Raw genomic sequence first — 55,834 nt, 5'->3', positions numbered from 1 at the left:
CCGCTTTGGAACAGCATCCCGAAATCCTGCATGAACCGCGCCCGCAGCCGCGCATCGGCAGGGGCGCCGTGCAGCAGCACCTCGCCCCGGTCGGCGGCCTCGAGCCCCAGCACCAGCCGCAGCAGCACGGATTTTCCGCTACCCGAGCCCCCGATCACCACCAGGCTTTCGCCGCGCGCCAGCGACAGGTCCACCCCGTCCAGCACCTTGTTGGCGCCGAAGGACTTGGCGAGGCGGCGGATCTCGATCACCGGCGGCGTGTCGGGCGCATGGCGGGGCGCGTGTCGGGTCTGGGGCGCGGCGCTCATGTGAAGAACAGGCTCGTCAGGATGAAGTTCGAGGCGAGGATGCCGACCGAGGCCGCGACGACGGAGTTGGTGGTGGCTCGCCCGACCCCCACCGCGCCGCGGCTGGCGCGCATCCCGAACCAGCAGCCCGCCAGCGCGATGATGGCGCCGAACACCGCGCCCTTGATCAGCCCCGACACCACATCCCAGGTTTCCAGATAGGACCAGGAGTTCGACAGATACGCCTGCGAGGTGAAGCCCAGCGTGGTGGTGCCGACCAGCCAGCCGCCCATGATCCCGATCACGTCGCCGACGCCGACCAGCAGCGGCAGCGCCAGCACCGCCGCCCACAGCCGCGGCGTCACCAGCCAGCCTACCGGGTCGGTGGACAGCGTGACCAGCGCGTCGATCTGTTCGGTGACCCGCATCGAGCCGATCTCCGCCGCGATCGAGGACGCCACCCGCGCCGCCACCATCAGCCCGCCCAGCACCGGCCCCAGCTCGCGCAGCATCCCGATGGCGACGATGGCGGGAACCACATCCTCGGCCTGGAAGCGCTGGCCGCCGGCGTCGATCTGCAGGGCCAGCGCCGCGCCGGTGAACAGTGCGGTCAGCCCGACCACCGGCAGCGACAGCCAGCCGATGCGCAGCAGCTGCTCGAGCAGCGGCCGCGGCGCATAGCCGGGCGCGACTACCGCCCGCGCGGCGAAGATCGCCACCGCCCCGACCAGCCGAATCGTCGCCAGCGTGGCGCGGCCGACGGCGCGCACCCCGTCAGCGGGGCGCAGGATGATCCGGCGGGTGCTCATGCCGCCGCCCGGCCCATCGGCCCCTGCCCTGTCCGTGGAGGATTACCGCGCAAGTCATCCAGACGCCCCCGATCCGCTGCGATTCGTCCCGACGCTAGCACGCACATGCTGACGAACCGTTAAGATCGAAGGTAGTGCCGCGGATAGCGCGGCCCCAGCGAGGTCAGGATCTCGTACCCGATGGTGCCGGCCAGCGCGGCCAGGTCGTCCACGCCCTGCCGCGCGTTCAGGATCTCCAGCGACTGCGGCAGCTCGGGCAGGTCGGTCACGTCGACGGTGATCAGGTCCATCGACACCCGCCCGACCATCGGCACCGAGCGCTCGCCCGCCCACAGCGGCACGTCCTTGCCCGACAGCGCCCGCAACAGCCCGTCGGCATAGCCGGCCGCTACCGTGGCGATGCGGCTGGGGCGCGGCGCGGTCCAGGTGCAGCCGTAGCCCACCGCCTCGCCCGCCGCCACGCTGCGGGTCTGGATCACCTCGAGCGCCAGCGTCACCACCGGCCGCGCCCCCGCAAAGGGCTCACCGCCGTAAAGCCCGATCCCCGGCCGGGTCAGGCCGAAGTGATACTCGGGCCCCAGCAGGATCCCCCCGGTCGCCGCCAGCGAACGCGGCGCCGCGATCCCGTCCGTCATCTGCCGGAACGCGCGCAGCTGCGTCTGGTTGGCCGGGTGGTCGGGCTCATCCGCGCACATCAGATGCGACATCACCAGCGCCGGGCCGGTGCCCTGCGGGCTGGGCACCGACAGCGCCTCGGACCGGATCGCGGCCCACTCGGCCGGCTCGAAGCCCAGCCGGTTCATGCCGCTGTCCAGCTGGATCGCGAAATCGCCGCGCGGGCGCAGGGTGCGGTCGCGGAAGAACTGCTCGGGGCTGTTCAGCACGGGAATCAACCCGTCGAGCCCCTGCCCCTCCATATGGCCGGACAGCACGAAGATCCGGGCATCCGCCGCCAGATGCGGGCGCAGCGCCCGGCCCTCGGAGGCCAGCGCCACGAAGAAATCCCGCGCGCCCGCCTCGTAAAGCGCCGGCGCCACCTGCGCCGCGCCCAGGCCATAGGCGTCAGCCTTGACCACCGCCCCCGGGCGCGCGCCCGGTGCCTGCCGCGCCAGCGCCGTCCAGTTCGCCGCGATCGCGGCCAGATCTATCGTCAGTCCCATGTCGGAGGCATGGCGGCAGGGCGCCGCCCCGTCAAGCGGCCAGGCCGCCGCAGCGCGATCCTTTGCAGTTTCGCAACTGCACACGGCTGCTAACGCGGTATTTTGCAAACTTTCCCCTTTCCGCTTTGCTCGGCCCGCCGCTGGCCCTATTGTCCCCGCCAGTCACGAACGGAGGGCGGCATGAAGGATATTCCGGGACAGCTCGATGAGCTGCGGCAACAGGCGCGCATGGGTGGCGGGCAAAAGCGCATCGACGCCCAGCACGCCCGCGGCAAGCTGACCGCGCGCGAGCGGCTGGACATCCTTCTGGACGAGGGCTCGTTCGAGGAATTCGACATGTTCGTCCGCCACCGCTCGACCGAGTTCGGGATGCAGGACGACCGCCCCTATGGCGACGGTGTGGTGACCGGCTGGGGCACGATCAACGGCCGCATGGTCTATGTGTTCAGCCAGGACTTCACCGTGTTCGGCGGCTCGCTGTCGGAAACCCACGCGCAGAAGATCTGCAAGATCATGGACATGGCGATGCAGAACGGCGCGCCGGTGATCGGGCTGAACGATTCGGGCGGCGCGCGGATTCAAGAGGGCGTGGCCTCGCTGGCCGGCTATGCCGACGTGTTCCAGCGCAACATTATGGCCAGCGGCGTGATCCCGCAGATCAGCGTCATCATGGGGCCCTGCGCGGGCGGCGCGGTCTATTCGCCGGCGATGACCGACTTCATCTTCATGGTGAAGGACAGCTCCTACATGTTCGTGACCGGGCCCGACGTGGTGAAGACGGTGACCAACGAGGTGGTGACGGCGGAGCAGCTGGGCGGCGCCTCGACCCATACCAGGAAATCCTCGGTCGCCGACGGCGCCTTTGAAAACGACGTGGAAACGCTGTCGGAAATCCGCCGACTGTTCGACTTCCTGCCGCTGTCGAACCGGGAAAAGGCGCCGGCGCGCCCGTTCTTCGACGACCCGGCGCGGATCGAGGATTCGCTCGACACGCTGATCCCCGACAACCCCAACCAGCCCTACGACATGAAGGAGCTGGTGCTGAAGATCGCCGACGAGGGCGATTTCTACGAGATCCAGCGCGATTTCGCCGGCAACATCATCACCGGCTTCATCCGCATCGAGGGGCAGACCGTCGGCGTCGTCGCCAACCAGCCGATGGTGCTGGCCGGCGTGCTGGACATCGATTCCAGCCGCAAGGCCGCGCGGTTCGTGCGCTTCTGCGACGCCTTCAACATCCCGATCCTGACCCTGGTCGACGTGCCCGGCTTCCTGCCCGGGACCAGCCAGGAATACGGCGGCGTCATCAAGCATGGCGCGAAACTGCTGTTCGCCTATGGCGAGGCGACGGTGCCGAAGGTCACCGTCATCACCCGCAAGGCCTATGGCGGCGCCTATGACGTGATGGCCTCGAAACACCTGCGCGGCGATTTCAACTATGCCTGGCCGACGGCGGAAATCGCGGTGATGGGCGCCAAGGGCGCGGTCGAAATCCTCTATCGCAGCGAGCTGGGCGATGCCGAAAAGATCGCGGCGCGAACCCGGGACTACGAGGACCGTTTCGCCAACCCCTTCGTCGCCGCCGAAAAGGGCTTCATCGACGAGGTGATCCAGCCGCGTTCGACCCGCAAGCGGGTGGCGCGGGCCTTCGCCTCGCTGCGCAACAAGCAGCTGTCGAATCCCTGGAAGAAACACGACAACATCCCGTTGTGAGCCCGCCCATGTAACCCCGGACCCCGGCCGTGTCCGTGCTGTCAGCTGTCCTTCTGTTCGCCTCGACCCTGGCGGGACTCGCCTCCGAGGCGGGCCAGCCGCTGATCCCGGTGCCCTCGGGCGCCGAGGTCTGGCTGCAGGAGGAACGGTCCGACCGCATTCCCGGCCTGGGTCTGGTCCAGCGCTATCGTTTCGTCATGCCCTCGCTTGCCGCCCGTGTTCCCCCTGTCGACGAGACCACGTTCGATGACGTCGTCCCGCCCGACATGCTGGACGAACATCTGGAAGCGCCGCTGACCCCCGAAGAACAGGCCGAGCTGGACGAGCTGCTGGGCGGGTTCTCGATCGAGGCGGTGCCCGAGGTGGACGAGGGCGAGACGCAGCTGTCAGAGCCCGAGACCGCGCCGCTGCCGTCCGAGCTGTCGCCCCCCGATCCGGGGCCCGAGCCGGCGCCCGGCGATGCGGGGGCGGACATGGCCGCCGAGCCCGACTGGATCGAGGACGAATCCGCCCTGCCCGCCGCGCCCGACATCCTGATGCAGGACCCAATCCACCGCGACATCGTCTGGCTGTGCGAGAACTTCGTGCTGCCGCGCATCGCCCATCTCGAGCAGCTGCCCGCGCAGGTGGTGATCTCGCTGGCCTCGGCCCCCGGGCCGTTCGGCAGCTTCGACCCCGACATCGTGCAGATCTTCGAGGGATTCTCGATTCCCGCCAGCCGCAGCCATTGCGTATGGGAGCCGCTGTGATGCCCGTTCCTTATGACTTCCCGACCCTGCCATGCGCAGATTCCCGCCGCCGTGATGCAAAGCTGCCACATCCGGCCCTTCACGCGCTGCCCCCGTGCTGTCGCGGTGCGGGCGGGGCAGGTAGGATGGCGCTGCGGCAGCATGGTGCGGCCGCATCTTCGAGCAGCCGGGGCCCCAAGACCCCGCCTTACAGGAGCCTGTCATGTCCAAGAAACTCGTCCTCGCCATGGGTCTCGTCGGCCTGGTCGCCGCCTGCCAGCAGCCGCAGCCCCAGCCGCTGCCCGAGCCCATGGTCGTCGCGCCCGAGCCGGTGTTCCAGGGCAAATACGGCGCCAACTGAGCGCCGGCTGCGCGGGCTTTCGGGTCCGCGCACCCAAGCCGCCGGCCGCCGCGGCACGCCCGCGGCAGAGCCCATCGCATTCCCCGCCGCGCCCCTTGATGCGTTTTCCAGGAAAGGCGGGACAGGATGCTGAAACATCGCGGTTTTCCCGGCCGGCTGCCGTCGACCGACCACCAATTCGTCATCCGCCGCGCCAATGCCAAGGGCGCCACGCCGCTGGTGGCGCGAGAGCGTTACCGCGACCGTTCGCCCAGCGACCGCCGCGCCGACGTGGGGTTCCTGGCCGCGCTGATCGAGCATTTCGGCGACGAGCCCTTCGAACGCGGCAATCTCGACGCCGGGCGGCTGTCCTGGCTGCTGGGGCGCGAGGTGGTCGCCGTCGGCAAGCTGGACCCGCGCAGCTATGACCAGCTGCTGCGCGTCGACCTGGCCCGCGCCCGCGCCAGCTTCCCCGAGATCTTCGCCGGCGAGGACGCTCCCGACTTCGGCTGGGAGCAGGACGACGACGAGCAGGACGACGACTTCGGCGACGATTCCGGCGAGGAGCGCCGGTGATGCGCATATTGACGCCTATTGCATGGTTTTCACTGCCTTGTCAGTTTGACCCGCGGGGCGGCCATGCGATAGTCGTCCCGCACGCACTATCAATTGCCCTGAACCGGGCCTCGAATACAGGCAGAACAACATGCAGAAATCGCTCGTCCTTCGCGTTTGCGGCGTCGCTCTCATCGCCGCCGGCCTCTCGGCCTGCGCGCCGGGCTACAACACCGGCCTGTCGGCTGACACGCAGCGTGCCGCCGGTGGCGCCGTCGCCGGTGCCGTCATCGCCAAGGCCGTGGGCGAACGCGCCGCAACCGGCGCGCTCATCGGCGGCGCGGCGGGCGCGCTGTGCGACGACGTGGGCGTCTGCGCCCCCTGATCGCGGCTGCCGCCGTCGCGGATTCGCCGCCTGCGTCCCCTGCGGACGCGGCGGCACCCGTTTCAACCAACTGTCGGCCGCCGGCGGGGTGATTCCGTTCGGGACCGGCACTGACAGGAAAGACTCGACATGTTCAAACCCCTTCTCCTCGCGGGGATCGGCGCGGCGCTGGTCGCCGGCTGCACCCAGAACATCCGGCCCACCGATGCCGACCGCGCCATCATCGGCGCCGGCACCGGCTATGTCGTCCAGCAGGTCCGCGGCAAGGGCGGTTCCGACCGGCTCAAGGGCGCCGCGGTCGGCGCCGTCGGCGGCGCGCTGTGCGACGACGTGGGCCTCTGCCAATAATCTGACCGCGACCGCGCCCGTCGCGCGGCTTGCACTTCCTCCAGGCCGTCCCGGTTTCGCTGACCGGGGCGGCTTTTCCACATCCAGCGCCATCCAGGGACCGCCATGTTCAAGAAGATCCTGATCGCCAACCGCGGCGAAATCGCCTGCCGCGTCATCAAGACCGCGAAGAAGATGGGGATCGCCACCGTCGCCGTCTATTCCGACGCCGACCGCAACGCCCTGCACGTGCGCATGGCGGACGAGGCCGTCCATATCGGACCGCCGCCCGCGAACCAGTCCTATATCGTGATCGACAAGATCATGGAGGCGATCCGCCAGACCGGCGCCGAGGCGGTGCACCCGGGATACGGTTTCCTAAGCGAGAACATGAACTTCGCCGCCGCTCTTGAGAAAGAGGGCGTAGCATTCATCGGCCCGCCCTCGCCCGCGATCGAGGCGATGGGCGACAAGATCACCTCGAAGAAATTGGCGCAGGAGGCAGGGGTCAGCACCGTCCCCGGCTACATGGGGCTGATCGCCGACGCCGACGAGGCGGTGAAGATCTCGACCGAGATCGGCTATCCGGTGATGATCAAGGCCAGCGCCGGCGGCGGCGGCAAGGGGATGCGCATCGCCTGGAACGACCAGGAGGCGCGCGAGGGCTTCGAATCGTCCAAGAACGAGGCCGCCAACAGCTTCGGCGACGACCGCATCTTCATCGAGAAATTCGTGACGCAGCCGCGCCACATCGAGATCCAGGTACTGGCTGACCAGCACGGCAATTGCGTCTATCTGCACGAACGCGAATGCTCGATCCAGCGCCGCAACCAGAAGGTGATCGAAGAAGCGCCCTCGCCCTTCCTCGATGAGGCCACGCGCCGCGCAATGGGTGAGCAGGCGGTGGCCCTGGCCAAGGCGGTGGGCTATACTTCGGCGGGCACGGTCGAGTTCATCGTCGACGCGAACAAGAACTTCTACTTCCTTGAAATGAATACGCGTTTGCAGGTCGAGCACCCGGTGACCGAACTGATTACCGGCGTCGATCTGGTCGAGCAGATGATCCGTGTCGCCGCGGGTGAAAAGCTGCCCTTCGCGCAGGAGGACCTCCGGATCAACGGCTGGGCCATCGAAAGCCGGCTGTATGCCGAGGACCCGTATCGCAACTTCCTGCCCTCGATCGGGCGGCTGACCCGCTATCGCCCGCCGGTGGAAACCGCCGCCGGGCCGCTGCAGGACGCGGGCAAATGGGTGCCGGCGCATCCGGGCGACGCGCCCGCGGTGGCGCAGACCGGGGTGCGCAACGATACCGGCGTCTACGAGGGCGGCGAGATCAGCATGTTCTACGACCCGATGATCGCCAAGCTCTGCACCTGGGCGCCCGACCGCGCCGCCGCGATCGAGGCGATGCGCGGCGCGCTGGACGGGTTCGAGGTCGAGGGAATCGGCCACAACCTGCCGTTCCTGTCGGCGGTGATGGACCACCCGCGCTTCGTCTCGGGCGACATCTCGACCGCCTTCATCGCCGAGGAATACCCCGAGGGCTTCCAGGGCGCGACCCTGCCCGACGCCGAGCTGGAACGCATCGCCGCGGCGGTCGCCGCCATGCACCGCGTCGCCGAAATCCGCCGCACCCAGATCAGCGGCCGGCTGGACAACCACGAACGCCGCGTGGGCCAGAACTGGGTGGTGTTCCTCGACAAGCGCGAGTTCCCGGTGCGGATCAACGCCGACAAGCAGGGCTCGACCGTCGAGGTGAACGGCGGCCGCAGCCTGCGCGTCGAATCGGACTGGAAGCCGGGGATGTCGCTGGCGCGGCTGGTGGTGGACGGGGCGCCGCTGACGCTCAAGGTCGATGCGATCCCGGCCGGGCTGCGCATCCGCACCCGCGGCGCCGAGATCCGCACCCATGTCCGCCGCCCGCGTTCGGCGGAACTGGCGCGGCTGATGCCCGAGAAGCTGCCGCCGGACACCTCGCGCTTCCTGCTCTGCCCGATGCCGGGGCTGGTGGTGCGCATCAGCGTGGCCGAGGGCGACGAGGTGCAGGAGGGCCAGGCGCTGGCCACGGTCGAGGCGATGAAGATGGAGAACATCCTGCGCGCCGAGCGCAAGGGCGTGGTCAAGTCGATCAACGCCGAGGCCGGGCAGAGCCTGCAGGTCGACGAAGTCATCATGGAGTTCGAGTAACCTTGTCAGACCCGGCGGCCAGCAGCTTCAGCCCCCCGGTCGTGGCCGCGCTGGTCGCGGCCGCGGTGGCGGTGCTGGCCTGGCCGGTGAACGACTGGCTGAACCGCCGGCGCGCGCGCGCGCTGCGCGCCGAGCGGGTGGCCGACGTGCAGCGCGCGCTGCTGGCCGAAATCCGCGCCCATGTGGCGACGCTGGAAAAGCAGCGGCCGCGCGACGAGGCCGCGCGCGAGGCGGCGGCGACCAAGCTGACCATGGGCGACCACACGCTGACCCCGCCCCATGACGCCAATGAACGCATCTTTTGCGCCATCATGGCCGAGGTCCATATCCTGCCGGGATGGGCCATCGACCCGGTGGTGCGCTATTACGGGCTGCTGGCGGCGCAGCGCGCCTTGGCACAGGACATCCGCGCCCATCTTGCGGACCGGCCGGACAGCGCCATCAGCATGTTCCAGCATTACCTGACGCGGAATGACGAGATTCTAAGGACCGGCCGCGAGGCGATGCTGATCCTGACCGCCAGCCTCGAAGGCGGGATGGACGCCGTCGCGGCGCTGAAGGCCGCGCTGGAGAAGCAAGAGAACGCGCGCATCCTGGGCACCCTGCCGGGCGAGCTGGACCAGCTGCGCGCGGGGCTCAGTAAACGATCTTCGAATCCGAGGGGCCGGTGATGGGGGACAGGCCGGCAATCGCCGCGATCTCGTTCGAGCTTTTCGCGTTCAGCAGCCGCTCGACCAGATCCTCGGTCGAGGCGACCCGGCGGGGCGCGGCCTTGGCCGGCCGGACCGGCGCGGACGCCTTGGCGACCAGACGGCGCAATATCGACTTTCGAGCCATGGCGACCCCCTGCATCAGCGGCGCGCGACATGCGGCCTTACCGCAGAATATAGGGCGCCGCCCCCGTGCAGACAACAGCCCTTACCTGCCCCCATGCGCGCGGCTCTCGCTACGCCGCACCGGGGTCTTGTCGATGGCGCGGCCGATCTCGCGGCTGTCCCAGGGCGAGGGCTTGCGGTCGATCACCGTCCCGTCGAGGTCCAGCACCATCAGCGAAAACCCCCGCGGCCGCAGCTTCTGCCGCCAGGGCGACTGCGCGGCCGGGTCGGTGTCGGTGATGACGGTCACGCCGCGCCGCGCCAGCGCCGCGGGGTCGCGCTGCAGCAGCTCCATCTGCGTGGCGAATGCGGCGTCGGCGGGGGTGTCGGCAAACACCACCACCGGCCGGCGCTCGAACAGCAGCGCCTCGGGGGTGATGTCGGTGGCGGCGCGGATGTCCAGCTGTTCCGCGGCGGGCGGCTGGGGCGCGGCCGGGGCCGCGGCGCCGTCGTCGCGCGGCGTGGCGCCGGGGCGGGCGGGGGCGGCGCGTTCGACCGCGATGCTGTCGGGCGGCGGCGTCGAGCCGCCCATGGCCAGCACCGGGCCGCAGGACATCAGGACCAACGCAAGACCCGTGAGCTTGCCAAGCAGAAAACGTATCATGTTTGGGAATATAGCGACTGCGGTCGCATCGGAAAGGACCATGAAATGACCAGCACCCCTGAACTTGACCAGTGGCGCGCCTTGGCCTCGAAAGAGCTGAAGGGCGCCGACCCCGATAGCCTGAACTGGGACACGCTGGAAGGGATTACCGTCAAGCCGCTGTATACCGAGGCCGACACCGCCGGGCTGGAGCATATGGGCAGCCTGCCGGGGCTGGCGCCGTTCACCCGCGGGCCGCGCGCCACGATGTATGCCGGCCGCCCGTGGACGATCCGGCAATATGCGGGGTTCTCGACCGCCGAGGAATCGAACGCCTTCTACCGCCGCAACCTCGCCGCCGGGCAGCAGGGCGTCTCGGTCGCCTTCGACCTGGCCACCCACCGCGGCTATGACAGCGACCACCCGCGGGTCGAGGGCGACGTGGGCAAGGCCGGCGTCGCCATCGATTCGGTCGAGGACATGAAGATCCTGTTCGACGGCATCCCGCTGGACAAGGTGTCGGTGTCGATGACCATGAACGGGGCGGTGATCCCGATCCTGGCCAATTTCATCGTCGCGGGCGAGGAACAGGGCCACCCGCGCGCGGCGCTGTCGGGGACCATCCAGAACGACATCCTGAAAGAGTTCATGGTCCGCAACACCTATATCTATCCGCCCGAGCCCTCGATGCGGATCATCGCCGACATCATCGGCTATACCTCGGCCGAGATGCCGCGGTTCAACTCGATCTCGATTTCCGGCTATCACATGCAGGAAGCCGGGGCGAATCTGGTGCAGGAGCTGGCCTATACCCTGGCCGACGGCCGCGAATACGTGCGCGCCGCCATGGCCGCAGGGATGGACGTGGACGAATTCGCCGGGCGGCTGTCGTTCTTCTTCGCCATCGGCATGAACTTCTTCATGGAGATCGCCAAGCTGCGGGCCGCGCGGCTGCTGTGGCACCGGATCATGACCGATTTCGGCGCGAAGAAGCAGTCGAGCCTGATGCTGCGCACCCACTGCCAGACCTCGGGCGTCAGCCTGACCGAGCTCGACCCCTACAACAACGTCATCCGCACCGCGTACGAGGCGATGAGCGCGGCGCTTGGCGGCACCCAGTCGCTGCACACCAACGCGCTGGACGAGGCGATCGCCCTGCCCACCGATTTCAGCGCCCGCATCGCCCGCAACACCCAGCTGATCCTGCAGGAAGAAACCGGCATCACCCATGTCGTCGACCCGCTGGCCGGGTCCTATTACGTCGAATCGCTGACCGCCGAGCTGGCCGACAAGGCCTGGGCGATCATCGAGGAGGTCGAGGCGATGGGCGGCATGACCAAGGCCGTCGCCACCGGCCAGCCCAAGCTGCGCATCGAGGAAACCGCGGCGCGCCGGCAGGCGATGATCGACCGCGGCGAAGAGGTGATTGTCGGGGTCAACAAGTACCGCAAGGACAAGGAAGACCCGATCGACATCCTCGACATCGACAACATGGCGGTACGTGCCGCGCAGATCGCGCGGCTGGAACGGATCCGCGCCACCCGCGACCAGGCCGCCTGCGACGCGGCGCTGGCCGAGGTGACCCGCCGCGCCGCCGAGGGCGGCAACCTGCTGGAAGCCGCGGTCGAGGCGGCAAGGGCGCGTGCAACCGTTGGGGAAATCAGCATGGCGATGGAAAAGGAGTTCGGCCGCCACCGGGCCGAGGTGCGCACGCTCGCCGGGGTCTATGGCGCCGCCTATGAGGGCGACGAGGGCTTTGCCCGCATCCAGAAGGACGTCGAGGCGTTCGCCGAAACCGAGGGCCGGCGCCCGCGGATGCTGGTGGTCAAGATGGGCCAGGACGGCCACGACCGCGGCGCCAAGGTGATCGCCACCGCCTTCGCCGACATCGGTTTCGACGTCGACGTGGGGCCGCTGTTCCAGACCCCCGAGGAAGCCGCGCAGGACGCCGTCGACAACGACGTGCATATCGTCGGGATCTCGTCGCAGGCCGCCGGCCACAAGACGCTGGCGCCCAAGCTGATCGAGGCGCTGCGCGCGCAGGGCGCAGGCGACATCATCGTGATCTGCGGCGGCGTGATCCCGCAGCAGGATTACGAGTTCCTGCGCAACGCCGGCGTCGCCGCGATCTTCGGTCCCGGCACCAACATCCCGGCCGCCGCCCGCGAGATCCTGGATATCGTCAAGGCGAAACGCGCCGCTGCGTGACGTCGCCGCTGCAGCGGGGGGCTTGCCGCCCCCCGCACCCCCCGGGGGTATTTGGGCCAGAAAGAAGCCCCGGACTGGCGCTCTTGCCCGAGGCCGGGGGACGTGCCACCAGTCGGCACATGGATCGGATCAGGCGTCCCGGCGGGTTTCGGCGGGCCGCGGCGCGCAGGGGGCTGATGGCATGGTGCGGATAGATGGCGCCCCCTCGGTCTGGCACGAGCTGCCAGAGCCGCTCGCGCTCGAGATCGGGCGGGCGGTCGCCAGTTTCGGCCATCTCGAGGACATGCTGAAGCGCGCGATCTTCGCACTGGACCAGCGCCGCCTGCCGGCCTCGATCCACGACCGGGATTTTCGCAGCTGGCTGCGCCGCATGGATCACGTCGCCGCCGATTCGCTGGGCACGCTGATCGAGCGGCTTGAACGCACGCTGGCGCGCGAGGGGCGCGCCGACCCCGAGCTGATCGCGCAGCTGGACGAGGTGAAATCCTGGCGCAACCTGCTGTGCCACGCCAACTGGCAGCCGCGCGGCGGCGCCTGGCAGCCGATTTTCGCCAACACCAGGGGCGAGATCTTCGACGGCACGCTGGATCCGCCGGACATCCGCGCCATCCGCGACATGTCGCTGGACAGCGCCCGGCGAGTGGCGCGGATCATCGAGGCGCTGGACGACGGCGGCAACGGCTGGATGGAGTGACCCTGGAGAGGAGCTTGGGCGCGATGGGCAGGGTTCTGGATTATCCGCCGGCATGGCTGGCGATGTTTGCGGCGGCGGCGTGGCTGGCGGGGCGGCTGTGGCCGATGCCGGTGGCGCCGGGCGCGGGCTGGGCGCTGGTGCTGTCGGGGCTGGCGCTGATGGCGGCGGCGGCCTGGGTGATGCTGCGCGGCGGCGCCACCGTGGACCCGACCCGGCCGCCGACCGCGCTGGTCACCCGCGGCCCCTATCGCCTGTCGCGCAACCCGATCTATCTGGCGGATGCGCTGATCCTGGCCGGGCTGTGCCTGCTGTGGCAGCCCTTGGCCGCGCTGCTGCTGGTGCCGGGGTTCATGGCAGTGATCCAGCACCGCTTCATCCGGCGCGAGGAAGCCTGGCTGCGCGCCCGCGACGCGCGCGGCTTCGACGCCTGGGCGGCGCGCACCCGGCGCTGGCTGTAGTCCCCTGCCCGTTTGCCCGCGTTGCCAAGCCGCGGCCCGCGGGATAACACGCGGCGACCGCGGCGCGGGTTCTGCCTGCCTCGCACCCCATCGCATACGAGGCCCCCATGTCCGCCACCCCTTCGCCCGCGTCGCCAGTGCCTGGCCCCGCGCCGCTGCGCCTTGGCATCGTCGGACTGGGCACCGTGGGCATCGGGGTGGTGAAGATCGTCCAGAACCACGCCGGCCTGCTGGCGGCGCGCGCGGGGCGGCCGCTGCAGATCACCGCCGTCTGCGCCCGCGACCGCACCCGCAACCGCGACGCCGACATCTCAGAATACGCCTGGGTGGACAGCCCGGCCGAGCTTGCCCTGCGCGACGACGTCGACGTGCTGGTCGAGCTGGTCGGCGGCACCGAGGGCGCCGCGCGCGAGGCGATCGAGCTGGCGCTGGACCACGGCAAGGACGTGGTGACCGCGAACAAGGCGCTGCTGGCCGTCCACGGCCAGGCGCTGGCCGAGCGGGCCGAGCGTCAGGGCCGCACCATCCGCTTTGAGGCCGCGGTGGCCGGCGGCATCCCGGTCATCAAGGCGATCACCGAAAGCCTGGCCGGCAACCGCATCTCGCGCGTGATGGGGGTGATGAACGGCACCTGCAACTATATCCTGACCCGGATGCAGTCGGCCGGTCTGCCCTACGAGGCCGTGTTCGAGGAAGCCCGCCAGCTGGGATACCTCGAGGCCGACCCGACGCTGGACGTGGGCGGCATCGACGCCAGCCACAAGCTGGCGATCCTGGCCGCGCTGGCCTTCGGCACCCGCGTCGCCTTCGATTCGGTGGAGATCGAGGGGATCGAACGGATCTCGATCGACGACATCAACCGCGCCGCCGACATGGGCTATCGCATCAAGCTGCTGGGGGTGGCGCAGATGACCGGCCGCGGGCTGGAACAGCGGATGTCGCCCTGCCTGGTGCCCGCCGACAGCCCGCTGGGCCAGCTGGAAGGCGGCACCAACATGGTGGTGGTCGAGGGCGATTCGGTCGGCCAGATCGTGCTGCGCGGCGCCGGCGCCGGTGAGGGCCCGACCGCCAGCGCGGTGATGTCCGACCTGGTGGAACTGGCCCGCGGCGTGCGGATGCCGGTGTTCGGCCAGCCCGCCGAGCGGCTGGCAGTGCCCCAGCCCGCCCGCACCGCGGTGCCCGCCGCCTATTACCTGCGGCTGACGCTGGCCGACAAGCCGGGCGCGCTGGCCAAGGTGGCGACGGTGCTGGGCGACGCCGGGATCTCCATCGACCGGATGCGCCAATACGGCCACACCGTCGGCGGCAGCGCCCCGGTGCTGATCGTCACCCACAAGACCACCCCCGAGGCGATCCAGCACGCGATGGAACAACTGCCCCGCACCGGCGTGGTCGAGGGCGAGCCGGTCGAGCTGCGTATCGAGGAAGTCTGAGGCCCGGGCAGCCCTGCGGCAGGTCGCCGCGGGGCTCAGCGCCCCTCGCCCGGCACCGGCAGCAGATGGCGCAGCCCCTGCGTCACGTCGGTGCGGATCGCCAGCCGCAGCGCCGGTTCGTCCCCTGCGCGCAGCGCCGCCAGGATCATGCGGTGATGGCGCGGGGCCTCGTTGCGGCGCATCTTCTGGTAGACCGCGCGCATGGTCGGTCCCAACTGCAGCCAGATGGTTTCCAGCATCGCCAGCATTGCTGGGGCCTGCGCGCGCAGGTAGAGCGTGCGGTGGAACTCGAGATTGCTGCGGATATAGCCGACCGCATCGTGGTTCTGCGCCGCATCCCCGATCGCGGCATTGATCGCCGCCAGCCGGTCGATCAGCGCCAGATGCGCGCGGGGCAGCGCGCGGGAGGCCAGCTCGGGCTCGATCAGCGCGCGCAGGGCGGCAAGCTCTTCCAGCCGCTCGACCGACAGCGCCGGTGTCGCCACCCGCCCCGAGGCCGACAGCGTCAGCGCCCCCTCGGCCACCAGCCGCCGCACCGCCTCGCGCGCGGGGGTCATGCTGACCCGCGCCTCGGCCGCGATGCCGCGTAGGGTCAGCGCCTTGCCCGGCGGCAGCTCGCCCAGCATGATCCGGCCGCGCAGGCTGCGATACAGCCGCTCATGCGCCGAGGGCTGCGGCGGCGCGGCAGCCGGGGCGCTGGCCGGGGCGGATGAGGTCGGGGACGGGGCGCTTCTGGGGCTGATCATGCCGATTTGTGATCACGTTTCCGACACGCTGTCAATTTCACGCCCCTCCTCCGCGTTATCCTCCTCGGCCGCGGCGCCGCGGAACTGCCAGGCGTGCAGCGTGCCGCCATGGGCGCGCAGCCAGGCCCGCCGCGCCGCGTAATCGGGACACAGCCGCGCCACCGCCGCCCAGAAATCCGGCGAATGATCCATATGCGCCAGATGCGCGACCTCGTGCGCCGCGACGTAATCCAGCACCTCGGGCGGGGCCATCGCCAGCCGCCAGGAATACATCAGCCGCCCGCGATCGGTGCAGCTGCCCCAGCGCGACCGTGTGTCGCGCAGCGCGATGGCGGTGAAGCGCCGCCCCAGCGCCGCGGCGTGGCGGTCGCTGGCCGCCGCCAGCCGCGCCTGCGCCAGCCCGCGCAGAAAGGCCGCCGCGGTCAGGCCCGGCGGCCGCAGCCCCGGCAGGATCAGCGCCTCGCCCTGGACCTGCGGGGCGCGGACATCGGCCGGGGTCAGCAGCAGCGCCCGCCCTTCGACCGGCAGCAGCGCGCCGAAGGCCACCACCCGCGCCGGCGGCAGCGCCGCCAGGGCGCGGGACAGCCAGTCTCCCTGCGCGCGCAGAAAGGCCAGCGCCCGCGATTCCGGCATCCGCCGCGGCAGGGTCAGCGTCACCGAGCCGTCGCGCCGCGACACCCGCAGCGTCATCCGCCGCGCCCCCGCATGGCGGCGCAGCGTCACCTCGGTCCCGTTCTCAAGGATCATCCTGCCGCCCAAAATCCCTGTCCCCTTGCCCGCCCCGCCGCCGGTGGGGCGAAAGCCTTTGACACCCCCGGAACCCTGTGGCAGGGGAGGCCGGATTTACCTGACCTTTGGCGAAAAGAGAACACCATGCCCAAAGAGGAATGGGGCACCAAGCGCCTTTGCCCCAGCTGCGGAAGCCGCTTCTATGACCTGCGCAACGACCCGATGACCTGCCCGGTCTGCAACGCCCAGTTTTCGGCCGAAAGCCTGGCGACGGCGCGCGGCCGCGCCCTGATCAGCGAGAAGACCGCCCGCGACGCCGACCAGGACGACGTGGTCGATGACGATCTGGACGATGCCGCCGACGGGGGCGAGCTGGACGACGATCTGCTGGACGACGACGATGACGCGGATGTCTCGCTGGACGAGATCGCCGATGTCGCCGAGCCCGACGAGGACTGAGCGTCCCGCGCCCCCTGCCACGAAAGCCCCCCTCTGCGGGGGCTTTTCCTTTTCCGCCAGCCGGTTCCGCCACAATCTTCGCAGTTGCAGCGAAACCGCGATTTTCCCTCTTGCACCCCGCCGCGACACCCCATATACGACCCCCCACGCGGGCGGCGCCAGACGCAGCCCGGACCTCCGGTGGGGCCATAGCTCAGTTGGTAGAGCGCTTGAATGGCATTCAAGAGGTCAGGGGTTCGACTCCCCTTGGCTCCACCAATTCTTCCTGCATCGCGTAGAATTCCCTGTCACCGGGTCAGTTCACCCGGGGGAGCCAGAGCATTCCGGCGGCGTTTCCGGGTCCCTCAGGGGCGGTGCCTGCCGCCGCGGGGGCGCAGGCTGCGGCGGTCCAGGCGGGGGATGTCGTCCAAGGGCGCGCGGGGGGTGTTGCGGCGGCGGCCGGCGGCCCAGTCGATGCCAAGGCTCAGCAGCACCGGCAGCACGACCAGCAGCCCCAGCGCGAAGATCCAGGGATCCAGCCGGGACAGGGCTGTCGGCAGCCACTCGGGCGGGGCAAGCAGTTCCGCGCGGTAGAGTGCCGCCCCTGTCCCCGGATCAGGGAAGGGAATCCCGGCCAGTTCCGGTCCGACGAAAATAGCCTCGAGCAATACCCACAGCGCGGCAACTCCGGCCAGAATCACCAAAGCCAGGACAATGCATATTCTGGGAAAGAATAAATCTTTCACAGCCTTGCCCGCCAAATATCGCCCGAGAGTCTCAGTTGTAATTAATCCTGTTATGAAGATTCAGGCAACCTGCGGCCACACCAACAATTGCGGAACGCCGCCGCACCGCCGCGGGTTGCCGCTGCTCGAAAGCTTCTTTGCGACGAAACGCCACGTCACGAATCGCAAGGGGCCGCACCCAAGGCGCGGCCCCCTTTTCGCATCCGACACCCGGGTCCGGCCCGGTACCCGCCTCAGCCCAAGGCGCGGTCGAGGTCGGCGATGATGTCCTCGGGGTTCTCGATCCCGATCGACAGCCGCACCAGATCCGGGCCGGCGCCCGCAGCGATCTGTTGCGCTTCGGTCAGCTGGCTGTGGGTGGTCGACGCCGGATGGATCGCCAGCGTGCGCGCGTCGCCCAGATTCGCCACGTGGCTGATCATCTGCAGCCGCCCGATCGCCGCCACGCAGGCGTCATAGCCACCCTTCAGGCGGATGGTGAACAGCGCCCCTGCCCCCTTGGGATACAGCCGCTGCACCCGGTCATGCCAGGGCGAACCTTGCAGCCCGGCATAGGTGACCTCGGCCACGCGCGGGTCGGCCTCCAGCCACTCGGCCACGCGGCGGGCGTTGGCGACGTGGCGCTCCATCCGCAGGCCCAGGGTCTCGATCCCCATCAGCACGTAATGGGCGGCCTGCGGGTTCATGGTCATCCCCAGGTCGCGCAGCCCGATGGCGATAGAATGGAAGGTGAAGGCGGCCGGACCGAAGGTCTCGTGGAAGCGCAGCCCGTGATAGGCGGGCTCGGGGTCCGACAGCGACGGGAACTTGCCCGAGGCCGACCAGTCGAACTTGCCGGAATCGACCACCGCGCCGCCCATGACGGTGCCGTTGCCGGTCAGGTATTTGGTCAGGCTGTGGACCACCAGCGTCGCCCCCTGCTCGATCGGGCGGCACAGGAACGGCGTGGCCAGCGTGTTGTCCACGATCAGCGGAATCCCGGCCTCATCCGCGATGGCGGCGATGGCGGGAATGTCGGTGACATAGCCGCCGGGGTTGGAAATCGATTCGCAGAAGATCGCGCGGGTGTCGTCGTCGATGGCGGCGCGCACGGCGTCCAGATCCTCGAGGTCGACGAAGCGGCAGGACCAGCCAAAGCGGCGGATGGTCTGGGAAAACTGGGTGACGGTGCCGCCATACAGCCGCGACGAGGCAATGATGTTCAGCCCCGGCCCCATCAGCGGGAACAGCGCCATGATCTGCGCCGCGTGACCCGAGGAACAGCAGACCGCGCCCGCACCCCCCTCCAGCGCCGCGACCCGGGCCTGCAGCGCGGAAATCGTCGGGTTGGTCAGGCGCGAATAGATGTAGCCGACCTCTTGCAGGCTGAACAGGCGGGCGGCGTGGTCGGCATCGCGGAACTGATAGGCGGTGGTCTGGTAGATCGGCACCTGCCGCGCCCCGGTCGCGGGGTCCGGCTCGGCACCCGCATGAATGGCAAGCGTGTCAAATCCCTGCGGGCTCGGGTTGTCGGTCATGGCGCATTCCTCTGGACTGGGCATTTCGTCGCGCGCAAGGCTATGCCCCGCGCCGCCCCCTGGCAATCGCGGGCAAAATGGACAAAACCGCGCAAACCTGGCGAGGCTGCGGATTTTCCCGGCAAATCCCCGCCGCGGCCGCCAACCGTCCCGAACCCCGCCGCCGTGGGCTGCCACCCTTCGCCCCGCGGCCCGAAAATCGGGAAACCCTTTCACCTTGCCGCAAATATCCTCCGGGGCGCGGGGTTGGAACCCCCCCGCTCCGGCCGCGACGCAAGGGCAAGCCTCCGCCGGCCGGCGCCGCGCCGGGTTGAACCCAAGCCCCCGAAAGGACAGATGTTGCCCCGACGGAACACGTCCCGACGGAACACGAGGAGATGCCGATGACCCGCCTGCCCCACTGCAACGGTCCCTGTCGCGACGCCGAGGGTGTGGGGGGCGCGGCCGCGGCTCCGCTGGGCGAGCTGCCGGAATGGGACCTGAGCGACCTCTACCCCGCCCCCGACGCGCCGGAGCTCGCGCGTGACCTCGAACGGCTGGACGCCGCCTGCGCCAGCTTCGCCGCCGACTACGAAGGCCGGCTGGCCGCGCTGACCCCGGCCGAGATGCTGGAGTGCGTGGAACGCTATCAGCAGATCGACCTGATCGCCGGGCGGATCATGTCCTATGCCGGCTTGCGCTATTACCAGAACACCACCGATGCCGGCCGCGCCAAGATGCTGGGCGACCTGCAGGCCCGCATCACCGACATGACCACGCCGCTGGTGTTCTTCAGCCTCGAGTTCAACCGCATCCCCGACGAGATCTACGAACAGGTGTTCAGCACCCCCTGCGGCCCCTCGCGCTACAAGCCGGTGTTCGACCGGATGCGCGCCATGCGCCCCTATCAGCTGTCGGACGAGCTGGAAAAGTTCCTGCACGACAATTCCGTGGTGGGGGCGGCCGCCTGGAACCGGCTGTTCGACGAAACCACCGCCGCCCTGACCTTTGACGTCGAGGGCGAGGTGCTGGGGCTGGAAGCCACGCTGAACCTGCTGACCGACCACGACCGCGCCCGGCGCGAAGCCGGTGCGCGGGCGCTGGCGCAGGTGTTCGGCGACAACATCAAGCTGTTTTCGCGCATCCACAACACGCTCGCCAAGGAAAAGGCGATCGAGGACAAGTGGCGCAAGATGCCCACTCCGCAGACCGCCCGGCATCTGTCGAACCATGTCGAGCCCGAGGTGGTGGCTGCGCTGCGCGATGCGGTGGTGGCCGCCTATCCGCGGATGTCGCATCGCTACTACCGGCTCAAGGCGCGCTGGCTGGGGCTGGACAAGCTGCAAGTCTGGGACCGCAATGCGCCGCTGCCGCAGGAACCCGACCGGCTGGTGCCTTGGGCCGAGGCCCGCGCCACGGTGCTCGATGCCTATGCCGGCTTCGACCCGGAACTGGCGCGTCTGGCCGAGCCGTTCTTCGACCGCGGCTGGATCGACGCGGGCGTGAAGCCCGGCAAGTCGCCGGGCGCCTTCGCGCACCCCACGGTCACCGACGCGCATCCCTATGTGCTGCTGAACTATCTGGGCAAGCCGCGCGACGTGATGACGCTCGCGCACGAACTCGGCCATGGCGTCCACCAGCGGCTGGCAGCCGGACAGGGCGAGCTGCTGGCCGCGACGCCGCTGACGCTGGCCGAAACCGCATCGGTGTTTGGCGAGATGCTGACCTTCCGCGCCCTGCTCTCCCGCACCACCGACCAGGCCGAGCGCAAGGCGCTGCTGGCCGGCAAGGTCGAGGACATGATCAACACGGTCGTGCGCCAGATCGCCTTCTACGATTTCGAATGTCGCCTGCACGCGGCCCGCGCCGAGGGCGAGCTGACCCCCGACGACATCAACGCGATCTGGATGCAGGTGCAGCATGAATCGCTGGGCGACGCCTTCGAGTTCATGCCGGGATACGAGAGCTTCTGGTCCTATGTGCCGCATTTCGTGCACTCGCCCTTCTACGTCTATGCCTATGCCTTCGGCGACGGGCTGGTGAACGCGCTCTACGCCGCCTACGAGGCGCAGCCCGAGGGCTTCCCGGCCAAGTATTTCGACCTGCTCAAGTCCGGCGGCTCTCGCCACCATGCGGAACTGCTGGCCCCCTTCGGGCTGGACGCCTCGGACCCGGCGTTCTGGGACAAGGGGCTGTCGATGATCGAGGGCTTCATCGACCAGCTCGAAGCGATGGAGGGTTAAGCGGGTGGCTCGCGACCCGTTCCGCCGCCAGCGGCCCCGGCGCCTGCGCCGCATCCTGCTGGGGCTGGCGGGGGTCACCCTGCTGGCGCTGGCAGCGGTGGCGGTGTTCGGCCCGCGGCTGGTCGCCGACCGGCTGAACCCCGTGACCGCCCGCGCCGACTGGCCGGTGTCGGACGCGGCGCTGGCGCTGCACCGGCGGCTGGTGATCGGCGATCTGCACGCCGACCCGCTGCTGTGGGACCGCGACCTGTCGGTCGAGCGCCCCGAGGGCCACGTGGACCTGCCCCGGCTCGACCGCGGCAATGTCGCGGTGCAGGTGTTCAGCGCGGTGACGAAAAGCCCGCGCGGCCAGAACTACGGCGAAAACGCCACTGATGCGCCCGACAACATCACGCCGCTGGTCATCGGCCAGCTGCGCCCGGTGCAAAGCTGGTTCAGCCTCAAGGAACGCGCGCTGGACCAGTCGCGCCGCCTGGCCCGGCTGGCCGATACGCACCCCGACCGGCTGCGGCTGATCCGCAGCGCCGACGACCTGACCGCGCTGCTGGCCGAGCGTGCGGCGGGCAGCCGCGTCATCGGTGCGATCCTGGCGATGGAGGGCGCGCATCCGCTGGAAGGCAACCTCGCCAACCTGCCGGTGATGGAGGGCGCGGGCTATCGCATCTTCGGGATCACGCATTTCTTCGACAACGAGCTCGGCGGTTCGTTGCACGGGCAGTCGCAGGCCGGGCTGAGTGATTTCGGCCGCGAGGTGGTCGCGGAACTGGTCGCCCGGCAGCTGGTGATCGACCTCGCCCATGCCTCGCCGCAGGTGGTGCGCGAGGTGCTGGCGGTGCCGGGCGCGAAACCGATGCTCAGCCACACCGGGGTGCACGGGCTCTGCAACACCCCGCGCAACCTCGACGACGCGCTGCTGCGGCAGATCGCCGACAAGGGCGGCATCGTCGGCATCGGCTTCTGGGCGGATGTCACCTGCAACGACAGCCCCGCCGGCATCGCCGCCACCATCGCCGCCGCCATCGAGCTGCTGGGCGAGGATCACGTCGCGCTGGGGTCGGACTGGGACGGCTCGGTCGGGGTGCCCTTCGACGCCGCCGGCCTGCCGGCGCTGACCCATTCGCTGCTGGACGCCGGGCTGAGCGAGGAGCAGATCGCCAAGGTCATGGGCGGCAACATGATGCGCTATCTGCGCGAGACCTTGCCGCGGGGTTAAGGGCGGCACCGCGAGCGGTCCCTCGTGCCCCACAAGCAAACCGGGCGGAACCGCCTCTGTGTCCATCTGCTGGCCGAGGCGGCGGGCGCCTCCTACGCGGACATGAAGCTGCGCCTCAACCACATCGCGATGGGGATGCTGCCATCGCTAAGCCCGATCACGGACCTGATCGGGCGCCGACGGAACGCCTGCGGGGGCTTGGTGCGGGCGGCGGGACTCGAACCCGCACGGCACGAGGCCACGAGATTTTAAGTCTCGAATGTCTACCATTCCATCACGCCCGCGCCTGTTTCCGGGGATATGTGATCCGCCGCCCCTGCGCAATCCGGGACGCCGGTTATCTGTGACCCGGACTGTGACGTGGAGCCAGCGCCCCAAGGGACCCCGAGAAGCCCGCAAATGCCGGCGTTGGGGCCTTTCGCAAAACTTGAACTCCCTGTGGCAGCAGTCGGTGCGGGTTCGAGTCCCGTCCGCACCAGATGGCACAAGGCCCGGGCTGACGCCCGGTCCTGCCTCCGGCGGGGATATTTTTCCCAAGGAAGAGATATGCCGGGGCGGAGCGGCGGGCGCCGAGAGGCACAGGCCAGAGCAGCGTTTCCGGAACGAAAAGACCCCGCCAGGCCGGGCCAGGCGGGGCAAGTCGCGTCCCGTGACCGCCAGGGCGGCGGCGCGGGACACCGGCGAAACTGGGGTCAGCGGGCCTCTGCCAGCTCGGCCCGGATCTGCTGACGCAGGATGTCGATCGGGATCATCTGCCCGTCGCGGCGGAAATGCCAATAGGTCCAGCCGTTGCACGAGGGCGCCCCTTCCAGCGCGGCGCCGACCTGGTGGATCGAGCCGCGCACGTCGCGCCCGATCAGCGAGCCGTCGGCGCGCACCCGCGCGGTGTGGCGGGTGTTGACCGAGACCAGCTCCTCTCCCGGGCGCAGCATCCCGCGCTCGACCACCTGGCCGAAGGGGACGCGAGGTTCCGCACGCTTGCCGGTGGTGGTGGCCAGCGCGCTGGCGTCCAGGCGGCGGACGCGGGACAGGCGGCGCTCGGCCACCTCGCGGTAGGCGGCCTCGCGCTCGATCCCGATCCAGTCGCGGCCCAGCATCTTGGCGACCGCGCCGGTGGTGCCGGTGCCGAAGAACGGGTCCAGCACCACGTCGCCGGGGTTGGTCGTGCCCACCAGCACCCGGTGCAGCAGGCTTTCGGGCTTCTGGGTCGGGTGCGCCTTGGCACCCTCGGCGTCCTTCAGCCGCTCGCCCCCGGTGCAGATCGGCAGCGTCCAGTCCGAACGCATCTGGATGCCCTCGTTCAGGCTTTTCAGCGCCTCGTAGTTGAAGGTGTATTTGGCGCCCTCGGTCTTGGAGGCCCAGATCAGCGTCTCATGCGCGTTGGTCAGGCGCTTGCCGCGGAAGTTCGGCATCGGGTTCGACTTGCGCCAGACCACGTCGTTGAGGATCCAGAACCCCTGGTTCTGCAGCTCGGCGCCGACGCGGAAGATGTTGTGATAGCTGCCGATCACCCAGATCGCGCCGTTCGGTTTCAGCAGCCGGCGCGCCGCCGCCAGCCAGTTCTGCGTGAAGCGGTCATAGGCGGCAAAGCTGCCGAACTGGTCCCAGGCGTCGTCCACCGCATCCACCCGGCTGTTGTCGGGCCGGTGCAGATCGCCGCGCAGCTGCAGGTTATAGGGCGGGTCGGCGAAGATCAGATCGACCGAGCCCTCGGGCAGGGAGTTCATCACCTCGATACAGTCACCGGCAAGGATGCTGTTGATCGGCAATGCGGATTCGATGCGCGCGGTGCCGCGCGGCTTGGCGTGTGTCGTGGTCATCTCTGCTCTCAACCCGGCGGCGTTCGGTACCGCTCATCTGTTGCGCCCAAGATGAGTCACAGGTGATTCGGCGTCAATTCTTATTTTGAATCAGTCGGTTGAGTTTTCGGCTGGACACAAGATCTTGTGGATCGCCGCAAATCCCATCCTATGGAGCGGGGTCGGACCCAGTTCCGCCAGCGCCCGGCGATGGGTCCGGGTCGGATAACCCATGTTCCGGTCCCAGCCATAGCCGGGGTGCTGTTGCGCCAAATCCACCATGATCCGGTCGCGCACCACCTTGGCGACGATCGAGGCCGCCGCGATCGACAGGCTTTGCGCATCGCCGCCGACGATCGCGCGGGCGGGCAGCCCCAGCTGCGCCGGGATGCGGTTGCCGTCCACCAGCACCACGCAGGGGCGCGATTTCAGCGCCGCCACCGCCCGGCACATCGCCAGATGGCTCGCGTGATAGATGTTGAGCTGCGCGATCTCCGCGACGCTGGCATGGGCCACGGCCCAGTCGGCGCAGGCCATGATCCGGGCGGCCAGCCGCTCGCGCTCGGCCGCGGACAGTTTCTTGGAATCGTCGAGCCCGCGGGGAATGCCGCGCGCCGGCAGGATCACCGCCGCCGCCGTCACCGGCCCGGCCAGCGGCCCGCGCCCGACCTCATCGACGCCGCAGACCAGAAGCGCGCCCTCGGCCATGCAGGCGCGTTCGTGGGCAAGGTTGGGACGGGCGGGTTTCATGCCGCCCCTTTACCCCGCGACCGCCGCCGCCGCCAGACTGCCGCGCCGTGCTTGCGTCGCGCGCGGCCGCAGGGGTATTTTTACCAGAAAGAAGTCCCTGCCGCTTCTTTCTGGTAAAAATACCCCTGCGAGGCGCCGCCGAGGACCGCCCTAGCCCCCTGCCCGGCCCGAGCCGTGGGTGCCGAACCACAGCGGCGCGTGCCGGTTCACGTCCTTGTAGAGCAGATAGCGGAACCGCCCCGGCCCGCCGGCATAGCAGGCCTGCGGGCAGAAGGCGCGCAGCCACATGAAATCGCCCGGCCCCACCTCGACCCAGTCGCGGTTCAGGCGATAGACCGCCTTGCCCTCCAGCACGAACAGCCCGTGTTCCATCACATGAGTTTCGGCAAAGGGGATCGAGCCGCCGGGCTGGAAGGTGACCAGGGTGATATGCATGTCGTGGCGCAGGTCGGCCGGGTCCATGAAGCGGGTGGTGGCCCAGGCGCCCTCGGTATCGGGCATGGGCGAGGGCGCGATGTCCTGTTCCTGCGCGATGATCGGATCGGGGGGCGTCACCCCGGCCGCCGGCTGCCAGCGCTTGCGCCACCAGTGGAAACCGGCATTACCGGGGGTGGCGTTGCGCAGCGACCAGTCGGTGCCGGGGGGCACATAGGCAAAGCCGCCGGGGACCAGCCGGTGGGTGACGCCGGCGATGGTCACGTCCAGCTCTCCCCCGGTGACGAAAATCGCGGACTGGATTTCCGGGTCGTCCTCGGGGGTGTCGCAGCCGCCGCCCTCGGCCAGCTCGACCACATACTGGCTGAAGGTCTCGGCAAACCCCGACAGCGGCCGGGCGAGCATCCACATGCGCATCCCGGTCCAGCCGGGCAGGAAGCTGGTCACGATGTCGCGCATGACACTGCGCGGAATCACCGCATAGGCGTCGGTGAACACCGCGGTGTCGGTGGTCAGCCCGGTCTGCGGCGGCAGCCCGGCCACGGGGCCGGCATAGGGCGTCGGCACCGGCGCCGGGGCATCTTCGCCGGGGATCGGGGCGGGGTCGCCCCGCGGGGTGGTCTCGTCGATCATCTGCTCACTCTCTCATTCCTGTCTCGCGGACGGGCTTGGGGCTGCCTGCCCCCAACCATTGCCGCGGCCTTGCTCGCCGGAAACGGTCCACCGGCCCATCCGGCAGGAAAACAGCCTTGTGGTCGGTTTCCTGATCCGCCTCCGAACGCGCGAAAGCCCCGAAGATATTTCCACATCAAGGACGCTCGCCCCCATTCTTCATCACCCAAATATCCCGGGGGAGGCCCGGGACGGGCCGGGGGCAGCGCCCCCCTTACTCCAGCGCCGCTTTCAGCCGCAGTTCCGCGATGCGCATCACCTGCCGCTCGGCCTCGGCGCGTTCGGTGGCGCTGTCGTTCTGCAGCCGCCGGGCCATGGCCGCCATGATCCCGGGCTTGTCGTGGTCGCGCACCGCGATGATGAAGGGGAAGCCGTGGCGGGCGACGTAAGCTTCGTTCAGGCGGGTGAACTCGGCGCGCTCGGCGTCGGTCAGCGCGTCGAGCCCGGCGCTGGCCTGCTCGGCGGTCGACTCTGCCGTCAGGCGCTTCGCCGCCGCCAGCTTGCCGGCGAGGTCCGGGTGGGCGCACAGCACCGCCAGCCGCTCATCATCGCTGGCCGCGCGGAACAGCTGCGCCATGGCGGCGGCGAGACCTGCGGCGCTGTCATGGGCGGCGCCGAGCTCGCCATCCCAGCAGCGTTCCGCGACCCAGGGGGAATGTTCATAGATGCTGCCGAAGCGGTCCACGAAGGGGCTGCGGTCCAGCGTCGAGGGCCGCTCGGCGGCGCGATACGGATGCTCGGCCGCCCAGTGGCGCGCGATGTCGAGCCGTGTCGCGAACCAGACGCCCTCATGCGCGCGCATGTGGTCGAGGAAACGCTTCAGCCCCTCGGCCCGGCCCGGGCGGCCGGCCAGCCGGCAATGCAGCCCGACCGATAGCATCCGCGCCCGCCCCTCGCCCCCTTCGCGCCACAGGCAGTCGAAGCTGTCGCGCAGATAGGCAAAGAAATCCTCGCCGGTGCCGAAACCGCCGCTGGCAAAGCGCATGTCGTTGGCGTCCAGCGTATAGGGCACGATCAGCTGCGGGCGCCCCTGATGCACATGCCAATAGGGCAGTTCATCGGCATAGGAATCCGCCAGATATTCAAACCCGCCCTCTTCGCAGCCCAGGGCCACCGTGTTCATCGAGGCGCGGCCCTGGTAGAATCCCAGCGGGCGCGAACCTGTCACCTGCGTGTGCAGGGCGACGGCGCGGGCGATGTGCTCGGCCTCGACCTCGCGCGGGACGTCCTTGTAGTCGATCCATTTCAGCCCGTGGGTGGCCATTTCCCAGCCGGCTTCGACCATGGCGCTTGTCTGTTCCGGGCTGCGCGCCAGGGCGGTGGCGACGCCGTAGCAGGTGACCGGCAGGCCCGAAAGCAGCCGGTAGAGCCGCCAGAACCCGGCCCGCGCGCCGTAGTCATAGATGGTTTCCATGTTCCAGTGCCGCTGCCCCGGCCAGGGCTGGGCGCCGGTGATCTCGGACAGGAACGCCTCGGACGCCGCATCGCCGTGCTCGATCGAGTTCTCGCCGCCCTCTTCGTAGTTGACGACGATCTGCACCGCGATGCGCGCGCCGCCGGGCCAGCGCGGATCGGGCGGGTTTTCCCCGTAGCCTCGCATGTCGCGGCTGTAGCGCATCATCGGCGGTTCCTCCTTCGTCCTGCGGCGTGCAGGGTCGGGCGCGTGGCCCGGCTTGTCCAGTGGCCGGGCGGCGGATTTCCGGCAGGCGGCAAGCGGTCAGAGCCGCACCAGCTCGCGCTCTTTCGGCAGGAAGGCGGTCAGCAGCCCCAGCGCCGGCAGCACCGAGCAGATCAGGAACACGAAGCGGATCCCCTGCGCGTCGGCCACCTGCCCCAGCACCGCCGCGGCGATGCCGCCCATGCCGAAGGCAAAGCCGAAGAACAGCCCCGCGATCAGCCCGGTGCGGCCGGGCACCAGTTCCTGCGCGAACACCACGATCGCCGGCGCGGCCGAGGCCATGATGCCCCCCACCAGCACCGTCAGCACCGCTGTCGCCGCCAGCCCGACATGCGGCATCAGCAGCGAAAACGGCAGCACGCCCAGGATCGAGAACCAGATCACCCGCCGGGTGCCGATGCGGTCCCCGGCGATGCCGCCCAGCATCACGCCGGCTGCCGCGCCGAACAGCAGCAGGAACAGCATGATCTGGGCGCCCTGCGCGCTCATCTCGAACTTGTCGATCAGGAAGAAGGTGTAATAGCTGGTCAGGCTGGCCATGTAGAAGGCCTTGGTCATCGACAGCACCGCCAGCACGGTGATCGCCATCACGATGCGCCCGCGCGCCAGAGGCGGCCCCTCGACATGGCGCAGCGCCCCGGCCTTGCGGCGGCCCTCGGCCCAGCGGCCGACCTGCCACAGCACGCCTGCGCCGGCCAGCGCGATCAGCCCCAGCCAGCCCAGCACCGGGCGGCCCAGCGGCACCACCAGGAACGCCGCCAGCAGCGGCCCCAGCGCCTGCCCGCCGTTGCCGCCCAGCTGGAACAGCGACTGCGCGGTGCCGAAGCGCCCGCCCGAGGCGGTGCGCGCCACCCGCGAGCTTTCGGGGTGGAAGATCGACGAGCCCAGCCCGATCAGCATCGCCCCGGTCAGCAGCATCGCATAGCTGCCCGCCTGCGCCAGCGTCAGCACGCCGACAAAGCTGCACAGCATTCCCACCGCCAGCGAGCGCGGCATCGGGCGCCGGTCGGTGACCATCCCCACCACCGGCTGCAGCAGCGAGGCGGTGACCTGGAACGCGAAGGTCATCAGCCCGATCTGCGCATAGCTCAGCGAGAACTCGTCCTTGAGCAGCGGGTAGATCGCCGACAGCAGCGACTGCAGGATGTCGTTGACCATGTGGCACAGGCTGATCGCGATCAGCACCGGCCAGGCGGTGCGCGCGGCCGAAGGCGCGGCGGGCGCGGCAGTCCGGGGGGGCGGGGGCGCAGCCATGCTGGAGAAGTTCCCGGTCGACATGCTGCCCCTTTCCTCGCGTCCCAGCCCGCCTCGGACCCGTTCGGCAGAGGCGGCGACTCAGCCCCCGTCGCGGGGGGCGTTCCCGCGACAAGAGGACGCGGCGGTCAGGGCGAGTCAACCCCGCGGCGGGGCCGATGCGGGGCCGGTCCGCGCGCGGCCTGCGGTCCGGCGAGGGCTGCGCGCGGCGTGCGGGCGCCCGGCCCAGGGCAGGACCGGATGCGGACCAGTCTTTATTGTCATGTTTCGATCGCGGGGCCGCCGCCCTATGATCCATCGCGCAAGGATCGGAACAACATGACGAATTTTACGCGGTCAGTGGCAATACCTATGGGACCGGCAGGATCGGGCCGCTCTGTTGTCACCTGGGCGGGGATCCGCGGCGTGATCATGGACCGGATCAGCAACGGCACCTATCCGCCCGGAACCCTGATACCAACCGAACAACAATTCGCCGCCGAATTCGGCAGCGCCCGCGCCACCGTCAACCGCGCCCTGACCTCGCTGGCCGAGCGCGGGGTGCTGGAACGGCGACGCCGGGTCGGCACCCGGGTGGTGCTGGGGCTGGAGCCCGAGCCCGAGCGGGCCAGCCTGCCGGTGATCCGCGACATGATCGAGGAACGCGGCTGGCGCTTCGACTTCCGCTATCTCGGCTCGCTGCCCTGCCCGGTGCCGCCGCAAGCGCCGGGCGAGCCGGCCGAGCGGCTGTTCCGCAGCGACCCCGCCGACCTGCGCGAATTGCGCACGCTGCTTTACTGCGACGGGCGGCTGTTCTGCGCCGAGCGGCGCTGGATCGATTCCGCGGCGCTGCCGCAGCTGACCGACGACCTGCTGCGCACGGTGACCGCGAACGAATGGCTGGCCCACAACACCGCCCTGACCCTGATCGAGCGGCTGGTCTCGGCGCGCGCAGCCGGCGAGGTCGGGGCCGACCAGATGCTGCGCTGCCTGCCCGAGGCGCCGCTGCTGGTGCAGGAAACCACGCTGTGGGTGGGCGCGCGCCCGCTCATCTGGACCCAGCACAGCTTCGCGCCCGAGTTCCGCATGGATCTGTCGCGCGCGGGCGACGGGGTGACGCTGGCCGCGCCCGCCCGCCGCGGATAACGCCTGCCCCTAACCCTTGCGCAGCGCCCGGAAATCGCTGGCGCGCTTGCCCAGGAACGCGGCGATCCCCTCGGCCGCCTCGGCCGATGCCAGCGCCTGCGCCATCGGCGCCACCTCGGCCTGCAGCTGCCCCTGCATCAGCGCGCGCCGCGCCCCGGTCAGCAGCGCCTTGATCGAGGCCTGCGCCTGCGCCGGGCCATGGGCCAGCCGCGCGGCCAGCGCCTCGGCTTCCTCCAGCGCCGCGCCGGGATCGGTCACCGCGTTGATCGCGCCCAGATCCAGCAGGCGGGGGGCGGCGACGGGGCGGCCCAGCAGGCAAAGCTCGGCCGCCAGCGCCGGGGGCAGCGCCGCCGACAGGCTGCCGGTCAGCCCCCCGTCCGGCACCAGCCCGGCATTGACGTAAGAGGCAGCGAATTGCGCATCCCGCGCCGCCACCACCAGATCGCAGGCCAGCGCCAGCGACAGGCCGGCCCCGGCCGCGCCGCCTTCGACCGCCGCGATCACCGGGCGCGGGCAGTCGAGCACCGCCCCGATCAGCCGCTGCAATGCCTCGATCGCGGCGCGGCGGGCGGGCTCGTCCATGGTCTGCGCGCCCAGCAGCATCTCCAGATCGCCGCCGGCGCAGAAGAACCCCTCGGCGCCGGTCACCACCACCGCCCCGATCCGCGGCTCGGCCGCCGCCTGCGCCAGCGCCTGCGTCAGCCCCGCCTGGAACCCCGGTGTCAGCGCATTGCGGCGGCGCGGGTTGTCGTTGACCACAAGCAGATGCGTGTCCCGGTCGATGATCCGGCAGTTCTCGAACGGCATGGGCAGTTCCTTTTTCGGTGGCGTGGTCCGGGCAGCAAGCCAGCAGCGCCCCGCCGCGGCAAGCCTGCTGACGCAAGGTCATCTGCCTTGGCGCGGCCGCGGTCGGCCCCCGCGATAAAACTTTCTTGAATCGGCAGGGATTGGCAGGCGGCCGCGGTCCTGCGAGTGGTAGGGCTGGACGACCAGAAGGAACCCGACCGAATGCGCCCGTTTTCCGCGCTTGCCGCCGCCTTGATGCTTGCCACCGCCCTGCCCCTCTCCGCGCAGGAGGCGCGGGTCCACATGACCCCCGCCGACATCGAGTCCGCCAGCTATCCCGGCGCGGGCGACCTGCCGCCGGGACAGTCGGCGCTGACCGCCAAGCTGCAGATCCTGCTGGACCGGGCCGGGATTTCCCCGGGCGTGGTGGACGGGTTCCGCGGCGGGATGAGCGAAAGCGCCATCCGCGCATTCGAGCGCAAGCACGGGCTGGCGCAGGACGGGCGGCTGGACCCGCATGTCTGGGCGCTGCTGGAACAGCACGCGACCGCGCCGCTGACCGGCCATTACACCATCACCGAACAGGACGCGCATGGGTTGGTCGACGCCATCCCCACCGACTACGCCGAAAAGGCCAAGATGGCGTCGATGGGCTACACCTCGGTGCAGGAAAGACTGGCCGAGCGCTTTCACATGGACGAACGCTTCCTGGCGCAGCTGAACCCCTCCGCGCGCTTCGTTGCGGGCGAAACGATCAACATCACCGTCCCCGCCAAGCCCAGCCGCGAGAAGGTGCTGCGGATCATCGTGGACAAGGCCAGCGGCCGGGTCGCCGCCTATGACGCGACCGGGCGGCTGGTGGTGGATTATCCGGCCACGGTCGGCTCGGCCGCGACGCCCTCGCCCCACGGCTCGCATCTGGTCGAGGCGGCGGTGATCGACCCCGACTATACCTACAACCCCAACATCAACTTCAAGCAGGGCGAGAACGACAAGGTGCTGCGGATTCCGCCGGGGCCGAACGGGCCGGTGGGCAATGTGTGGATCGACCTGAGCAAGCCGACCTACGGCATCCACGGCACCGCCACGCCTTCGCGGCTGTTCGTGAACCAGAGCAACGGCTGCGTGCGGCTGACCAACTGGGACGCGCAGGAGCTGGCCAGGATGGTGGTCCCCGGGCAGACCATCGTCGATTTCCTCGACCCCGGGGTCAGCATCGCCGAGGTGACGAAGCCGGTCGAGCCGACGCCGATGCCAGCTGTGGCGGCAGGCGCTGTGACGGACCCTGTGATGGGCGCTGTGACGGACGGCGGCACGGCAAATGCCGCCGAGGCCGCGCTGCTTCCGGCCCCCATCCCGGCCACGCGGCCGGTGGCCCGGCGGCTGCCGGGACCGGCGGTCTCGGCAGCCGCCGACCCGCTGGCAGCGGCGCTGAACCAGGCCACGGGAACGGCGGCGGCGCAGGAGACCGCGCAGCCGGTCGCCAACTGATGCGTAGCACGGCCCCCAACGCCCGCGGCGGGGGCCAGGGCTGCAAACCGGCAGCGGGAATTTTGCTGGCGGCCGCGCCGGCGCTGGCGCTGCCGGAGTCTCCCGCATCGGCCCTGCCTGCTGCTGCACTGCCGGCCGCGAGCTGATGACCGGGCGGGCGCGACACGTCATGGGACCGCGCCCCGCCCGGGGCCGCAGACTCTGCATCGCAGCCGCACTGGCGGTGACACTGGCGGTCCCCACGCCGTTGCTGTCGCAACCGATCACCCGCCCGCCCACGCAGGCCGGACCGGCGGCCGAGGCTGAACCTCCCGCACCCGCGCCCGGGCAGGCCGGGCCGACAGCCGAGGCCGAACCTCTCGCGCCCGCACAGGCCGGGCCCGCGGCCGAGGCCGAATACCCCGCGCCCCGCCCGGGCGAGGCGGCGGCTGTCGATTCCGCGCTGCAGCCAGCCTCCAGCCGTCCCGAGCCCCGACCGGGCAACCCACCTTCCCAGCAGACCCCGGGGCAACCGGCAGCGGACGAAACCGACCCCACACCAGATGCCGCCCCTGCCCCGCCGGATGCCGACGTCAGGCCGGGGCCAGAGCCTCCGCCTCCCGATGCCGCCCTGCTGCCCGCGCCCCGCCCGGGCGACGCGGCGGCTATCGATTCTGCGCTGCCGCAGCCTGCCCCCAGCCGCCCCGAACCTCGACCGGACAGCCCGCCTGCCCCCGCGCAGCAGACCCCGGCGCAACCGGCAACAGAGGAAACCGACCCCACGCCAGAAACCGCCGCTGCCCCGCCGGAGGCCGACATCCTTCCCGCGCCAGAGCCTCCGCCCCCCGATGCCCCGCCGCTGCACCAGACCCTGCGGGAAAGCGATTTCGATCATGCCGCCTGCCGGCTGGGGCTGCGGCTGCTGGGGGTCGAGGCGGCAAAGGCCGCGCCCGTCGCCGACCCCGACAACCGCGATTGCGGCATCGACCGGCCGGTCGAGGTGCGTGCCCTCCAGCCCGGGCTGGCGCTGGACATCCCGGCCGTGATGCGCTGCGACACCGCGCGCAGCCTGGCGCTGTGGATGCGCGAGGCGGTGATCCCGGCGGCGCGGCGGCTCGAGGGCAGCCCGCGGATCACCTCGGTCGCGCTCGGGACCTCCTACGCCTGCCGCGGGGTGGTGGGCGGGGCCTCGACGGCGACGGTTTCCGAACATGCGCTCGGCAATGCGGTGGACATCGCGGGCTTCGGTTTCGACGACGGCACCCGGCTGGAGATCGCGCCGCGCGGCGACCGCGGCGGCATCGAGATGGCGTTCCAGAACGCGGTGCAGGCGGCGGCCTGCCTGTATTTCGCGACCGTGCTCGGCCCCGGCAGCAACGCCGCCCACGACGACCACCTGCATCTGGACATCAAGGCGCGGGACAGCGGTTTTCGCCTGTGCCAGTAGCGCCCGGGTCGCGAACCCCTGAGCGGGAGCCCCATCGCACCCTTCCGCAAGGTCGCGGCCGATGGATGAGAAGTTGCAGCGCCTCCCCACACCTGCCTGGCCGATCGGGAGCTTCATCGCGCATTTCCTCAACGTCGCAACCCGCGACGAGAAGTTGCCGCGGAGCTCCCGGCCCGTCGTTCTCATCGACCGTGCAGCGCCGGCGATGCGCGGCCTAGCGCCGCCGCCGTTCCAGATCCAGATAGTCGGCGCTGAAATGCGCCAGCCGCGCCAGCTCGGGCCAGTCGAGGATCTCGATCTCGGTCCCGACCCAGCGCAGCAGCTTGCGGTCGCGCAGGTCGCGGACCGCCCGGTTCACGTGGATCGAGGAATACCCCAGCAGGATCGCAAGCTCTCGCTGCAGCAGCGGCAGCGTCATCCGATAGTCGCTGGCCGCCCCCACCACCGCCTGCCGCGTGTAGATCTCGCATACAAGATGCGCGAGATGCGCCGAGGACCGCAGGGTGTTGGCCGCGGCCAGCCACTGCCGGTGCACCGCCGCGTCGATCGCCGTCGCCATCCACAGCAGCCGCGTCAGATGCGGGTGGTTCTCGGTCAGGTCGCGCAGATGGCGATGATGCACGAACTCGACCCGCGCCGGGCCGAAGGCCACCAGCCGGTCGTCCACCTCGGCCAGCACGAAGTTGTGCAGGTCCATGAAATCGCCGGGCAGGTAAAGCGCGGTGATCACCGGGCGGGGCACGCGCGCGGGCATGGTGTGCAACCGCCCGGCCATGCCGTCCAGCACCAGGCAGCTGTGGCTCTTGTCGGGGCCCGGCGCGACGATCGTCTGCCCGTTCTGGAACTGCCGGGTTTCCGTGGGAATCGCGCGCAGGATGGCCAGATCGGCGGCGCCCAGCTCGTCGCGGCGCTGCAGATATCGGATGAAGTATTCGGTCAGCGCCATCATAACCTCGGTCCGCCAAAGCAACCGATTGAATGTCCAGCATTTTGTCTGGATGCAAGTCGTGTTCCAACATATTAACATAAATCAGGCGGATGCGAAGGAACAGCCGCACCAGCCAGGCGCCCCGCGCCCTCATGTCACACGCCCCGGTTGCAAACGCAGCGAAAGCGCATCCTCGAGCATCGCAAAGCTGTGCGCGGCGCTGTCCGAGCTGCGGGCGACGAACCCGTCCAGCGCCGGATACAGCCGCACCGCCTCGTCCAGCCGGGGATCGCTGCCCGGCGCATAAAGCCCCGCCTTGATCATCAACTCGGAGTCCGCATAAAGCCCCAGCGCCGCCCGCGCCCGCGCGATCAGGGCGTTTTCCGCCGCACTTGCCGCCCCCGGCAGCGAGCGGGAGACCGAGCGCAGCACATCCACCGCCGGAAACCGCCCGCGCTCGGCGATGGCGCGGTCCAGCACCACATGCCCGTCGAGCACCCCGCGCAGGATGTCGGCGACGGGTTCCTCCATGTCCGAGCCCGCGACCAGCACGCTGAACACCCCGGTGATGTCGCCCGTGCCCTCGGCCCCCGGGCCCGAACGTTCGGCCAGCGCCATGATCGCCTGCGCGGTCGAGGGCGGAAAGCCGCGGTTACTGGCGGCCTCGCCCGAGGCCAGCGCGATCTCGCGATGCGCCTCGGCAAAGCGGGTGATGGAATCGGCCAGGAACAGCACGTGGCGGCCGTGGTCACGGAAATGCTCGGCCACCGCCATCGCCGCCCAGGCGCAGCGCCGTCGCATCAGGGGCGACTGGTCCGAGGTCGCCGCCACCACCACCGCCCGCGCCATCCCCTCGGGGCCAAGGGTGGATTCGACGAACTCGCGGACCTCGCGCCCGCGCTCGCCCACCATCGCGACCACCACCACATCGGCGGAAAGCCCGCGCGCCAGCGCCCCCAGCAGCGTCGATTTCCCCACGCCCGAGCCCGCGAACAGCCCGATCCTCTGCCCGCGCACGATCGGCAGCAGCGTGTCGAACACCGCCAGCCCGCTGTCGAGCCGCGCCCCCAGCCGCTTGCGGGCGGTCGCGGGCGGCGGGGGCGCGCGATAGCGGCGGTCCTCGTGCCCCGAACGCAGCGGCCGCCCGTCCAGCGGCCGGCCCAGCGGGTCGACGATGCGCCCGATCCAGCCGTCGCAGGGCGCGATGGCGGGGCGGAACAGCAGCTCGACCCGCGCCCCGATCGACAGCCCGTCGGTCGGCCCCTCGGGCAGGATCAGCGCGTGTTCGGGGTCGAGCCCCACCACCTCGCCGCTGAGCGCCCCGTTCAGGAACCCGACCCGGTCGCCGACCGAGGCGAAATGATTCAGCCCGCCCACCTCGACCACCCCGGCGCGAATCGCCGCCACTCGCCCGAAATAGCGCCCGATTCGCAGCTTTCTGATGCGTTCGGCGGTCGATTCGATCCTGTCCATGCGTTTTCCCGTCGATTCCGGCCCGAAAATCTTTGGGCTCGAAACGGTTTATAAACCTCTGGGGGTTAAGACCGGGTTTATCGCGGCCCGAGGAGGACCCTGTTTTGCTAGATCGGATCGACACCATGCGGATGGCGCGAGAGCTGGGTGCCCATGCCGCGAATCGCCAGCGGGTGATCGCGACCAATGTCGCCAATGCCGACACCCCCGGCTATCGCGCCCGCGACCTGCGGGATTTCGACCCCGACCGTGCGCCCACGCGGCTGAAAGCCACCCGGCCCGGCCACGTCGCGGCCGCCGGCTGGGGCAGCACTGCCGGGGTGCGGGATGCGGGGGGCGAGCTTTCGCCCAACGGCAACTCGGTCTCGATCGAGGGCGAGATGCTGCGCGCCGCCGACGCCAAGCGCCAGTTCGACCTGTCGCTGTCGGTGATGCAGTCGGGGCTGTCGCTGCTGCGCACCGCCCTGGGACGCAGGGGGTAGCCATGTCCGAAACCTCCGCAACCGCCATTTCCGCCTCGGGGCTACGCGCCCAGGGGGTCAGGCTGCGCCATATCTCGGAAAACATCGCCAATGCCGACACGCCCGGCTATCGCCGCAAGCTGGTCAGCTTTGAGCCTGACCGCGATTTCGGCCGCGACACCGGCACGGTGCGCGCCAGCCGCACCCGCCACGACCGGGCCGAGCTGCCGCAGGTCTATGCCCCCGGCCACCCGATGGCGGGCGCGGACGGCTATTACCTCGGCTCGAACGTCGACCTGGTGATCGAGGTCGCCGACGCGCGCGAGGCCAGCCGCAGCTACGAGGCCAATCTGAAGATGTTCGAGCAGTCGCGGCAGATGTCCGCCGCGCTGCTGGACCTGATCCGCCGCTGAAAGGGATGCCATGATCTCGCTGACCCAATCCGCCCTGCAATCGGGCAGCCGCGTCGCCTCGGCCTATGCCGAGGCCCGCGCCGCCGCCGCCCCCGCCCCCGGCACCGCACCCGAGGGACAGGGGCTGACCGCCGCCGCCCGCGACTTTGCCGCGGTGATGGAGCGCGCCGACAGCGCCGCCATCGGCGCCATGCAGGGCCAGGGCGACACCCATGCGCTGGTCCAGTCCATCGCCGAGGCGCAGATCGCGCTGGAAACCGCCGTCGCCGTCCGCGACCGCGTGGTCGAGGCGTATCAGGAAATCCTGAGGATGCCGGTCTGATGGACGAAAACCTGATCTTCGACGTGACCCGTCAGGCGCTGTGGATCGCGGTGCGGATGGCGGCGCCGCTGCTGGCAGTGGCGCTGATCACCGGGGTCGCCATCGGCCTGTTCCAGGCGCTGACCTCGGTGCAGGAAATGACCCTGACCTTCGTGCCCAAGGTCGGGCTGATGCTGGTGGTGTTCTGGGTGACCATGAGCTTCATGACCTCGACGCTGGCCGGGTTCTTTTCCGACAGCATCCTGCCGCTGGTCGCGGGGGGCTAGGCCATGGACAACGCGATCTATGCCGCGCTGACCCGCCAGTCCGGGCTGATGAACGAGATGCGCGCCGTGGCCAACAACATGGCCAACAGCGCCACCACCGGCTTTCGCCGCGAAGGGGTGGTGTTTTCCGAACATCTGACCGCCATCGGCCCGGGGGGCGAGACCCTGTCGATGGCCAATGCCCGCGGCCGCGAGGTCGACCTGACCCCGGCCTCGCTGTCCCAGACCGGCGGCCGCTTCGATCTGGCGCTGGAACGCGAGGGGTTCTTCATGGTCGAAACCCCGCAGGGCAACCGCCTGACACGCGCCGGCGCCTTCATGACCTCGGACGAGGGCGAGCTGATCAACCCCGACGGCCACCGCGTCCTTGACGACGGGCAGGCGCCGATCGCGCTGCCGCCGGGGGCGCGCAGCGTGGGCGTCGGCCCCGACGGCACGATTTCGGCGGACGGGCTGCCGATCGCGCGGATCGGGGTCTTCGACCAGCCCGACCGCGCAGGGCTGCGCCACCAGGGCGGCACGCTGTTTGCCACCACGGCCCCCGAGCCGGTCGAGGAGCCGCTGGTCCGCCAGGGTTTCCTTGAAGAATCCAACGTCAAGCCGGTGCTGGAAATCGCCCGCATGATCGAGGTCCAGCGCGCCTACGAACTGGGCCAGTCCTTCCTCGACGGCGAGGACCAGCGCATCCGTTCCGTCATCTCCGCAACCACCCGCTGAAAGGCTTCCCGATGAGAGCATTGCAGATCGCCGCCACCGGGATGGCGGCCCAGCAGACCAGGGTCGAGGTGATTTCCCAGAACCTCGCCAACATGTCCACCACCGGCTACAACGCCCGCCGCGCCGAGTTCGCCGACCTCGCCTATCAGCAGGTCACCCGCCCCGGCACCATCGCCGCCGCCGACGGCACCATGGTGCCCGCCGGGGTGCAGATGGGGCTGGGGGTGCGGCCGAACGCGGTGACGGTGACGCTGGCGCAGGGCACGCCCACCCATACCGGCGGCGATCTCGACATCGCCATCGAGGGCCACGGCTATCTCGAAGTGACGCTGCCCTCGGGGGTCTCGGCCTATACCCGCGACGGCGGGCTGAAACGCTCGGCCGACGGGCAGATCGAGACCTCGGACGGCTATCCGCTGGCCCCGGGCATCACCATCCCCCAGGAAACCCGCAGCCTCTCGATCAGCGCCGCGGGCGAGGTCTTCGCCTATTTCGACGACCAGATCGAGCCGCAGAACCTCGGCCAGATCACCCTGGCCGGGTTCGTCAACGAAAAGGGGCTCGAGGCGATCGGCTCGAACCTGTTTCTGGAAACCACCGCCTCGGGGGCGCCGCTGGTCGGCAACCCGGGCGAACAGGGGCTGGGCACGCTGCGCCAGCATTACCTGGAAGAAAGCACCGTCGATCCGGTGCGCGAGATCACCGAGCTGATCAAGGCCCAGCGCGGCTATGAGCTCAACTCCAAGGTGATCACCGCCGCCGACCAGATGCTGGGCGCAACGGTGCAGGTGCGGTGATGCGGATGCTGTTCCTGCTGGCGCTTCTGCCCGGTGCGGCGCTGGCCGACGGGCTGGTCGCGGCCCGCGTCCTGCCCGCCGGCACGGTGCTGACCGCCGCCGACATCATCGCCCCGGCCGCGGGCGGCAATGGCCTCAGCGCCGAGCAGGCCATCGGCCAGCAGCTGCGCAGCGCAGTCTATCAGGGCCGCCCGATCACCGCCGCGCAACTGACCACGCCGACGCTGGTCAACCGCAACCAGATCGTGACGCTCGCCTATGACAACGCCGCGCTGCGGATCGAGACCGAGGCCCGCGCCCTGGGCGCCGGCAGCGCCGGCGACGTGATCCGCGTGATGAACCTTGCCTCGCGGGCGACGCTCAGCGCCCGCATCAACCCCGACGGCACCCTGTCCGTCGCCCAGCGCTGAAGGATTCGCGCATGAACACCAGAACCGCCGTCACCGCGCTGTCGCTGGCGCTGACGCTGGCCGCCTGCGGCCGGGTGGCCGAGGTCGGCCGCACCCCGACCATGAGCGCCCCCCACGCCGGCACCGAGTTCGAGGCGATGTCGCAGCCGGTCCACCCGATGCCAATGGGGCCGGCCGCGCCCGGCGGGGCGGCGTCGCTGTGGTCGGGCCAGCCGATGTCGCTGGTCGGCGACCGCCGCGCCCGCACCCGCGGCGACATCCTGACCGTGGTGATCGAGATCGACGACAAGGCCGAGATCCAGAACAGCTCGGGCCGCTCGCGCAGCGCTTCGGAAAGCGTGGGCGTGCCGCAGCTGATGGGGCTTCTGCAGAAGCTCGACGAGATCCTGCCCGAGGGCGCCAGCGCCGCCAATCTGGCTTCGGCCAAGGGCGGCTCGACCTTCAATGGCTCGGGCAGCATCTCGCGGCGCGACAAGCTGACGCTGCGGGTGGCGGCCACGGTAATCGACACGCTGCCGAACGGGGTGCTGCACGTGCAGGGCTCGCAGGAGGTGCGGGTGAACTACGAGCTGCGCGAACTGACCGTCTCGGGCTTCGTGCGCCCCTCGGATGTCAGCCGTGACAACGAGATCGCCTATGACCGCATCGCCGGCGCCCGCATCAGCTATGGCGGCCGCGGCCAGATCAGCGACGTGCAGCAGCCGCGCTATGGCCAGCAGCTCGCCGATATCATCCTGCCTTATTAAGGAGCTGCCATGCTGAGAAAGCTCCTGCCGGTGCTGCTGAGCGTCCTGGCCCTGGTGGCGGGGGCGGTGGGCGGCGACTTGCTGCGCGGCACGACCGCGGCCGGCATCGCTGCGCCCGACCCGCAGGCTGCCCTGCCGGCGGACGAGCTGCCGGGGGTCGAGCCGATTGCGGCAGACAACGCCATACCCCCTCCACCCGCGGCAGCCCCGCCCCGGCCGGCAGAACCCGGCAAGGCCGATGCGGCAGCGGCGACGGCCTGGTTCAAGTTCCCGCAGCAATTCTTCGTGCCGGTGATGCACGGCGGCCATCTGGACAGCACGATGATCCTGTCGCTGTCGGTCGAGATGCCCGAAACCGCCAGCGAAGAGGTCTATGCCCATGAGATCAAGCTGCGCGACGCGCTGCTGCGCCAGCTGCTGATCCACGCCAACACCGGCGGGTTCGACGGCAATTTCACCACCGAGGCGCATCTGCGAAAGCTGCGCGCCGAGCTGACCGCGACCGCCCGGACCATCGTGCCCCGGATCGGCGAGATCCTGATCGGCGACATCGCCCGGCAAGAGCGATGACCGCCCTACCCAGGCAAGCCACCAGCCGGCCGCCCCCGGTCGTCATCCTGCTGGCCACCTATCAGGGCGAGCGGTTCCTGGCCGCGCAGCTGGACAGCATCCTGGCGCAAAGCTGCCGGGACTGGCGGCTGGTGGTCTCGGACGACGGCTCCACCGACGCGACGCGCGAGCTCCTGCGCCGCTTTGCCGCCGCCCATCCCGACCGCGACATCGAGCTTCGCGACGGTCCCCGCCAAGGCGCCACCCGCAACTTCCTGTCGCTGCTGGATGCGGTGGCGCCCGGAGAAGCCGTCGCCTGGTGCGACCAGGACGATCTGTGGCTGCCCGACCGGCTGGCCCGGGGCCTCGCCGCACTCTCGGCCGCACGGGGCGGCGGCGGCGACCCATCTATGCCCGGGGTGCCACATCCCGCGCAACCGGAGGTGGTGGGAGTGACAGCTACAGCGGCCAACATGATTCAGCCGAACGGGGCCCGGGATGACGTTCCGTGGTCGGGTGACCGGCCTGTGCGCGACTCCCACTCTCACCCCGACCCAAATGGAGCGCAATCAACCGCCCGGCTCCTTGCGAGAGGCGGAGGGGGTGACGGCGCAGGGCCCGGCAATCCGCCTCCGGGGGCGGTCTGTCCGGGCACTCGCCTGGGTCGGGCGCAGCGCCACGTCCTATCCTGGCCCGACGCACAGGCCGGAGCGGCACAGGCTCGCGCTCCAGTCGCCCCGCATGGATGTCCGCAGCCCCCCGCCGTTCTCCATGTCGCCCGCACCACGATCTGCAACGTGGATCTGCGCCCGATCCGGGGGGCGCCGCGCTATGCGCGACCGCCCGGGTTCCGCAATGCCCTGGTGCAATCCTGCACGCCGGGCAACACGATGCTGATCGACCCGGCCGGCGCGGCGCTGCTGCGGCAGGGGCGCGATCACGCAGCCGCAGCCGGCGTGGTGGCGCATGACTGGTGGAGCTATCTGCTGATCGCCGGCGCCGGCGGGCTGGTGATCCGCGACCCGGCGCAGACCGTGCTTTACCGCCAGCACGGCGGCAATGCGGTGGGGCGCAACGACACCCTTCCGGCGATGCTGACCCGGCTGACCCGGCTGGGTTCGGGCGATTTCGGGGAGTGGCTGCGCCGCAACATCCGGGCGCTGGCGGGGGTGAAATCGCTGCTGACGCCGGAAAACGCGGCCCTGCTGGAACGGTTCGCCCGCAGCCTCGAAGCCCCCGGCCCGAGCGCCGCCGCAGAGCTGGCGCGGATCGGGGTCTACCGCCAGACCCGCCTGGGCACGGCCGCATTGCTGGCAGCCGCAGCGGCAGGACGGTTGGCTGGGCGCGCGACAACCGGCGCAGGCTCGCGGCGCATGGCAATTGCCGGCCACATTCGGCGGGGCACATCCGACGCCTGACGTCGGAAGGTCCAGCGCCAAGCCTTTGCAACTGCTGCGCGGGGTTGACGCGGAACAGGGCGAACTGTCGGAGGGGATAACCTTCACGGCTACCCGCCAGCGGTGCTGTCCACGCCTGCCGGATCGCGCGGGCAGGAGGCGCAGCGTTCCTCGTCGCGCACCGCCAGCCGGACGGCCTGGTGGTGACCGGTGCCGCGAGGCATTCCAGCCGGCACACATGAGCGGCACGGAACAGCTCGGCTCGAGAGGAAGAGGCGATCTGTCCGGCTACTCCGGGCCGCCGGTTTCCGCCCAAGCCCGCCAGACCGTCCACCGACTGAAGACAGGGCCCCCTTTCCGACCGCCCGGCAACTCCCGGACAACCGCTCAAAGACGCCTAGGTGACGGACTCCCAAGCGCGCATCCCGAATCGCGCATGTCCAAGCAGGACGACTGCGGGATAGTTTCCAGCGGTTTTTTATATCGCGCTACGGGTTTCCGGTGCTGCTTGAACCCGTTGCAGAACCACATGACGATATTGCACTGTCGGTAAAGTACGGGGATCAATCTGCCGCTGCATCTCGTGGACCCGCCGTGTCAGGGAAGTGGCCGCCCCGCATCGCAATCAAGTCGGCACCGCGCGCATTGTAACCGCGGCCGGCCGCCACGTCGCGGGGATCGGGTGCACTGTCAGCAGCTCGACCACCCTCGCCTTGTCCCAGGTCCCTCCGTCAGCATGATGGCGACCGGCAGGATGCGCCCGGCCGCCATCGCCTTGATCTTCCTGCTCGACCCGCCTGAGAACGGCCAACGGCGCGATATGTCCGCAGCTCTCTCGGGCCGCGGGCGGCCGATGCCTTACCCATTTTGCCCGTCGCCTGCGGATACGCCCGGACAAGCGAACTGTCGATCAATAGCAGGCAGTCGACTGACTTCTCCGCCAGCACCACGAACACCCGCAGCCAGAATCCGAACTTGGTCAACTATTGAAGCGGTTGCAGATCGTCGTCGAGGGGCCATAACGCTCCAGCAGGTCCCGCTAGGAAGAGCCGGTACAGCACCCGGAAATCCCCGTTCAGCCGGTCATCCACACGTGCGGCTTGTTCGAGCAGCGGCCGGATCAGCCCATTCATTCGATCGGGAAGCCCTCTACTCGAGCGTTTCCTGATCCTTCTCATTCCGTCAGATCAAAGCTTGCCGTGACAGCGCCTCCAAACGAAAGGGCAGCCCATCCGCAATCCCACCAGAAGCGTGTTTATGGGTTCACAAGCTCCACCCATGCCCCGCGGCAGTTCCTGAGCCTCCGACCGGAGCCCCAGGGATATGGATCGTTGCGCGGGGAGTTCCCCAGTGGCGGGCCGGGCATATCAAAGCGGGGTTTGCAACTGGCGATCCCGGATTGCAACCGGCGATCCCGGCCGTCCGCTGCCCTCAGACCCGCCGGAGCGTCGGCCGGCAGCAGATGCAGCTATCCGTCAGGACAAGCCCGAGAACTCCGGAAAACCGCCGGACACCCCGCTAAAAACCCCTACACCAGCGCCCCGTGGCAGTTCTTGAACCTCCGGCCCGAGCCGCAGGGGCAGGGGTCGTTGCGCGAGGGGTTGCCCCAGGTGGTGGGGTCGGTCTCGTCGAAGCCGGGGATGCGGCCGGCGACATCGGCGGCGGCGGCCTCTTCGTGGCTGGGCTGGGCGGCGGCCTGTTGCGCCTGCAGCTGCGCCTGGTACTGGCGCATCATCTCTTCGCGCTCGGCGTCGGTCAGCGGGCGGATGCGGGCGAGGTTCTGGGTCACGTCGCCGCGCAGCCCGTCCAGCAGGTTCTCGAACAGCTGGAAGGCCTCGGTCTTGTATTCCGCCAGCGGATCGCGCTGCGCATAGCCGCGGAAGCCGACGACCGAGCGCAGGTGCTCCAGCGTCACCAGATGCTCGCGCCACTTGCCGTCGATCTGCTGCAGCAGCACCTGCTTTTCGATCTGGGCCATCTGCTCGGGACCGAACTGCTCGGTCTTTTGCGCCATATAGGCGTCGGTCGCGGTGCGGATCCGTTCCAGCATCGAGTCGCGGTCGACGCCGTCCTCGGCGGCCCAGTCGGCGATCGGCAGCTCCATGTTCAGCTGCTCGACCACCGCCTTGCGCAGCCCCTCGGTATCCCATTGCTCGGCATAGGATTTTTCGGGAAGATAGGTGTCGATCAGATCCTCGATCACCTGCAGCCGCATGTCGGCGGTGATGTCGCCGACGTCCTCGGCCTCCATGATCTCGCGGCGCTGGGAAAAGATCACCTTGCGCTGGTCGTTCATCACGTCGTCGAACTTGAGCAGCTGCTTGCGGATGTCGAAGTTGCGGCCCTCGACCTTGCCCTGGGCGCGTTCCAGCGACTTGTTGACCCAGGGGTGGACGATGGCCTCGCCCTCTTTCATGCCCAGGGTGGACAGCACCTTGTCCAGCCGTTCGGATCCGAAGATCCGCATCAGGTCGTCCTCGAGCGACAGGAAGAACAGCGAGCGGCCGGGGTCGCCCTGCCGGCCGGAACGGCCGCGCAGCTGGTTGTCGATGCGGCGGCTTTCGTGGCGCTCGGTCGCCAGCACGAAGAGCCCGCCGGCGTCCAGCACCGCCTGCTTGTCGGCGGCGTGCTCGGCCTCGATGCGGGCGCGCAGCTCGTCGGGGTTGGCGTCCGGGTTGGCGGCCAGCGCCTGCATCACCTTCATCTCGACGTTGCCGCCCAGCTGGATGTCGGTGCCGCGGCCGGCCATGTTGGTGGCGATGGTGACGGCGCCGGGCTTGCCGGCCTCGGCGACGATATAGGCTTCCTGCTCGTGCTGGCGGGCGTTCAGCACGTTATGGGGGATGCCCTCTGCCCTCAGCATGTCCGACAGCATCTCGGACTTCTCGATTGAGGTGGTGCCGACCAGCAGCGGCTGGTTGCGGGAATGGGCTTCCTTGATCGCCTCGATCACCGCGGCATATTTCTCGGTCGCGGTGCGATAGACGCGGTCGTGTTCGTCGACGCGCTGGATCGGGCGGTTGGTGGGGACCTCGACCACGCCCAGCTTGTAGATCTCGGCGAACTCCTCGGCCTCGGTGGCGGCGGTGCCGGTCATGCCGGAAAGTTTTTGGTAAAGCCGGAAGTAGTTCTGGAAGGTGACCGAGGCCAGCGTCACGTTCTCGGGCTGGATATCGACGCCCTCTTTCGCCTCGATCGCCTGGTGCAGCCCGTCCGACAGGCGGCGGCCCTGCATCATGCGGCCGGTGAACTCGTCGATCAGCACGACCTCGCCGTCCTTGACCACATAGTTCTGGTCGCGGCGGAACAGCTTGTGGGCGCGCAGCGCCTGGTTGGCGTGATGGACGATCGTGGTCGATTCGGGGTCGTAGAGCGTCTGCCCCTGCGGCAGGATCCCGGCCTGTTGCAGGCGCTTTTCCAGGAACTCGTTGCCGTCCTCGGTAAAGGTGGCGTTGCGGGTCTTTTCGTCGACCTTGTAGTGGTCCTCGGTCAGCTCGGGGATAAAGGCGTCGAGCGTGCGATAGAGCTCGCTGCGGTCCTGCGACGGCCCCGAGATGATCAGCGGCGTCCGCGCCTCGTCGATCAGGATCGAATCGACCTCGTCCACGATGGCGAAGAAATGCCCGCGCTGGGTCATTTCCTCGATACTGCCCTTCATGTTGTCGCGCAGGTAGTCGAAGCCCAGCTCGTTGTTCGTGGCATAGGTCACATCTGCGCGATAGGCGTCGCGCTTTTCCTGATCGCCCTGGAAGGGATAGACCACGCCGGTGCGCATCCCCAGCGCGGCAAACACCTTGCCCATCCATTCGGCGTCGCGCTTGGCCAGATAGTCGTTGACGGTGACCACATGCACGCCCTTGCCGGCCAGCGCGTTCAGATAGGCCGGGAAGGTGGCGACCAGGGTCTTGCCCTCGCCGGTCTTCATCTCGGCAATGTTACCCTGATGCAGGAAGATGCCGCCCATAAGCTGCGTGTCGAAGGCGCGCAGGCCCAAGGCGCGGCGGGCGCCCTCGCGGCAGTTGGCAAACGCTTCGGGCAGCAGCGCATCCAGGCTTTCGCCGGCCTGACCGTCGCTTCCTTGGGCACGGGCCTGCAATTCCCGGGTCTTGGCGACCAGATCTTCGTCCGACATCGCCTGGAACTGCGGTTCCAGCGCGTTGATGCGGGCCACCAGCGGGCGGACGGATTTCACCTTGCGGTCGTTGGGGGTGCCGAAGATCGACTTGGCCAGATTTCCGATGCCGAGCATGGTGTCCTGTCAGGTTGGGCGCGGCGGGCGTGACGCCCACTTGCCCCGACCGACGGCCTTGCCCTATCACGAGGCCGGAAAATCGGCGGCGGGCGCGCATTTTCGGTTGCGCCGGATGTAGGCCTCGCCCGCCCCGCTGTCAACGCCACCCCGGCCGGGATGGGCCGCCGGGCAATCATCGCAAAGGGGACACAAGCTCCATGCTGAAAACCACTCCGGCCATCGTTGCCGCCGCCGCCCTGCTGATGGGCGCGCCCGCGCTGGCGCAGACGGCGGAAACCCCCGCCGCCGTTCCCCCCGCCGTGGCCCCCCCCGCCGTGGCCGAGGTCACCGGCGCCCCCCGCGCCGACAGCGTGGTCGCCGTGGTCAACGGCGAGGCGATCACCCTGGGCCAGATGATCGCGATGAAAGAGGGGCTGCAGGGCGGCGCCGGCGATCTGCCGGACGTGGCACTGTGGGACCTGATGCTGGACCAGATGATCCGGCAGACCGCGGTGGCGCAGGTCACCGCGCAGTCGCTGACCCCGCGCGACCGCGCCATGCTGGAACTGGACCGGCGCGGCTATCTGTCGGCCGCGACGCTCGAGCGCGTGGCCAAGCCCGAGCCGACCGAGGAAGAGCTGCGCGCCGTCTATGACGCCGCCTTCGGCAGCGGCGATTCGCCGAAAACCGAATACAGCGCCGCCCATATCCTGGTCGCCACCGAGGACGAGGCCAAAGCCATCGCCGAGGAGTTGGCCGGCGGTGCCGATTTCGCCGCCCTCGCGGCCGAGAAATCCACCGACAACAGCGCCGCGAACGGCGGCGATCTGGGCTGGTTCACCGCCGAGATGATGGTCGAACCCTTCGCCAAGGCGGTCGAGGCGCTGGAACCCGGGCAGGTCTCGGCCCCCGTGCAGTCGCAGTTCGGCTGGCACCTGATCCGCCTGAACGAGACCCGCGAGCAGACCCCGCCCGAGTTCGAGCAGATCCGCGAGCAGCTGGCCACCCAGGTCCGCCGCAACCGCGTCGATGCCGAGATCGAGCGGCTGGTGTCGGCCGCCAGCATCGAAAAGACCGAGGGGCTGGCGCCCGAACTGCTGAACCGCACCGAACTGCTGGACAACTGATCATGGCCAAGGATCCCCGGAAAGCCGCCGAAAAGCTGCTGCGCAAGGCCGAAAAGGCCGCGCGCAAGGCCCGCAAGGCCGCCGAGCGCGCCGAAACCGCCGCCGCCGCCCCGGCGGCTGCGGCCGCTGCTGCCAAGGCGGGGCCGCTGGTCTCGCCCCTCGCCCCGGCCGAGTTCCCCGAGCTGCCGGCGATCGCGGGCGTCGAGTTCGCCGCCGGCGCCGCCGGGATCAAGTACAAGGACCGCACCGACGTGATGCTGGTGCGGCTGGCGCCGGGGACGGCAATCGCGGGGGCCTTCACCCGGTCCTCGACCCGGGCGGCCTGCGTGCTCGACTGTCAGGACAAGCTGGCCGGCAACCCCGACAGCGACCAGGGCGCGGCGATCGTGGTGAACTCGGGCAACGCCAACGCCTTTACCGGCGCGGCCGGGCAGCGCTCGGTCGATGCGGTGACCGGGGCGGTGGCCCGCGCGCTGGGGGTGCCGGCGCGGCGGGTGTTTTCCTCCTCGACCGGGGTGATCGGCGAGCCGCTGCCGCATGAGCGCATCACCGCCATCCTGGACGATCTGGCCGGCGGGCTGGACGAGGGCGGCATCGCCTCGGCCGCGCGCGCGATCATGACCACCGACACCTTCCCCAAGGGCGCAGGCGCCGAGATCGCGGCCGAGGGCGGCAGCATCCGCATCAGTGGCATCGCCAAGGGCTCGGGGATGATCGCGCCCGACATGGCGACGATGCTGGTCTATATCTTCACCGACGCGAAGATCGAGCCGAAGCTGTTGCAGCGGATCCTGTCGGCGCAGATGGACGAGACCTTCAACGCCATCACCGTGGACAGCGACACCTCGACCTCGGACGTGCTGATCCTGGCGGCGACGGGGCAGGCGCAGGCCGCGCCGATCACCGACCTGCGCAGCAAGACCGCGCGCGCCTTCATCCAGGCGCTGGCCGGGGTGATGCGCGACCTGGCGCAGCAGGTGGTCCGCGACGGCGAGGGCGCGACGAAATTCGTCGAGGTGCAGGTGACGGGTGCGGCCAGCGACGCCGACGCCCACAAGGTCGCCATGGCCATCGCCAACAGCCCGCTGGTCAAGACCGCCATCGCCGGCGAGGACGCCAACTGGGGCCGCGTGGTCATGGCGGTCGGCAAGTCGGGGGCGCAGGCCGACCGCGACCGCCTGTCGATCCGCTTCGGCGACATGGTGCTGGCCGAGAACGGCTGGCGCGCGCCCGGCTACGACGAGGCCGCCGCCAGCGCCTATATGAAGCGCGACCATCTGGTGATCGGCGTCGATCTGGGGCTGGGACGCGGGGCCCGCACGGTGTGGACCTGCGACCTGACCCACCGCTATATCGACATCAACGCCGATTACCGGTCGTAAAGGGGGGCTTCGCGCCCCCCGCCCTTCGGGCTCCCCCGCGGGATATTCAGGCAAGGAAGAACGATGGCGCGGCTGGTTCTGGTGGCGGCGGTGGCCCTGATCGACCCGGAGGGGCGGGTGCTGCTGGCCCGGCGTCCCCCCGGCAAGCCGATGGCGGGGTTGTGGGAGTTTCCCGGCGGCAAGGTCGATGCCGGCGAGACCACCGAGGCGGCGCTGATCCGCGAGCTGGACGAAGAGCTGGGCATCCAGACCTGGGGATCCTGCCTGGCGCCGCTGACCTTCGCCAGCCACGCCTACGAGGATTTCCACCTGCTGATGCCGCTGTTCGCCTGCCGCCGCTGGCAGGGCGTGCCGCAGCCGCGCGAGGGGCAGGATCTCGCCTGGGTGCGCGCGGCCGAGCTGACGCGCTATCCGATGCCGCCCGCCGACCTGCCGCTGATCCCCATCCTGCGCGATTGGCTGTAATGCCGTTGCAACTTCACCACAAATACGACGGGTGCGCGCGGAAAATCTGACTTCTGTTAACTTTATCCTAATCCTTCCATGCCATTTTCGAGGAGAATCGAAGCAGGGATGATGGAAGGACTTGGCCATGATTCGAACGATCATCGTCGGAACCTGCGTCTCGGTGCAGGGCATGTTCGAGCGCGATCTCGGCAACGGCCAGATCGCGGTGCGGGTGGGGCAGAAGACCTATGTCGGGAAGCCGGTTCTGAATTGAGAGCGGGCGCGGTCCGATTGGCCGCGGTCAGACTGGACGAGGGCGCCTAACGTCGCCCGAAGGGCGGTATATGCCGAGGGCTGAGGGTCCGGCTTCAGGTGAGGATGCCCTCGTGCAGGCGATTGCGCCGGTGCTGCATGGGCCAGTTGCTCAGGTGTTGCCGTAGGGTTGCCCCTGTACTGCCGCATGGGTCAGTTGCTCGATACTGCCGTATGGGCGGTTATCTCGGTGCCGAAACGCGTGGTCGAGCTCAGGGCCGGGTGGTCGCATACAAAGATTGGCCGCATACCCGCCCATCAGGTTGCGGCGGCGCGGCGGGATTGCGGCGCGGCTGGGCTCCTGTCTCAAGTGCCGAAGGGGCAAAGCCTGGACGGGTGCTGATTGCGCGGTCTGCGGGGCAGATATCTTCAGAACGGAAATGCAGGACAATGCGTGGGCGGCCAGGGATCACGCGGTCTGCAGGGCCGATTGCGGGGCAATGCGCTGACGGCCGCGGATAGGGCCATCTGCATTGCCGGTATCCGCAAAGCCGGTTTCGGTCGCTCTCCTTCCCGGCCACGGGAAACGTCGCCGAAGCTAGAACTTCCGGGTAGGTTTTCGCAGCTTGCCGGCCGCCGCTCTTGGCGCGAGGCTCTGGCCGGCCAGCGGGGTTGTCTTTACCGCCGCGGGTCTTGCCTGTGCCGGGCCTGCGGAGGCAGCGTCGCCGGGCGCAGCCTGCGCGCCGTTCTGGCGCGCCGCAGCGGCGCCGGCCTTGATCTTCGCCGCCAGCTCCTTGGCGATGGCGAATGCGCCCTTGATGCGGTCGGCCTCGGAGGGCCAGGGGCGGCTGACCACCAGCTTGTTGTCGGTGATCCGCGCCGCACCCTTCTGCTCGGTCAGGAACTCGACCAGCCCGGCCGGATTGGGGAACTTGTCCTGGTGGAACTGGATCGTCACCCCCTTGGGCCCCGCCACCAGCGACGAGATATTCGCGCGCTTGGCCATCGCCTTGATGCGGATGACCAGCAGCAGCGTGTTCACCTCACGCGGCAGCGGACCGAAACGGTCGATCAGCTCGGCGGCGAAGCCTTCCAGCTCGACCTTGGTGGTCAGCTGCGACAGGCGGCGATACAGTTCCAGCCGCACGTCGAGATCCGGGATGTAGCTTTCCGGGATGGTCACCGGCACGCCGAGGGTCAGCACCGGCGCCCATTCGTCCTCGGGCGTGCCCTCGAGCTCGCCCGATTTCAGCCGCGCGATGGTTTCTTCCAGCATCTGCTGGTAAAGCTCGAACCCGACTTCCTTGATATGGCCGGATTGCTCCTCGCCCAGCAGGTTCCCCGCCCCGCGCAGGTCCAGGTCCTGCGAGGCGAGGTTGAACCCTGCCCCGAGGCTGTCGATCGAGCCCAAGAACTTCAGCCGCCTGATCGCCTGCGGGGTCAGCGGCACCCGCGGCTTGGTGGTCAGATAGCAATAGGCGCGGGTCTTGGACCGCCCCACCCTGCCCCGGATCTGGTAAAGCTGCGCCAGTCCGAACATGTCGGCGCGCCAGACCACCATGGTGTTGGCGGACGGAATATCCAGCCCCGATTCCACGATGGAAGTCGCCAGCAGCACGTCGTGGCTGCCGTCGTAGAAGGCGTTCATCCGCTGGTCGAGATCGCCCGCCGCCAGCTGGCCGTGGGCGACGATGGTGGAGACCTCGGGAACATGCTCGCGCAGCCAGTCCTCGACCTCGGGCAGATCAGACAGGCGCGGCACCACGAAAAAGCTCTGCCCGCCGCGGTATTTCTCGCGCAGCAGGGCCTCGCGGATCGTCACGCTGTCGAACTCGGACACATAGGTGCGGATCGCCAGCCGGTCCACCGGCGGCGTGCCGATGATCGAGAGATCGCGCACCCCGGTCAGCGACAGCTGCAGCGTGCGCGGGATCGGGGTGGCGGTCAGGGTCAGCACGTGGATGTCCGAGCGCAGCTCCTTCAGCCGCTCCTTATGGGCGACGCCGAAATGCTGTTCCTCGTCGATGACCAGCAGCCCGAGGTTCTTGAACCGCAGCTGTTTCGCCAGCACCGCATGGGTGCCGACCACGATATCGACCGAGCCGTCCGCCAGCCCCGCCCGCGTCGCCGCCGCGTCCTTGGCGGAAACGAAGCGCGACAGCGGCCGCACCGTGATCGCGGTGCCGCGGAAACGCTCGGCAAAGCTGCGGAAATGCTGGCGGGCCAGCAGCGTCGTTGGCGCCACCACCGCCACCTGCATCCCCTGGCTGGCCGCGATGAAGGCGGCGCGCATCGCCACCTCGGTCTTGCCGAAGCCGACGTCGCCGACCACCAGCCGATCCATCGGCCGACCCGCAGACAGGTCGGCCGAAACGTCGTCGATGGCGGCCATCTGGTCGTCGGTTTCCGTATAGGGAAAGCGGGCCGAGAAGCTTTCCCATTCGTGGTGTTCCGGCTCCAGCACCGGCGCCGGACGCAGCAGCCGTTCGGCCGCCACCCGCATCAGGCGGTCGGCGATCTGGCGGATCCGCTCTTTCAGCCGCGCCTTGCGGGCCTGCCAGGCGCCGCCGCCCAGCTTGTCGAGCAACCCTTCCTCGTGCCCGTAGCGGGTCAGCAGCTCGATGTTTTCCACCGGCAGCAGCAGCCGGTCGCCGCCCGCGTATTCCAGCGCCACGCAGTCATGCGGCACCCCCAGCGCGGTGATGGTTTCCAGGCCGGTATAGCGGCCGATGCCGTGTTCGACATGCACCACCAGGTCGCCCGGGGTCAGCGAGGTGGTGTCCTTCAGGAAATTCTCGGCCCGCCGCCGCTTTTTCGCGCCGCGGATCAGCCGGTCGCCCAGCACGTCCTGTTCGGAAATCACCGCAAGCTGACCGGCGGCCTGCCCGTCCGAGACGAAGCCCTCTTCCAGCGGCCACACCGCCAGCCCCAGCGCGCCCTTTCGGTCGGGCAGGTCGCGGATGTCGTCGATGGGCGTGCCCGCCAGACCTTCGTCGGACAAAAGCCCGCTCAGCCGTTCGCGGGCGCCTTCGGAGAAGCTGGCGACGACCACCCGGCGGGTCTTTTGCAGATCGCGGATATGGGTGGCGAGCGCGCCGAACAGGTCGGTTTTCTCTGCCTGCCGCTCGGGTGCGAAATTGCGGCCCACCCGGCCGCCCGCGTCCAGCACCCCGGGACCGGGGGGCTGCGCCAGCACCGACAGCCGGATCACCCGGTGCGGGTCGAGCCAGCGCGCCCATTCCTCCGCATCCGCGAACATCGCGGCGGGCGCGACCGGGCGATAGACGTTGTCGGCGCCGCGCTTGGCCAGCGCCTCGCGCCGCGCGTCGTGCTGTTCGGTGATGGTGTCCCAGCGGGCGGCGCGGTGCTGTTCGGCGTGGTCGTCCAGCACCACCGAGGCCCCGGGCAGATAGGCGAAGATGCTGTCCAGCCGGTCGTGGAACCACGGCAGCCAATGTTCCATCCCGGCCAGTTTCTGCCCGGCGCTGACGGCCTCGTACAGCGGGTCATGAGCGCCGCCGCCGTATTCGGCGCGGTAGTTCTGGCGGAAGCGGGTGATCGAGGCCTCGTCCAGGATCACCTCGGACATGGGCGCGATTTCCACGCTGTCCAGCGCCCCCAGGCTGCGCTGGCTGTCGGGGTCGAAACGGCGGATCCCGTCCAGCACGTCGCCGAACAGGTCCAGCCGCACCGGCCCGCCCGGTCCCGGCGGGTAGATGTCGATGATGCCGCCGCGGATGGCGTAGTCGCCCGGCTCGGTCACGGTCGGCGACTGCGAAAACCCCATGCGCGCCAGAAAGCCGCGCAGCTGCGCCTCGTCCAGCCGCTCGCCCTTGCGGGCGATGAAAGAGGCATGGCGCACCGTCTCGGCCGCCGGCAGGCGCTGCACCGCCGCATTCACCGTGGTCAGCAGCACGAAGGGCGCCTTGAGCCGCCCCGAGGCCAGCGCCGCCAGCACCTGCAGCCGCTGCGCCATGATCTCGCCCGAGGGCGACACCCGGTCATAGGGGGTGGTGTCCCAGGCCGGCAGTTCGAACACCGGCAGCTGCGGGGCAAAGAACGCCAGCGCCGCGCGCATCGCGGCCATGCGGCGGTCGTCGCGGGCGACATGGATCACGGGGCGGTTCGCAGCCGCGCCGCGGTCGGCCTCGCGCGCGATCAGCGCAGCGTCGAGGCCCTCGGGCGCGCCGGACAGGATCAGGGTTTCGGCCATGCGGGCTGACGTAAACCGCGGCAGCCGAGAGTCAAGCGGCGAAGCAACCCCTTACAGCCCGTTGGGATGCAGCAGATGCCAGCGCGTCCCCCACATCGCCGCCACCAGCACCGCTGCCGCCGACAGCGCCAGGGTGACGCGCATATGCGCCGCAACCAGCGCGGCGATGCGGAACGCCGCCTCGGCCACCGGCAGCCGCCCGGATTGCGCCTGCGCCAGCGGCCCCAGCAGCCGCCGCGCCAGCCGCACCCGCAGCACCGCCAGCCACATGAGCGGCGCCACCAGCAGGAACAGCGCCTGCGCCGTTTCCAGCCCGTAGCCGAAGCCCAGCCCGGCCAGCAGCGTCAGCAGGAAGGCCCCTGCCCCGACCAGCACCGCGCCCTCGCCCGGCGCGACCCGCCAGCGCGGCGCCACCAGCGACACCCAGTCCAGCAGGCGCAGCGCCTCGGGCGGCTCGTCCCCGGCGGGTTTGCGGCGGTTGGCGCGCACCAGCTCGGGCGGGATGCCCAGCGCGCCGCGGCTGGCCCTGCTCCACGCCAGGGCGAGCAGCAGCCAGTACCACATCGAGGCGAAGGACCGCGTGTCCAGAACCGCGATCAGCCCCTTCGCCCCGTCCATCCGCCGCCCCCCGATTGCCAGACCGGCGTTCATCCTAACCGGCGTGGCGACGGCGGCAAGCCGCCGCGGTTGCAACCCCCGCCCGCCCCGTGGCAAGCATCGCCAAAAGCAGGAGCCCGCCCCATGCCGTCCACGCCCATCGTCCCCGCATTCCCCTCTGCCCGGCTGCGCCGCCTGCGCCGTACCCCCGCCCTGCGCGCCCTGACCGCCGAACACCGGCTGTCGGTGGAAAACCTGATCTGGCCGATCTTCGTGACCGAGGTGGCGGGGGGCGAGGGCGAGATCCCCTCGATGCCCGGGGTCGAGCGGCTGACGCTCGACGGCGCCAAGCGGGCGGCCGAACGGGCGATGGAACTGGGGATCCCGGCGGTCTGCATCTTTCCGCATTCGGACCCGGACCTGAAGACCGAGGCCTGCGAGCGCGCCTGGGACCCGGAAAACATCGGCAACCGCGCCATCCGCGCCATCAAACAGGTTGCGCCCGAGCTGGCGGTGATGACCGACATCGCGCTGGACCCCTATAACATCAACGGCCACGACGGTTTCGTCCGCAACGGCATCATCGTGAATGACGAAACGGTCGCGGCGCTGGTTCGCATGGCGCTGGCGCAGGCCGAGGCGGGGGCCGACATCCTCGGCCCCTCGGACATGATGGACGGGCGCATCGCGGCGCTGCGCACGGCGCTGGAAGACGCGGGCCACAAGGACGTGGCGATCCTGTCCTATGCGGCGAAATACGCCTCGGGCTTCTATGGGCCGTTCCGCGATGCGGTCGGCGCCTCGGGGCGGCTGGTCGGCGACAAGAAGACCTATCAGATCAACCCCGCCAACCGCGAAGAGGCGCTGCGCTGCGTCGCCCGAGACCTGGCCGAGGGCGCCGACATGGTGATGGTCAAGCCAGGGATGCCCTATCTGGACATCTGCCGCGAGGTGAAGGACCGCTTTGCCGCGCCGACCTACGCCTATCAGGTCAGCGGCGAATACGCGATGCTCGAAGGCGCGATCCGCAACGGCTGGCTGGGGCGCGAGGTGATGCTGGAAAGCCTGCTCTGCTTCCGCCGCGCCGGCTGCGACGGGGTGCTGACCTATTTCGCCCCTGCGGTGGCCGAACTGCTGGCGCGCGAGTAAGAGAGGGCTTCGGGTTGGGGGCTTTGCCCCCGGCCCGTTCCGGGTCACCCCCAGGATATTTTTGCACGGAAGAAGGGGCTTCGGGGCGCTGCGGCCTAGGCTGCGGACTCATAATTCCGCATCCAGAGCCTTGAGCATGCCATGAGGACGGCGGCGAGGTAGTTTTGCGCTGTCTTTTCATATCTGGT

General features: G+C 69.6%; 53 protein-coding genes and 2 tRNA genes (1 of these 55 cut by a window edge). 34 read left to right on the top strand and 21 right to left on the bottom strand.

The window, feature by feature from the left end:
- The 3 genes from BUB57_RS15080 to alr form a co-directional block, all read right to left on the bottom strand.
- Positions 1–251, bottom strand: partial view of an ABC transporter ATP-binding protein gene (locus BUB57_RS15080; RefSeq protein WP_073068551.1) — the 5' portion only. The gene continues 490 nt to the left of window position 1, outside the view; 251 of the gene's 741 nt are visible here — the first part of the coding sequence; the start codon lies at positions 249–251; its stop codon lies off the left edge, out of view.
- A gap of 53 nt (positions 252–304) precedes the next feature.
- Positions 305–1,096 carry an MlaE family ABC transporter permease gene (locus tag BUB57_RS15075; RefSeq protein WP_073068511.1) on the bottom strand — a complete coding sequence of 264 codons (792 nt, stop codon included), beginning with the start codon at positions 1,094–1,096 and terminating at the stop codon, positions 305–307.
- 119 nt (positions 1,097–1,215) lie between these two features.
- Positions 1,216–2,256: an alanine racemase gene (alr, locus tag BUB57_RS15070; RefSeq protein WP_073068509.1), complete on the bottom strand. Its 1,041-nt coding sequence runs from the start codon at positions 2,254–2,256 to the stop codon at positions 1,216–1,218.
- A gap of 180 nt (positions 2,257–2,436) precedes the next feature.
- Here alr and BUB57_RS15065 point away from each other — a divergent pair, with 180 nt between their 5' ends.
- The 8 genes from BUB57_RS15065 to BUB57_RS15035 all read left to right on the top strand — a co-directional run bounded on the left by BUB57_RS15065 (position 2,437) and on the right by BUB57_RS15035 (position 9,162).
- Positions 2,437–3,969 (top strand): acyl-CoA carboxylase subunit beta, encoded by a 1,533-nt coding sequence (locus BUB57_RS15065; protein ID WP_073068507.1) that lies wholly within the window; start codon positions 2,437–2,439, stop codon positions 3,967–3,969.
- 29 nt (positions 3,970–3,998) lie between these two features.
- Positions 3,999–4,718 (top strand): DUF6497 family protein, encoded by a 720-nt coding sequence (locus BUB57_RS15060; RefSeq protein WP_073068505.1) that lies wholly within the window; start codon positions 3,999–4,001, stop codon positions 4,716–4,718.
- 202 nt (positions 4,719–4,920) lie between these two features.
- Entirely contained in the window at positions 4,921–5,058 is a 138-nt protein-coding gene (locus BUB57_RS16945) for a hypothetical protein (protein ID WP_200796466.1), read from the top strand.
- Between the two features lie 126 nt (positions 5,059–5,184).
- Entirely contained in the window at positions 5,185–5,613 is a 429-nt protein-coding gene (locus tag BUB57_RS15055; RefSeq protein WP_073068502.1) for a hypothetical protein, read from the top strand.
- 130 nt (positions 5,614–5,743) lie between these two features.
- Positions 5,744–5,977: a hypothetical protein gene (locus BUB57_RS15050; RefSeq protein ID WP_200796465.1), complete on the top strand. Its 234-nt coding sequence runs from the start codon at positions 5,744–5,746 to the stop codon at positions 5,975–5,977.
- A 129-nt stretch (positions 5,978–6,106) separates the two neighbouring features.
- On the top strand, positions 6,107–6,325 hold the full coding sequence (locus tag BUB57_RS15045) for a hypothetical protein (protein WP_073068500.1): 219 nt from the start codon (positions 6,107–6,109) through the stop codon (positions 6,323–6,325).
- 105 nt (positions 6,326–6,430) lie between these two features.
- Positions 6,431–8,491: an acetyl-CoA carboxylase biotin carboxylase subunit gene (locus BUB57_RS15040; RefSeq protein WP_073068498.1), complete on the top strand. Its 2,061-nt coding sequence runs from the start codon at positions 6,431–6,433 to the stop codon at positions 8,489–8,491.
- A gap of 2 nt (positions 8,492–8,493) precedes the next feature.
- Positions 8,494–9,162, top strand: a complete 669-nt coding sequence (locus tag BUB57_RS15035) for a hypothetical protein (RefSeq protein WP_073068496.1) — start codon at positions 8,494–8,496, stop codon at positions 9,160–9,162.
- Here the strand turns inward: BUB57_RS15035 and BUB57_RS15030 are convergent.
- Both BUB57_RS15030 and BUB57_RS15025 read right to left on the bottom strand, forming a co-directional pair.
- The gene (locus BUB57_RS15030; RefSeq protein WP_143159750.1) at positions 9,128–9,328 is read right to left on the bottom strand and encodes a hypothetical protein; all 201 of its coding nucleotides are present in this window, start codon (positions 9,326–9,328) and stop codon (positions 9,128–9,130) included. The two genes, BUB57_RS15035 and BUB57_RS15030, sit on opposite strands and share 35 nt — an antisense overlap.
- A gap of 81 nt (positions 9,329–9,409) precedes the next feature.
- The gene (locus tag BUB57_RS15025) at positions 9,410–9,922 is read right to left on the bottom strand and encodes a DUF4174 domain-containing protein (protein ID WP_234952106.1); all 513 of its coding nucleotides are present in this window, start codon (positions 9,920–9,922) and stop codon (positions 9,410–9,412) included.
- Between the two features lie 93 nt (positions 9,923–10,015).
- Here BUB57_RS15025 and scpA point away from each other — a divergent pair, with 93 nt between their 5' ends.
- The 4 genes from scpA to BUB57_RS15005 all read left to right on the top strand — a co-directional run bounded on the left by scpA (position 10,016) and on the right by BUB57_RS15005 (position 14,742).
- Positions 10,016–12,157 carry a methylmalonyl-CoA mutase gene (gene scpA / locus BUB57_RS15020; protein WP_073068490.1) on the top strand — a complete coding sequence of 714 codons (2,142 nt, stop codon included), beginning with the start codon at positions 10,016–10,018 and terminating at the stop codon, positions 12,155–12,157.
- 181 nt (positions 12,158–12,338) lie between these two features.
- Positions 12,339–12,851, top strand: a complete 513-nt coding sequence (locus BUB57_RS15015) for a hypothetical protein (RefSeq protein WP_073068488.1) — start codon at positions 12,339–12,341, stop codon at positions 12,849–12,851.
- 23 nt (positions 12,852–12,874) lie between these two features.
- Positions 12,875–13,309 (top strand): methyltransferase family protein, encoded by a 435-nt coding sequence (locus BUB57_RS15010; RefSeq protein WP_073068486.1) that lies wholly within the window; start codon positions 12,875–12,877, stop codon positions 13,307–13,309.
- A gap of 107 nt (positions 13,310–13,416) precedes the next feature.
- On the top strand, positions 13,417–14,742 hold the full coding sequence (locus tag BUB57_RS15005) for a homoserine dehydrogenase (RefSeq protein ID WP_073068484.1): 1,326 nt from the start codon (positions 13,417–13,419) through the stop codon (positions 14,740–14,742).
- Positions 14,743–14,777: 35 nt separating this feature from the next.
- On the opposite strand, the gene BUB57_RS15000 is transcribed toward BUB57_RS15005, so the two are convergent.
- On the bottom strand, positions 14,778–15,488 hold the full coding sequence (locus BUB57_RS15000) for a GntR family transcriptional regulator (protein ID WP_084732198.1): 711 nt from the start codon (positions 15,486–15,488) through the stop codon (positions 14,778–14,780).
- 12 nt (positions 15,489–15,500) lie between these two features.
- Positions 15,501–16,235: a M48 family metallopeptidase gene (locus BUB57_RS14995; RefSeq protein ID WP_073068482.1), complete on the bottom strand. Its 735-nt coding sequence runs from the start codon at positions 16,233–16,235 to the stop codon at positions 15,501–15,503.
- Positions 16,236–16,361: 126 nt separating this feature from the next.
- Here BUB57_RS14995 and BUB57_RS14990 point away from each other — a divergent pair, with 126 nt between their 5' ends.
- Positions 16,362–16,676, top strand: a complete 315-nt coding sequence (locus BUB57_RS14990) for an FYDLN acid domain-containing protein (RefSeq protein ID WP_073068481.1) — start codon at positions 16,362–16,364, stop codon at positions 16,674–16,676.
- A gap of 182 nt (positions 16,677–16,858) precedes the next feature.
- A tRNA-Ala gene (locus tag BUB57_RS14985) sits at positions 16,859–16,934 on the top strand.
- A gap of 86 nt (positions 16,935–17,020) precedes the next feature.
- Here the strand turns inward: BUB57_RS14985 and BUB57_RS14980 are convergent.
- Together BUB57_RS14980 and BUB57_RS14975 are read right to left on the bottom strand one after the other, a co-directional pair.
- Positions 17,021–17,356 carry a hypothetical protein gene (locus BUB57_RS14980; protein ID WP_143159749.1) on the bottom strand — a complete coding sequence of 112 codons (336 nt, stop codon included), beginning with the start codon at positions 17,354–17,356 and terminating at the stop codon, positions 17,021–17,023.
- Positions 17,357–17,634: 278 nt separating this feature from the next.
- On the bottom strand, positions 17,635–18,918 hold the full coding sequence (locus BUB57_RS14975; protein WP_073068478.1) for an O-acetylhomoserine aminocarboxypropyltransferase/cysteine synthase family protein: 1,284 nt from the start codon (positions 18,916–18,918) through the stop codon (positions 17,635–17,637).
- A 383-nt stretch (positions 18,919–19,301) separates the two neighbouring features.
- Here BUB57_RS14975 and BUB57_RS14970 point away from each other — a divergent pair, with 383 nt between their 5' ends.
- On the top strand, positions 19,302–21,140 hold the full coding sequence (locus tag BUB57_RS14970) for a M3 family oligoendopeptidase (protein ID WP_073068545.1): 1,839 nt from the start codon (positions 19,302–19,304) through the stop codon (positions 21,138–21,140).
- A gap of 4 nt (positions 21,141–21,144) precedes the next feature.
- Complete coding sequence (locus BUB57_RS14965) at positions 21,145–22,353, top strand: dipeptidase (RefSeq protein WP_073068476.1); 1,209 nt, start codon at positions 21,145–21,147, stop codon at positions 22,351–22,353.
- 199 nt (positions 22,354–22,552) lie between these two features.
- Here BUB57_RS14965 and BUB57_RS14960 read toward each other — a convergent pair.
- The 6 genes from BUB57_RS14960 to BUB57_RS14935 form a co-directional block, all read right to left on the bottom strand.
- Positions 22,553–22,637: transfer RNA gene (locus tag BUB57_RS14960), tRNA-Leu, on the bottom strand.
- 408 nt (positions 22,638–23,045) lie between these two features.
- Positions 23,046–24,173, bottom strand: a complete 1,128-nt coding sequence (locus BUB57_RS14955; protein WP_073068474.1) for a site-specific DNA-methyltransferase — start codon at positions 24,171–24,173, stop codon at positions 23,046–23,048.
- Between the two features lie 90 nt (positions 24,174–24,263).
- Positions 24,264–24,902, bottom strand: coding sequence for a ribonuclease HII (locus BUB57_RS14950; protein ID WP_073068471.1), 639 nt, complete (start codon positions 24,900–24,902; stop codon positions 24,264–24,266).
- A gap of 150 nt (positions 24,903–25,052) precedes the next feature.
- Positions 25,053–25,970: a bifunctional allantoicase/(S)-ureidoglycine aminohydrolase gene (locus BUB57_RS14945; RefSeq protein WP_084732197.1), complete on the bottom strand. Its 918-nt coding sequence runs from the start codon at positions 25,968–25,970 to the stop codon at positions 25,053–25,055.
- Positions 25,971–26,223: 253 nt separating this feature from the next.
- Complete coding sequence (gene puuE / locus BUB57_RS14940) at positions 26,224–27,630, bottom strand: allantoinase PuuE (protein ID WP_073068469.1); 1,407 nt, start codon at positions 27,628–27,630, stop codon at positions 26,224–26,226.
- A 96-nt stretch (positions 27,631–27,726) separates the two neighbouring features.
- Positions 27,727–28,965: an MFS transporter gene (locus BUB57_RS14935; protein WP_084732196.1), complete on the bottom strand. Its 1,239-nt coding sequence runs from the start codon at positions 28,963–28,965 to the stop codon at positions 27,727–27,729.
- Positions 28,966–29,352: 387 nt separating this feature from the next.
- Between BUB57_RS14935 and BUB57_RS14930 the strand changes: the two genes are divergently transcribed.
- A complete protein-coding gene (locus BUB57_RS14930; protein WP_159435580.1) occupies positions 29,353–30,066 on the top strand; it encodes a GntR family transcriptional regulator in 714 nt (237 codons plus the stop codon).
- Between the two features lie 9 nt (positions 30,067–30,075).
- Here the strand turns inward: BUB57_RS14930 and BUB57_RS14925 are convergent, their stop codons facing one another.
- Positions 30,076–30,873 (bottom strand): oxepin-CoA hydrolase, alternative type, encoded by a 798-nt coding sequence (locus BUB57_RS14925; RefSeq protein ID WP_073068463.1) that lies wholly within the window; start codon positions 30,871–30,873, stop codon positions 30,076–30,078.
- Positions 30,874–31,074: 201 nt separating this feature from the next.
- Between BUB57_RS14925 and BUB57_RS14920 the strand changes: the two genes are divergently transcribed.
- Together BUB57_RS14920 and BUB57_RS16355 are read left to right on the top strand one after the other, a co-directional pair.
- On the top strand, positions 31,075–32,343 hold the full coding sequence (locus tag BUB57_RS14920; protein ID WP_084732205.1) for a L,D-transpeptidase family protein: 1,269 nt from the start codon (positions 31,075–31,077) through the stop codon (positions 32,341–32,343).
- A gap of 223 nt (positions 32,344–32,566) precedes the next feature.
- Entirely contained in the window at positions 32,567–33,769 is a 1,203-nt protein-coding gene (locus BUB57_RS16355) for an extensin-like domain-containing protein (RefSeq protein ID WP_234952104.1), read from the top strand.
- Positions 33,770–33,983: 214 nt separating this feature from the next.
- On the opposite strand, the gene BUB57_RS14910 is transcribed toward BUB57_RS16355, so the two are convergent.
- Together BUB57_RS14910 and BUB57_RS14905 are read right to left on the bottom strand one after the other, a co-directional pair.
- A complete protein-coding gene (locus BUB57_RS14910) occupies positions 33,984–34,718 on the bottom strand; it encodes a Crp/Fnr family transcriptional regulator (protein ID WP_234952103.1) in 735 nt (244 codons plus the stop codon).
- Between the two features lie 129 nt (positions 34,719–34,847).
- Positions 34,848–36,170: a FliI/YscN family ATPase gene (locus BUB57_RS14905; protein ID WP_073068459.1), complete on the bottom strand. Its 1,323-nt coding sequence runs from the start codon at positions 36,168–36,170 to the stop codon at positions 34,848–34,850.
- Positions 36,171–36,274: 104 nt separating this feature from the next.
- Between BUB57_RS14905 and BUB57_RS14900 the strand changes: the two genes are divergently transcribed.
- From BUB57_RS14900 to BUB57_RS14855, 10 genes are read left to right on the top strand one after another with little or no spacing between them, the layout of a single operon-like run.
- Positions 36,275–36,652 (top strand): FlgB family protein, encoded by a 378-nt coding sequence (locus BUB57_RS14900; protein WP_073068457.1) that lies wholly within the window; start codon positions 36,275–36,277, stop codon positions 36,650–36,652.
- Between the two features lie 2 nt (positions 36,653–36,654).
- Positions 36,655–37,044 (top strand): flagellar basal body rod protein FlgC, encoded by a 390-nt coding sequence (flgC, locus tag BUB57_RS14895; RefSeq protein ID WP_073068454.1) that lies wholly within the window; start codon positions 36,655–36,657, stop codon positions 37,042–37,044.
- Between the two features lie 10 nt (positions 37,045–37,054).
- Positions 37,055–37,366 carry a flagellar hook-basal body complex protein FliE gene (locus BUB57_RS14890; protein ID WP_073068452.1) on the top strand — a complete coding sequence of 104 codons (312 nt, stop codon included), beginning with the start codon at positions 37,055–37,057 and terminating at the stop codon, positions 37,364–37,366.
- Complete coding sequence (locus BUB57_RS14885; RefSeq protein ID WP_073068450.1) at positions 37,366–37,632, top strand: flagellar biosynthetic protein FliQ; 267 nt, start codon at positions 37,366–37,368, stop codon at positions 37,630–37,632. The genes BUB57_RS14890 and BUB57_RS14885 overlap by 1 nt, the downstream gene beginning before the upstream one ends.
- Before the next feature lie 3 nt (positions 37,633–37,635).
- Positions 37,636–38,349 carry a flagellar hook-basal body complex protein gene (locus tag BUB57_RS14880; protein WP_073068448.1) on the top strand — a complete coding sequence of 238 codons (714 nt, stop codon included), beginning with the start codon at positions 37,636–37,638 and terminating at the stop codon, positions 38,347–38,349.
- An 11-nt stretch (positions 38,350–38,360) separates the two neighbouring features.
- The gene (gene flgG, locus BUB57_RS14875) at positions 38,361–39,146 is read left to right on the top strand and encodes a flagellar basal-body rod protein FlgG (protein ID WP_073068446.1); all 786 of its coding nucleotides are present in this window, start codon (positions 38,361–38,363) and stop codon (positions 39,144–39,146) included.
- A complete protein-coding gene (flgA, locus tag BUB57_RS14870; RefSeq protein ID WP_073068444.1) occupies positions 39,146–39,556 on the top strand; it encodes a flagellar basal body P-ring formation chaperone FlgA in 411 nt (136 codons plus the stop codon). The genes flgG and flgA overlap by 1 nt, the downstream gene beginning before the upstream one ends.
- Positions 39,557–39,567: 11 nt before the next feature.
- Entirely contained in the window at positions 39,568–40,302 is a 735-nt protein-coding gene (gene flgH / locus BUB57_RS14865) for a flagellar basal body L-ring protein FlgH (protein WP_073068441.1), read from the top strand.
- A gap of 9 nt (positions 40,303–40,311) precedes the next feature.
- Positions 40,312–40,872 carry a hypothetical protein gene (locus BUB57_RS14860; protein ID WP_073068439.1) on the top strand — a complete coding sequence of 187 codons (561 nt, stop codon included), beginning with the start codon at positions 40,312–40,314 and terminating at the stop codon, positions 40,870–40,872.
- Positions 40,869–42,269, top strand: a complete 1,401-nt coding sequence (locus BUB57_RS14855) for a glycosyltransferase (protein ID WP_073068437.1) — start codon at positions 40,869–40,871, stop codon at positions 42,267–42,269. Before BUB57_RS14860 ends, BUB57_RS14855 begins: the two co-directional genes overlap by 4 nt.
- A gap of 1,507 nt (positions 42,270–43,776) precedes the next feature.
- On the opposite strand, the gene secA is transcribed toward BUB57_RS14855, so the two are convergent.
- A complete protein-coding gene (gene secA, locus BUB57_RS14850) occupies positions 43,777–46,497 on the bottom strand; it encodes a preprotein translocase subunit SecA (protein WP_073068435.1) in 2,721 nt (906 codons plus the stop codon).
- Positions 46,498–46,697: 200 nt separating this feature from the next.
- Here secA and BUB57_RS14845 point away from each other — a divergent pair, with 200 nt between their 5' ends.
- From BUB57_RS14845 to BUB57_RS17280, 4 genes are all read left to right on the top strand, one after another.
- Positions 46,698–47,606 (top strand): peptidylprolyl isomerase, encoded by a 909-nt coding sequence (locus tag BUB57_RS14845; protein WP_234952102.1) that lies wholly within the window; start codon positions 46,698–46,700, stop codon positions 47,604–47,606.
- 2 nt (positions 47,607–47,608) lie between these two features.
- The gene (gene argJ / locus BUB57_RS14840) at positions 47,609–48,988 is read left to right on the top strand and encodes a bifunctional glutamate N-acetyltransferase/amino-acid acetyltransferase ArgJ (protein ID WP_073068433.1); all 1,380 of its coding nucleotides are present in this window, start codon (positions 47,609–47,611) and stop codon (positions 48,986–48,988) included.
- A gap of 63 nt (positions 48,989–49,051) precedes the next feature.
- On the top strand, positions 49,052–49,453 hold the full coding sequence (locus BUB57_RS14835; protein WP_073068431.1) for a (deoxy)nucleoside triphosphate pyrophosphohydrolase: 402 nt from the start codon (positions 49,052–49,054) through the stop codon (positions 49,451–49,453).
- Between the two features lie 127 nt (positions 49,454–49,580).
- On the top strand, positions 49,581–49,709 hold the full coding sequence (locus BUB57_RS17280; protein WP_268801867.1) for a hypothetical protein: 129 nt from the start codon (positions 49,581–49,583) through the stop codon (positions 49,707–49,709).
- A 576-nt stretch (positions 49,710–50,285) separates the two neighbouring features.
- On the opposite strand, the gene mfd is transcribed toward BUB57_RS17280, so the two are convergent.
- Positions 50,286–53,900, bottom strand: coding sequence for a transcription-repair coupling factor (mfd, locus tag BUB57_RS14830; protein ID WP_084732193.1), 3,615 nt, complete (start codon positions 53,898–53,900; stop codon positions 50,286–50,288).
- A 51-nt stretch (positions 53,901–53,951) separates the two neighbouring features.
- Positions 53,952–54,518, bottom strand: coding sequence for a hypothetical protein (locus BUB57_RS14825; protein ID WP_073068537.1), 567 nt, complete (start codon positions 54,516–54,518; stop codon positions 53,952–53,954).
- A 123-nt stretch (positions 54,519–54,641) separates the two neighbouring features.
- Here BUB57_RS14825 and hemB point away from each other — a divergent pair, with 123 nt between their 5' ends.
- Positions 54,642–55,646 carry a porphobilinogen synthase gene (hemB, locus tag BUB57_RS14820; RefSeq protein ID WP_073068430.1) on the top strand — a complete coding sequence of 335 codons (1,005 nt, stop codon included), beginning with the start codon at positions 54,642–54,644 and terminating at the stop codon, positions 55,644–55,646.
- The last annotated feature ends 188 nt before the right edge of the window (positions 55,647–55,834 follow it).

This window comes from Paracoccus solventivorans (genome assembly GCF_900142875.1).
GTDB classification, from domain to species: domain Bacteria; phylum Pseudomonadota; class Alphaproteobacteria; order Rhodobacterales; family Rhodobacteraceae; genus Paracoccus; species Paracoccus solventivorans.
Note: the sequence above shows the minus strand (reverse complement) of the source record. Positions and strands in the feature narration are given on the sequence as shown.

Coding starts and splice junctions, on each gene's coding strand:
- mfd (WP_084732193.1), bottom strand. CDS start 53,900: ATGGCCGAAACCCTGATCCTGTCCGGCGCGCCCGAGGGCCTCGACGCT.
- BUB57_RS15005 (WP_073068484.1), top strand. CDS start 13,417: ATGTCCGCCACCCCTTCGCCCGCGTCGCCAGTGCCTGGCCCCGCGCCG.
- BUB57_RS14930 (WP_159435580.1), top strand. CDS start 29,353: ATGGACCGGATCAGCAACGGCACCTATCCGCCCGGAACCCTGATACCA.
- BUB57_RS14885 (WP_073068450.1), top strand. CDS start 37,366: ATGGACGAAAACCTGATCTTCGACGTGACCCGTCAGGCGCTGTGGATC.
- BUB57_RS15030 (WP_143159750.1), bottom strand. CDS start 9,328: ATGGCTCGAAAGTCGATATTGCGCCGTCTGGTCGCCAAGGCGTCCGCG.
- BUB57_RS17280 (WP_268801867.1), top strand. CDS start 49,581: ATGATTCGAACGATCATCGTCGGAACCTGCGTCTCGGTGCAGGGCATG.
- BUB57_RS15065 (WP_073068507.1), top strand. CDS start 2,437: ATGAAGGATATTCCGGGACAGCTCGATGAGCTGCGGCAACAGGCGCGC.
- BUB57_RS14970 (WP_073068545.1), top strand. CDS start 19,302: ATGACCCGCCTGCCCCACTGCAACGGTCCCTGTCGCGACGCCGAGGGT.
- BUB57_RS15015 (WP_073068488.1), top strand. CDS start 12,339: ATGGTGCGGATAGATGGCGCCCCCTCGGTCTGGCACGAGCTGCCAGAG.
- BUB57_RS14990 (WP_073068481.1), top strand. CDS start 16,362: ATGCCCAAAGAGGAATGGGGCACCAAGCGCCTTTGCCCCAGCTGCGGA.
- scpA (WP_073068490.1), top strand. CDS start 10,016: ATGACCAGCACCCCTGAACTTGACCAGTGGCGCGCCTTGGCCTCGAAA.
- puuE (WP_073068469.1), bottom strand. CDS start 27,630: ATGATGCGCTACAGCCGCGACATGCGAGGCTACGGGGAAAACCCGCCC.
- BUB57_RS15025 (WP_234952106.1), bottom strand. CDS start 9,922: ATGTCCTGCGGCCCGGTGCTGGCCATGGGCGGCTCGACGCCGCCGCCC.
- BUB57_RS15055 (WP_073068502.1), top strand. CDS start 5,185: ATGCTGAAACATCGCGGTTTTCCCGGCCGGCTGCCGTCGACCGACCAC.
- BUB57_RS14890 (WP_073068452.1), top strand. CDS start 37,055: ATGATCTCGCTGACCCAATCCGCCCTGCAATCGGGCAGCCGCGTCGCC.
- BUB57_RS14825 (WP_073068537.1), bottom strand. CDS start 54,518: ATGGACGGGGCGAAGGGGCTGATCGCGGTTCTGGACACGCGGTCCTTC.
- BUB57_RS14845 (WP_234952102.1), top strand. CDS start 46,698: ATGCTGAAAACCACTCCGGCCATCGTTGCCGCCGCCGCCCTGCTGATG.
- BUB57_RS14935 (WP_084732196.1), bottom strand. CDS start 28,965: ATGTCGACCGGGAACTTCTCCAGCATGGCTGCGCCCCCGCCCCCCCGG.
- secA (WP_073068435.1), bottom strand. CDS start 46,497: ATGCTCGGCATCGGAAATCTGGCCAAGTCGATCTTCGGCACCCCCAAC.
- BUB57_RS14835 (WP_073068431.1), top strand. CDS start 49,052: ATGGCGCGGCTGGTTCTGGTGGCGGCGGTGGCCCTGATCGACCCGGAG.
- flgC (WP_073068454.1), top strand. CDS start 36,655: ATGTCCGAAACCTCCGCAACCGCCATTTCCGCCTCGGGGCTACGCGCC.
- BUB57_RS14860 (WP_073068439.1), top strand. CDS start 40,312: ATGCTGAGAAAGCTCCTGCCGGTGCTGCTGAGCGTCCTGGCCCTGGTG.
- BUB57_RS15000 (WP_084732198.1), bottom strand. CDS start 15,488: ATGATCAGCCCCAGAAGCGCCCCGTCCCCGACCTCATCCGCCCCGGCC.
- BUB57_RS15075 (WP_073068511.1), bottom strand. CDS start 1,096: ATGAGCACCCGCCGGATCATCCTGCGCCCCGCTGACGGGGTGCGCGCC.
- BUB57_RS14910 (WP_234952103.1), bottom strand. CDS start 34,718: ATGATGGCGCTGACCGAATACTTCATCCGATATCTGCAGCGCCGCGAC.
- flgH (WP_073068441.1), top strand. CDS start 39,568: ATGAACACCAGAACCGCCGTCACCGCGCTGTCGCTGGCGCTGACGCTG.
- BUB57_RS14905 (WP_073068459.1), bottom strand. CDS start 36,170: ATGGACAGGATCGAATCGACCGCCGAACGCATCAGAAAGCTGCGAATC.
- BUB57_RS15045 (WP_073068500.1), top strand. CDS start 6,107: ATGTTCAAACCCCTTCTCCTCGCGGGGATCGGCGCGGCGCTGGTCGCC.
- BUB57_RS16945 (WP_200796466.1), top strand. CDS start 4,921: ATGTCCAAGAAACTCGTCCTCGCCATGGGTCTCGTCGGCCTGGTCGCC.
- BUB57_RS15040 (WP_073068498.1), top strand. CDS start 6,431: ATGTTCAAGAAGATCCTGATCGCCAACCGCGGCGAAATCGCCTGCCGC.
- BUB57_RS14945 (WP_084732197.1), bottom strand. CDS start 25,970: ATGATCGACGAGACCACCCCGCGGGGCGACCCCGCCCCGATCCCCGGC.
- BUB57_RS14995 (WP_073068482.1), bottom strand. CDS start 16,235: ATGATCCTTGAGAACGGGACCGAGGTGACGCTGCGCCGCCATGCGGGG.
- BUB57_RS14975 (WP_073068478.1), bottom strand. CDS start 18,918: ATGACCGACAACCCGAGCCCGCAGGGATTTGACACGCTTGCCATTCAT.
- BUB57_RS15010 (WP_073068486.1), top strand. CDS start 12,875: ATGGGCAGGGTTCTGGATTATCCGCCGGCATGGCTGGCGATGTTTGCG.
- BUB57_RS14950 (WP_073068471.1), bottom strand. CDS start 24,902: ATGAAACCCGCCCGTCCCAACCTTGCCCACGAACGCGCCTGCATGGCC.
- BUB57_RS14955 (WP_073068474.1), bottom strand. CDS start 24,173: ATGACCACGACACACGCCAAGCCGCGCGGCACCGCGCGCATCGAATCC.
- BUB57_RS14925 (WP_073068463.1), bottom strand. CDS start 30,873: ATGCCGTTCGAGAACTGCCGGATCATCGACCGGGACACGCATCTGCTT.
- flgG (WP_073068446.1), top strand. CDS start 38,361: ATGAGAGCATTGCAGATCGCCGCCACCGGGATGGCGGCCCAGCAGACC.
- flgA (WP_073068444.1), top strand. CDS start 39,146: ATGCGGATGCTGTTCCTGCTGGCGCTTCTGCCCGGTGCGGCGCTGGCC.
- alr (WP_073068509.1), bottom strand. CDS start 2,256: ATGGGACTGACGATAGATCTGGCCGCGATCGCGGCGAACTGGACGGCG.
- BUB57_RS15050 (WP_200796465.1), top strand. CDS start 5,744: ATGCAGAAATCGCTCGTCCTTCGCGTTTGCGGCGTCGCTCTCATCGCC.
- hemB (WP_073068430.1), top strand. CDS start 54,642: ATGCCGTCCACGCCCATCGTCCCCGCATTCCCCTCTGCCCGGCTGCGC.
- BUB57_RS14855 (WP_073068437.1), top strand. CDS start 40,869: ATGACCGCCCTACCCAGGCAAGCCACCAGCCGGCCGCCCCCGGTCGTC.
- argJ (WP_073068433.1), top strand. CDS start 47,609: ATGGCCAAGGATCCCCGGAAAGCCGCCGAAAAGCTGCTGCGCAAGGCC.
- BUB57_RS14880 (WP_073068448.1), top strand. CDS start 37,636: ATGGACAACGCGATCTATGCCGCGCTGACCCGCCAGTCCGGGCTGATG.
- BUB57_RS14920 (WP_084732205.1), top strand. CDS start 31,075: ATGCGCCCGTTTTCCGCGCTTGCCGCCGCCTTGATGCTTGCCACCGCC.